Annotated in this window: 49 protein-coding genes and 1 riboswitch (2 of these 50 cut by a window edge); of the genes, 23 read left to right on the top strand and 26 right to left on the bottom strand. The window is 34.9% G+C overall.

Features of this window, described 5'->3' with window-relative positions:
* The 4 genes from ACZZ9T_RS13745 to ACZZ9T_RS13730 all read left to right on the top strand — a co-directional run.
* A protein-coding gene (locus ACZZ9T_RS13745) for a bifunctional aldolase/short-chain dehydrogenase (protein ID WP_463442554.1) crosses the window boundary here: on the top strand, nt 1-259 show its 3' portion. It extends 1,844 nt beyond the left edge of the window; the window shows 259 of its 2,103 coding nt (coding positions 1,845-2,103); its start codon lies beyond the left edge, outside the window; the stop codon is at nt 257-259.
* Between the two features lie 86 nt (nt 260-345).
* On the top strand, nt 346-1,623 hold the full coding sequence (locus ACZZ9T_RS13740; protein ID WP_463442553.1) for a sugar isomerase: 1,278 nt from the start codon (nt 346-348) through the stop codon (nt 1,621-1,623).
* Nucleotides 1,624-1,930: 307 nt separating this feature from the next.
* A complete protein-coding gene (locus ACZZ9T_RS13735) occupies nt 1,931-3,316 on the top strand; it encodes an FGGY-family carbohydrate kinase (RefSeq protein ID WP_463442552.1) in 1,386 nt (461 codons plus the stop codon).
* Between the two features lie 97 nt (nt 3,317-3,413).
* Nucleotides 3,414-4,562, top strand: a complete 1,149-nt coding sequence (locus ACZZ9T_RS13730) for an alpha-hydroxy acid oxidase (RefSeq protein WP_463433047.1) — start codon at nt 3,414-3,416, stop codon at nt 4,560-4,562.
* Nucleotides 4,563-4,764: 202 nt separating this feature from the next.
* Here ACZZ9T_RS13730 and ACZZ9T_RS13725 read toward each other — a convergent pair whose 3' ends face one another.
* Nucleotides 4,765-5,496 (bottom strand): hypothetical protein, encoded by a 732-nt coding sequence (locus ACZZ9T_RS13725; RefSeq protein ID WP_463442551.1) that lies wholly within the window; start codon nt 5,494-5,496, stop codon nt 4,765-4,767.
* 135 nt (nt 5,497-5,631) lie between these two features.
* On the bottom strand, nt 5,632-6,075 hold the full coding sequence (locus tag ACZZ9T_RS13720) for a nuclear transport factor 2 family protein (RefSeq protein ID WP_463442550.1): 444 nt from the start codon (nt 6,073-6,075) through the stop codon (nt 5,632-5,634).
* A gap of 32 nt (nt 6,076-6,107) precedes the next feature.
* On the opposite strand from ACZZ9T_RS13720, the gene ACZZ9T_RS13715 reads away from it, so the two are divergent.
* A complete protein-coding gene (locus tag ACZZ9T_RS13715; RefSeq protein WP_463442549.1) occupies nt 6,108-6,251 on the top strand; it encodes a hypothetical protein in 144 nt (47 codons plus the stop codon).
* Here the strand turns inward: ACZZ9T_RS13715 and ACZZ9T_RS13710 are convergent.
* The 5 genes from ACZZ9T_RS13710 to ACZZ9T_RS13690 form a co-directional block, all read right to left on the bottom strand.
* Complete coding sequence (locus ACZZ9T_RS13710) at nt 6,229-7,275, bottom strand: GntR family transcriptional regulator (RefSeq protein ID WP_463442548.1); 1,047 nt, start codon at nt 7,273-7,275, stop codon at nt 6,229-6,231. The genes ACZZ9T_RS13715 and ACZZ9T_RS13710 overlap by 23 nt on opposite strands.
* A gap of 220 nt (nt 7,276-7,495) precedes the next feature.
* Nucleotides 7,496-8,893, bottom strand: a complete 1,398-nt coding sequence (locus tag ACZZ9T_RS13705; RefSeq protein WP_463442547.1) for a pectate lyase family protein — start codon at nt 8,891-8,893, stop codon at nt 7,496-7,498.
* A gap of 463 nt (nt 8,894-9,356) precedes the next feature.
* On the bottom strand, nt 9,357-11,492 hold the full coding sequence (locus tag ACZZ9T_RS13700; protein ID WP_463442546.1) for a hypothetical protein: 2,136 nt from the start codon (nt 11,490-11,492) through the stop codon (nt 9,357-9,359).
* 488 nt (nt 11,493-11,980) lie between these two features.
* On the bottom strand, nt 11,981-15,589 hold the full coding sequence (locus ACZZ9T_RS13695) for a DUF4450 domain-containing protein (protein WP_463442545.1): 3,609 nt from the start codon (nt 15,587-15,589) through the stop codon (nt 11,981-11,983).
* Nucleotide 15,590: 1 nt separating this feature from the next.
* Entirely contained in the window at nt 15,591-16,994 is a 1,404-nt protein-coding gene (locus ACZZ9T_RS13690; protein ID WP_463442544.1) for a glycoside hydrolase family 28 protein, read from the bottom strand.
* Nucleotides 16,995-17,332: 338 nt separating this feature from the next.
* Between ACZZ9T_RS13690 and ACZZ9T_RS13685 the strand changes: the two genes are divergently transcribed.
* The gene (locus tag ACZZ9T_RS13685) at nt 17,333-17,833 is read left to right on the top strand and encodes a hypothetical protein (RefSeq protein ID WP_463442543.1); all 501 of its coding nucleotides are present in this window, start codon (nt 17,333-17,335) and stop codon (nt 17,831-17,833) included.
* A gap of 51 nt (nt 17,834-17,884) precedes the next feature.
* Here the strand turns inward: ACZZ9T_RS13685 and ACZZ9T_RS13680 are convergent, their stop codons facing one another.
* The 8 genes from ACZZ9T_RS13680 to ACZZ9T_RS13645 are packed head-to-tail and all read right to left on the bottom strand — an operon-like array spanning nt 17,885 to nt 24,481.
* Nucleotides 17,885-18,535: a MarR family winged helix-turn-helix transcriptional regulator gene (locus ACZZ9T_RS13680; RefSeq protein WP_463442542.1), complete on the bottom strand. Its 651-nt coding sequence runs from the start codon at nt 18,533-18,535 to the stop codon at nt 17,885-17,887.
* A 47-nt stretch (nt 18,536-18,582) separates the two neighbouring features.
* Complete coding sequence (locus ACZZ9T_RS13675; protein ID WP_463442541.1) at nt 18,583-19,281, bottom strand: SDR family NAD(P)-dependent oxidoreductase; 699 nt, start codon at nt 19,279-19,281, stop codon at nt 18,583-18,585.
* Nucleotides 19,282-19,340: 59 nt separating this feature from the next.
* The gene (locus ACZZ9T_RS13670) at nt 19,341-19,622 is read right to left on the bottom strand and encodes a TIGR03643 family protein (protein WP_463442540.1); all 282 of its coding nucleotides are present in this window, start codon (nt 19,620-19,622) and stop codon (nt 19,341-19,343) included.
* Nucleotides 19,622-21,100, bottom strand: a complete 1,479-nt coding sequence (locus ACZZ9T_RS13665; RefSeq protein WP_463442539.1) for a cryptochrome/photolyase family protein — start codon at nt 21,098-21,100, stop codon at nt 19,622-19,624. Before ACZZ9T_RS13665 ends, ACZZ9T_RS13670 begins: the two co-directional genes overlap by 1 nt.
* Nucleotides 21,088-22,389, bottom strand: coding sequence for a DASH family cryptochrome (locus tag ACZZ9T_RS13660; RefSeq protein WP_463442538.1), 1,302 nt, complete (start codon nt 22,387-22,389; stop codon nt 21,088-21,090). Before ACZZ9T_RS13660 ends, ACZZ9T_RS13665 begins: the two co-directional genes overlap by 13 nt.
* On the bottom strand, nt 22,341-22,496 hold the full coding sequence (locus ACZZ9T_RS13655; RefSeq protein ID WP_463442537.1) for a DUF2256 domain-containing protein: 156 nt from the start codon (nt 22,494-22,496) through the stop codon (nt 22,341-22,343). The genes ACZZ9T_RS13660 and ACZZ9T_RS13655 overlap by 49 nt, the downstream gene beginning before the upstream one ends.
* Before the next feature lies 1 nt (nt 22,497).
* Nucleotides 22,498-23,820, bottom strand: a complete 1,323-nt coding sequence (locus tag ACZZ9T_RS13650; protein ID WP_463442536.1) for an ABC1 kinase family protein — start codon at nt 23,818-23,820, stop codon at nt 22,498-22,500.
* Between the two features lies 1 nt (nt 23,821).
* On the bottom strand, nt 23,822-24,481 hold the full coding sequence (locus tag ACZZ9T_RS13645; RefSeq protein ID WP_463433017.1) for a TetR family transcriptional regulator C-terminal domain-containing protein: 660 nt from the start codon (nt 24,479-24,481) through the stop codon (nt 23,822-23,824).
* Nucleotides 24,482-24,578: 97 nt separating this feature from the next.
* On the opposite strand from ACZZ9T_RS13645, the gene ribA reads away from it, so the two are divergent.
* Nucleotides 24,579-25,169, top strand: a complete 591-nt coding sequence (ribA, locus tag ACZZ9T_RS13640; RefSeq protein WP_463433015.1) for a GTP cyclohydrolase II — start codon at nt 24,579-24,581, stop codon at nt 25,167-25,169.
* A gap of 52 nt (nt 25,170-25,221) precedes the next feature.
* Nucleotides 25,222-26,652 carry an SDR family oxidoreductase gene (locus ACZZ9T_RS13635; RefSeq protein WP_463442535.1) on the top strand — a complete coding sequence of 477 codons (1,431 nt, stop codon included), beginning with the start codon at nt 25,222-25,224 and terminating at the stop codon, nt 26,650-26,652.
* Between the two features lie 82 nt (nt 26,653-26,734).
* Here ACZZ9T_RS13635 and ACZZ9T_RS13630 read toward each other — a convergent pair whose 3' ends face one another.
* On the bottom strand, nt 26,735-27,556 hold the full coding sequence (locus tag ACZZ9T_RS13630) for an alpha/beta fold hydrolase (RefSeq protein WP_463442534.1): 822 nt from the start codon (nt 27,554-27,556) through the stop codon (nt 26,735-26,737).
* A gap of 287 nt (nt 27,557-27,843) precedes the next feature.
* Nucleotides 27,844-27,910, top strand: a riboswitch (Fluoride riboswitch).
* A gap of 29 nt (nt 27,911-27,939) precedes the next feature.
* Here ACZZ9T_RS13630 and ACZZ9T_RS13625 point away from each other — a divergent pair.
* Nucleotides 27,940-29,247: a voltage-gated chloride channel family protein gene (locus ACZZ9T_RS13625; RefSeq protein ID WP_463442533.1), complete on the top strand. Its 1,308-nt coding sequence runs from the start codon at nt 27,940-27,942 to the stop codon at nt 29,245-29,247.
* Nucleotides 29,248-29,404: 157 nt separating this feature from the next.
* Nucleotides 29,405-29,581: a histone H1 gene (locus ACZZ9T_RS13620; protein ID WP_047446385.1), complete on the top strand. Its 177-nt coding sequence runs from the start codon at nt 29,405-29,407 to the stop codon at nt 29,579-29,581.
* A 32-nt stretch (nt 29,582-29,613) separates the two neighbouring features.
* Here the strand turns inward: ACZZ9T_RS13620 and ACZZ9T_RS13615 are convergent, their stop codons facing one another.
* The 8 genes from ACZZ9T_RS13615 to ACZZ9T_RS13580 all read right to left on the bottom strand — a co-directional run bounded on the left by ACZZ9T_RS13615 (nt 29,614) and on the right by ACZZ9T_RS13580 (nt 42,219).
* Entirely contained in the window at nt 29,614-30,177 is a 564-nt protein-coding gene (locus tag ACZZ9T_RS13615) for an RDD family protein (RefSeq protein ID WP_463442532.1), read from the bottom strand.
* Nucleotides 30,178-30,187: 10 nt separating this feature from the next.
* Nucleotides 30,188-32,311 (bottom strand): Tex family protein, encoded by a 2,124-nt coding sequence (locus tag ACZZ9T_RS13610; protein WP_463442531.1) that lies wholly within the window; start codon nt 32,309-32,311, stop codon nt 30,188-30,190.
* A gap of 118 nt (nt 32,312-32,429) precedes the next feature.
* Nucleotides 32,430-34,841 carry a TonB-dependent receptor plug domain-containing protein gene (locus ACZZ9T_RS13605; RefSeq protein WP_463442530.1) on the bottom strand — a complete coding sequence of 804 codons (2,412 nt, stop codon included), beginning with the start codon at nt 34,839-34,841 and terminating at the stop codon, nt 32,430-32,432.
* Nucleotides 34,842-34,939: 98 nt separating this feature from the next.
* Nucleotides 34,940-35,833, bottom strand: coding sequence for a restriction endonuclease (locus tag ACZZ9T_RS13600; protein WP_463442529.1), 894 nt, complete (start codon nt 35,831-35,833; stop codon nt 34,940-34,942).
* A gap of 16 nt (nt 35,834-35,849) precedes the next feature.
* Complete coding sequence (locus ACZZ9T_RS13595) at nt 35,850-36,683, bottom strand: hypothetical protein (RefSeq protein WP_463442528.1); 834 nt, start codon at nt 36,681-36,683, stop codon at nt 35,850-35,852.
* 2 nt (nt 36,684-36,685) lie between these two features.
* The gene (locus ACZZ9T_RS13590; protein ID WP_463442527.1) at nt 36,686-40,222 is read right to left on the bottom strand and encodes an N-6 DNA methylase; all 3,537 of its coding nucleotides are present in this window, start codon (nt 40,220-40,222) and stop codon (nt 36,686-36,688) included.
* Nucleotides 40,223-40,228: 6 nt separating this feature from the next.
* Entirely contained in the window at nt 40,229-40,435 is a 207-nt protein-coding gene (locus ACZZ9T_RS13585) for a helix-turn-helix transcriptional regulator (protein WP_463442526.1), read from the bottom strand.
* 356 nt (nt 40,436-40,791) lie between these two features.
* Nucleotides 40,792-42,219: a hypothetical protein gene (locus tag ACZZ9T_RS13580; protein ID WP_463442525.1), complete on the bottom strand. Its 1,428-nt coding sequence runs from the start codon at nt 42,217-42,219 to the stop codon at nt 40,792-40,794.
* 388 nt (nt 42,220-42,607) lie between these two features.
* Between ACZZ9T_RS13580 and ACZZ9T_RS13575 the strand changes: the two genes are divergently transcribed.
* Nucleotides 42,608-42,880 carry a DUF1294 domain-containing protein gene (locus ACZZ9T_RS13575; RefSeq protein ID WP_463442524.1) on the top strand — a complete coding sequence of 91 codons (273 nt, stop codon included), beginning with the start codon at nt 42,608-42,610 and terminating at the stop codon, nt 42,878-42,880.
* Between the two features lie 236 nt (nt 42,881-43,116).
* Here the strand turns inward: ACZZ9T_RS13575 and ACZZ9T_RS13570 are convergent, their stop codons facing one another.
* Nucleotides 43,117-43,473: a hypothetical protein gene (locus ACZZ9T_RS13570; RefSeq protein ID WP_463442523.1), complete on the bottom strand. Its 357-nt coding sequence runs from the start codon at nt 43,471-43,473 to the stop codon at nt 43,117-43,119.
* Between the two features lie 100 nt (nt 43,474-43,573).
* Between ACZZ9T_RS13570 and ACZZ9T_RS13565 the strand changes: the two genes are divergently transcribed.
* From ACZZ9T_RS13565 to ACZZ9T_RS13525, 9 genes are all read left to right on the top strand, one after another.
* Nucleotides 43,574-43,834 carry a DUF1294 domain-containing protein gene (locus ACZZ9T_RS13565; protein WP_463442522.1) on the top strand — a complete coding sequence of 87 codons (261 nt, stop codon included), beginning with the start codon at nt 43,574-43,576 and terminating at the stop codon, nt 43,832-43,834.
* A 150-nt stretch (nt 43,835-43,984) separates the two neighbouring features.
* Nucleotides 43,985-44,533 (top strand): type 1 glutamine amidotransferase domain-containing protein, encoded by a 549-nt coding sequence (locus ACZZ9T_RS13560; RefSeq protein WP_463432982.1) that lies wholly within the window; start codon nt 43,985-43,987, stop codon nt 44,531-44,533.
* 296 nt (nt 44,534-44,829) lie between these two features.
* On the top strand, nt 44,830-46,635 hold the full coding sequence (gene typA / locus ACZZ9T_RS13555) for a translational GTPase TypA (protein WP_463442521.1): 1,806 nt from the start codon (nt 44,830-44,832) through the stop codon (nt 46,633-46,635).
* 89 nt (nt 46,636-46,724) lie between these two features.
* Nucleotides 46,725-47,834 carry a peptidoglycan DD-metalloendopeptidase family protein gene (locus ACZZ9T_RS13550; protein ID WP_463442520.1) on the top strand — a complete coding sequence of 370 codons (1,110 nt, stop codon included), beginning with the start codon at nt 46,725-46,727 and terminating at the stop codon, nt 47,832-47,834.
* 83 nt (nt 47,835-47,917) lie between these two features.
* Nucleotides 47,918-49,519, top strand: a complete 1,602-nt coding sequence (locus tag ACZZ9T_RS13545; RefSeq protein ID WP_463442519.1) for a glycoside hydrolase family 10 protein — start codon at nt 47,918-47,920, stop codon at nt 49,517-49,519.
* Between the two features lie 248 nt (nt 49,520-49,767).
* Entirely contained in the window at nt 49,768-50,319 is a 552-nt protein-coding gene (locus ACZZ9T_RS13540; RefSeq protein WP_463432976.1) for a ferritin, read from the top strand.
* A 283-nt stretch (nt 50,320-50,602) separates the two neighbouring features.
* On the top strand, nt 50,603-51,694 hold the full coding sequence (gene ychF, locus ACZZ9T_RS13535) for a redox-regulated ATPase YchF (protein WP_463442518.1): 1,092 nt from the start codon (nt 50,603-50,605) through the stop codon (nt 51,692-51,694).
* A 152-nt stretch (nt 51,695-51,846) separates the two neighbouring features.
* Nucleotides 51,847-52,785, top strand: a complete 939-nt coding sequence (locus ACZZ9T_RS13530) for a helix-turn-helix domain-containing protein (RefSeq protein WP_463432970.1) — start codon at nt 51,847-51,849, stop codon at nt 52,783-52,785.
* Between the two features lie 87 nt (nt 52,786-52,872).
* Nucleotides 52,873-53,634 carry an SDR family NAD(P)-dependent oxidoreductase gene (locus ACZZ9T_RS13525; RefSeq protein WP_463443005.1) on the top strand — a complete coding sequence of 254 codons (762 nt, stop codon included), beginning with the start codon at nt 52,873-52,875 and terminating at the stop codon, nt 53,632-53,634.
* A gap of 87 nt (nt 53,635-53,721) precedes the next feature.
* Here ACZZ9T_RS13525 and ACZZ9T_RS13520 read toward each other — a convergent pair whose 3' ends face one another.
* Entirely contained in the window at nt 53,722-54,870 is a 1,149-nt protein-coding gene (locus ACZZ9T_RS13520; protein WP_463442517.1) for a methionine aminotransferase, read from the bottom strand.
* A gap of 184 nt (nt 54,871-55,054) precedes the next feature.
* Here ACZZ9T_RS13520 and ACZZ9T_RS13515 point away from each other — a divergent pair, with 184 nt between their 5' ends.
* The 3 genes from ACZZ9T_RS13515 to ACZZ9T_RS13505 all read left to right on the top strand — a co-directional run.
* Nucleotides 55,055-56,941 carry a DNA topoisomerase IV subunit B gene (locus ACZZ9T_RS13515; protein ID WP_463442516.1) on the top strand — a complete coding sequence of 629 codons (1,887 nt, stop codon included), beginning with the start codon at nt 55,055-55,057 and terminating at the stop codon, nt 56,939-56,941.
* Nucleotides 56,942-57,045: 104 nt separating this feature from the next.
* A complete protein-coding gene (locus tag ACZZ9T_RS13510) occupies nt 57,046-57,462 on the top strand; it encodes a hypothetical protein (RefSeq protein ID WP_463442515.1) in 417 nt (138 codons plus the stop codon).
* On the top strand, nt 57,462-57,671 hold the start of the coding sequence (locus ACZZ9T_RS13505; protein ID WP_463442514.1) for a DNA gyrase/topoisomerase IV subunit A. The gene runs 2,373 nt beyond the window's last position; the window shows 210 of its 2,583 coding nt (coding positions 1-210); the start codon lies at nt 57,462-57,464; its stop codon lies beyond the right edge, outside the window. The genes ACZZ9T_RS13510 and ACZZ9T_RS13505 overlap by 1 nt, the downstream gene beginning before the upstream one ends.

Genomic DNA, 57,671 nt, shown 5'->3' with positions numbered 1-57,671 from the left:
AGTTAATGTTGTAAATCCTGACGGCGTGATCGTTGGAAGTAAAATCTGGGAAGGTTCTTGGGCAGAAGGCCGTGCTAAAGCCAACGGAATTTCTGTAGAAGAGTTACCGGCATTTTACGCAAAAAGAAATTTATTAAACGAGATTATTCTTCCTGAAGATATTGCAAACGGCGTTTTTGCCTGTGTTGCAATTTTGGATAAAACGACAGGAAACATCATCAACGTAGATGGCGGAATGGCAAATGCGTTCCCAAGATAAATTTAATTGTTTAGAAGATTTTTATTTTAATAAATTGAAGGCTTGCTTCGTGTAAGCTTTTAATTTTAAAATATTAAAAATAAATTATGATTATAAGTAAAGATATTATTGATCAATACAATAAAGCAGGAGTAGAAAACTTTAATACAGATTTCGATTTTCTGCAAAATAAACTGACGAGATCAGGAGCAAATGTTTCTGAGATCGTCAACAAAATTGCCGATTTCCAGGTAGCCATTCCAAGTTGGGCTTTAGGTGCAGGCGGAACTCGTTTCGGAAGATTTTCTTACGGGGGCGAACCGTCAGTTTTAGAACAGAAATTAGATGATGTTGGTCTGCTTCACGCTTTAACTCATTCTGCAGGAGCGGTTTCTCTTCATATTCCTTGGGATATTCCAAGTGATGTGAGTGCTTTAAAAGAAAGTGCAGCTTCTCACGGACTTGTTTTCGATGCAATGAATTCCAATACGTTTCAGGATCAGCCAGATGCAAAACAATCTTATAAATTCGGTTCTTTAAATTCTGTAAATGAAGATTCCAGAGCTTACGCTGTTGAGCACAATAAAGAAGTGATCAGAATCGGAAAAGAATTAGACTCCAAAAGTTTAACCGTTTGGTTGGCAGACGGAGCAAGTTTCCCGGGACAGCTAAATTTCCAGACCGCTTTATCAAACACTGAAAAAAGCTTAAAAGAAATCTACGGAGATATGCCGGAAGACTGGAAATTGTTCATAGAATACAAACCGTACGAGCCGAATTTCTACTCAACAACCATTCAGGATTGGGGAACTTCTTTTATGCTGGCAAATGCCTGTGGAGAAAGAGCTTTCACATTAGTAGATCTTGGTCATCATTTACCGAATACCAATATTGAGCAGATTGTTGCAACCTTAATGTACAAAGGTAAATTAGGTGGTTTCCACTTTAATGATAGTAAATATGGTGACGATGATTTAACGGTGGGTTCTATTAAACCTTACGCTTTATTCTTGATTTTCAACGAGTTGGTGTACGGGATGGAAAACAATCCGAACAATCCTTATCCGGCTTGGATGATTGATGCAAGTCATAACATCAAAGATCCTTTAGAAGACCTACTGCAGTCTCTGGAAGCGATCTTAATTGCTTATGCTCAGGCACTTTTGGTTGATCAGAAAGCTTTAAAAACAGCACAATTAAACAATGATGTTGTTGATGCGCAGGATATTTTACAGAATGCGTACAGAACAGATGTTCGTCCTTTGTTACAGGCTGCAAGATTGCAGACAGGTGCAGCATTAGACCCAATTGCCGCTTACAGAAATCTGAAGGTAAGAGAAACTTTGATTTCAGAAAGAGGCTGGGCGAAAGCAACAGGATTGTAAAATCCGTTTTCAATTGATAATTTCTACTTTCAGGTGCAATTGAGAGTTTAATTATATATCCTTATATAGTACCGTTGAGATCAGAGTGTTCAGTACATTAAGTTTAGGCTTTATTCATTAAGAAATCAGTGGATTTTTCTTAACATTCTTAAAGAGCTGAGCACTTCTTGATGGTTTTAAAATTATTAAATTTAAAGTGATTTTAAACAATTTTTGAAAAAAACTACATGAATATTCTTTTCTAAAAAGTTTAAAATAATAAAGACTAATAACCATTTTATAATCAATCATTAAATTCATTTCAGGAATGTCCAAAAAGAAGGTAACCATCGTATTTGATATCGGGAAAACCAACAAAAAGTTTTTTTTATTTGATAAAAATTACAAAGAAGTTGTGCGTGAATATACCGAATTGCCCCTCACAACGGATGAAGATGGTTATCCTACAGAAGATCTGGTTGCTCTGCAAAACTGGATCAAAGATAACTTTAATGCCATTCTTGAAGACGAAAATTTTGAAGTTAAAGCCATCAATTTTTCCACTTACGGAGCGAGTTTTGTGCATTTGGATCATAAAGGAAATATTCTTACCCCTTTGTACAACTACACAAAGCCGATGGATCAGGAGATTCTTGATTTATTTTACGAAAAACACGGAGATAAATTAAAGATTGCAAGGGAAACAGCGTCTCCGCAAACAGGAATGCTGAACTCTGGTCTGCAATTATTTTGGTTAAAATACAAACAGCCGGAAGTATTCAGAAAAATCCGGTACAGCCTTCACTTACCTCAATACTTATCCTATCTTTTTACAGGAATCTGCGTTTCAGAATTTACTTCAATCGGTTGCCATACCAATTTGTGGGATTACGACAAGGCAGATTATCACGATTGGGTGTATGAGGAGGAAATCGATGCTTTATTAGGTCCCATTGTTCCCACTTCGGCGAGTATCAATACTTCATATAAAAATAAAAAAATCAAGATCGGTGTCGGAATTCACGACAGTTCTTCTGCGCTATTACCGTATATTTTAAGCAAGAAAGAACCTTTTCTATTACTTTCAACAGGAACTTGGAGTATTTCTTTAAATCCCTTTAATGATGAAAGTCTCACAGATGAAGACATCGAAAACAACTGTCTGAATTATATGAGAATTGACGGCAAGCGTGTGAAAGCATCCCGTTTTTTCATGGGAAATGAATACAAAATTCAGGTCGAAAAATTGTGTGCTTACTACGGAAAAGAATACGGTTTCCACAGAGAAGTACAGTTTAATCAGGATTTGTATATGCGTTTAATGAAAAATAAAAATATCTACTTCCGTTTTGAAGGAATTATTTTAAAACGAAAAATGATTACTGCTACAGATTTAAATTCATTCGCAACCTTTGAAGAAGCATACCATCAATTAATGATCGAGTTAATGGATCTGCAGATTCACACGATTACCAATGCCATCGGAAATTCAGATATCAAAAATATTTACATAGACGGCGGATTCACAGATAATGATGTCTTTATGAAACTGATGTCGCACCATTTTCAGCATTACAATGTGATGTCAACACATTCTCCGCTGGGTTCGGCTTTAGGAGCTTCAATGGTTATTTCCAATAAAAAAATAGACGAAACTTTTTTACAGCAGCATTATCAGATGAAAGTGCTTCAGCCGTTAATCCTTAATCTGTAAAGAATATAGTTTTTGGTTGACGGTTGTCAGTTGATGGCACAATCTCAAAACCATTAACCAACAACTATCAACCGACAACCAACAACCAACAACTACTATGTCATTTCCATTCGATACCAATTATGCCTCGCTTGAACTTTTAATAGAAAGAGCAAAGAAAAAAATGCCACAATTCGCATTCGACTACCTGGATGGCGGATGTAACGAAAACATCAACCGAGACAGAAATACAAACGAACTGAGAGAGGTTCTGCTTCGTCCACGTTATCTGAATAATTACAGTGAAGCCAGCATGGAAACTGAATTGTTTGGTGTAAAATATTCTGCACCTTTCGGGATTTCTCCTGTTGGTTTACAAGGATTGATGTGGCCAAATTCACCTGAAATTTTAGCAAAAGCGGCTTTCAAACATAATATTCCATTCATTTTAAGCACAGTTACAACAAGCAGTATCGAAAGAATTGCTGAATTAACCGAAGGAAAAGCTTGGTATCAATTATACCATCCGAGAGAAGAATGGTTGCGTGATGATATTCTTGACCGTTGTGAAGCTTCAGGTTATGATGTTCTGGTGGTTTTGGCAGATGTTCCAACTTTTGGTTACAGAGCAAAAGAAATCAGAAATGGTTTGGCAATGCCACCTCAATTGAATCTGAGAACGGTTTCTCAGGCCTTGGTAAAACCTCAGTGGTGTCTAGAAATGCTCAAACATGGTGTTCCTAGTTTTGCCACGATGGACAAATATATGGACAAAAATATGGGCGTAAAACAGCTCGGACAGTTCATGAATTCTACTTTTTCAGGAAGATTAAATTCTGACAGAATCAAAGCCATCCGTGATAAATGGAAGGGTAAATTGGTCATCAAAGGTGTGGCTTCAGATGAAGACGCTGCAGAATCTGTACGTTTAGGATTCGACGGAATGATCATCTCCAATCACGGCGGAAGACAGCTTGATGCAGGTGAATCTACGATTGCAGTAGTAAAAGAAATCAGCGAAAAATACAAAGGTCAGATCAAAATCATGATGGACAGCGGTGTCAGAACCGGTCCGGATGTTGCCCGTGCTTTAAGCTGTGGCGCAGAATTTACATTCATGGGAAGAACGTTTATGTATGCGGTTGGAGCTCTTGGCGACAAAGGTGGCGATCACATTATCGAAATGCTTAAAATGCAGTTCAGACAGGTGATGGAGCAGGTTTGTTGTGATAAAGTGGAGGAGTTGCAGAATTTTAGAGTGAAGTGATTTATAAGCAGGAAGTTTCACAGCAGGGTGCAAACAATTATTAGATAATATTTATCAATAGGAGCGGGCTTTAGCCCGTTTTTCATTTGGAAGAAATTTGGTTGGCTTTAGCCGAAATTATTATGTGATATAAATTTCATTAAGAATATAATCAGAGTGTGAAGTTCAATCTGATATATTATGCAAACTTTTGTATAATATATCAGTTTCCTCCTAGTATTTCTAAAAATTCATTAGCCTTGTATTTTATTTCATTGATTTTATTTGTGTTCTTATCACTTTCTTTCAACATCCAGTATTTATTTTCGTTCCATTTGAAGGATCTTACACTTCCTGTACCTTCTTGTGTTATAAATCCCCAAAACCATAAATCATCCCATATTTCAATTTCTAGTTCTGTATATTTGTCTTTTAATAATTTATTTATCTTCTTAAAATCCCAGTTATGTCGCTGAATACTATTGAAAATAGCAATTATAACAGCATCAACGGGTAAATTTAATTTATCATTATCATTTAATACCTTTGGAGCATCATCCCAAATTTTTAGAAAATTTGGATACTCTTCGTTGTGCAAATGGAAAATTGATTTAGTAAACAATGCAGATGTTTTGTTTCCCCATCCTTTTTGACTGTTCATACCATTGTATAAACTTTCAAAATTTAATTGTTGATTTGGATTTATTCTATTAATAAAGCTTTCGTAAGAATTTAATGAGTTTAAGTCATCAAAAATGAATTTATAAAATTCAGATAAATTATTGATTTTAGGCTGACTTTGTGTGGAAGCAATATTATATAAAATTGAAATTACTTTTTCCTCTTTTGTTTTATAAGGAAGTATAAAACTCGAATAATATCTTATCTGTAATTCTTTATTATATATTCTGTTATCTTTTAAAAAATTAAAAATATCATTTAGCTTTTCTATCATCTGGAAATCTTGTTTTGGTATGTTGCATAACTCTAAAATATAAGATTTCTGCAGAAAAGTATTAGTACTTAATTGCACATGTAAAACTTACCCAAAACATCGAATAACTTTACAACTAAAAAAATAATTGTTAATCTACTTTTTCTTCTCCGACTTCACCGCCTGTCTCGCCAACAATTTCCAGTCATTTTTCACTTTCGTCCAAACCAGCAAAATATCCAGAGTCACGTCGCCCGGAGCTTTTCCAAGATCAGCAGTTGTCGCAAAAAAATGGTGACGCACGATCGCAGTATTTCCAACGATCTGTACGTTTTGATTGGTAATATCAATCGTCAGAAAATCAGATTTTTTACTGACCAGTTTTTCAACAAATTCTTTGGCATCATCAATATGACCTCCCGAATGTCCGTAAGTCAGTTCCGGTACAATTAATGATTCTAAAGCTAATTTTTCGCCACTGATCATCGCCAGTCTCAGTTTTTCTGCTGCATCTTTTACAGACTGGGTGTCATTTTTTTTTTGTCCGAAAACAGCAATTGCCGCAAAAAAGCTCATGGCAAAAATTAATTTCTTAATCATAATTCTGAAAAAATTTAAGAAAAAATATATAGGTGAATTTTAATTTATCTCTAAAAGAAAGAATCAGTTATCAGTATAATGTAATTTCCAACAACCAACAACCAACAACCAACAACCAACAACCAACAACCAACAACCAAAAACCAACAACCATTACAAAGAATCCCTCTGAATAAATTTAAAAACATTATTCACCGACTCTTTTTTGTTTTTTAAAATCATATAGGCTGCAGATTCTCCCATAGCTTTGAAATCTGTAGTGATTACCGTAATTCCCAGCAATTCTTTCAGAGGAGTTTCGTTGTAGGAAATTATTCCGATGTCTTTGCCCAGCTGAAGGTTTTTTTGTCTGATCTGTTTTACCAAGTTCACCAGATCACGCTCACGGATCGTAATGAAAATATCTTTATCCTGCAGTTCCATGTCGGGATAAATTTCGTCAAGAATTTCATAATCCAGTTTAAAATCTCTGCAAAATTGCTCAAATCCTCGTACAATTCGGAAAGGATAGGGATGTATTGATTTGTCAGGATACACCAGAATGATCTTTTCGTATTTCTTTATTTTGTCTAAACCTTCTTTTAAGGCATTGTAAATATCATGTTCGAAATCCTGGTAAATTGAACCGTATTCTCCAGAAATATTAGGTTTAGTATTGTCCAGTAACAAGAGTTTATTCTTCGGAATTTTTTCAATCATATCTAAAACTTCCTGTGTTGAACTGGTATGTTTAGATTGTTCGTCACGAAAGTGGGGCATGACCACGTAATAATCAAATCCTCCAAGATTTCTCTTCAGAGCATTAATAAAAAGGGTTTCATCACAATGATAAATGTACATTTCTACATTTCCTTTGGTACCGATTGCATTGACGAAATAGTTGTAAATCATCATTTTATACGTACTCGGTTTATTGATCAGAAAGAAAATATTAATGATGTCGTTCTTGTTAACACGGGAAATGTAGTAACCTTTTCCTTTTACCGATTCTATAATTTGTCTTTTTCTGAGCTCTTTATAGGCTTTTTCAACCGTATCTCTGGAGAGAAAACAAGATTCGCTGAGTTCATTAATAGAAGGAATTTTTTCTCCAATTTTGATTTGTCCGCCGTCAATTCCGTTGAGAATAGAATCTACAATCTGTTTGTATTTCGGAACTCTGGAATTTTCGTTGATATTGATTTCTAACGTGTCTGACATGATAGTTGATTAATGGATCTGCTTCCAATTAAAAAAAATCGATTTCCAAAAAATGCTTAATGGTTGATACAAGTTACAAAATTTATGTTAATCTATGCAAACTCGTAAGATTAATATCTGTTTATATTCATTTTTTAATACTTATAAAGATATATGATTACGTTATTATTTGAAAATAAATTAAAAAACATCTGTATTAATTATACTTAAGTTTTTTAAATTATTTCATGATGCTATTGATATAAACTTCAATATTCAGATAATTTTTGCACATTTTATTGGGTTTCAGAGCATCTGAAGCATCTTTTGGATTAAGACCCATTTTCAGTTCAGTTGAATTCGGAATTCCGTCTTTATCGCTGTCTTCAGGGCTTTTAGAAGTTGGGAAATCGCCCAATCCGTTATTAGCAAGCGGAAGATCATTTTCCGTGAAAACGTATAAGCCTTTGGTACCTTTTGAGTTAACTTCTGAAATAATTAAGTTATCGACATCATCCCGATTCGGGAAATTGGCTCCGGCATTTTTAAGAACAAAATCGAAAGCCTCAACCGCAGATAAATCGGGTTTCGAGTAAGGATAATCAAATGGCGCATTCATAAACTGTAACGGCGTTTCTCCGGGATATCCAATTGGGTTATGGGGAACTAAAGTACCATCTAAAACACCGTTTTTATTAGAATCATCATAGTTTCCCGATGCAAATAAAGATAAAGTTTTTGTTCCTCTGCTGAACGGCGTTGTTTGATCTTCATTTAGCGGGCCGGCTACAAAATAGTTGTTGATGATATTCACCTCAGATTTTTGTGCTGAACCGCCCATTATATAACCATCTCCGGAAACTAAATGTCCATTTTTATTTCCTGAGTTTCCAAAATTATAGATAACATTGTTGACGAATTCATTTTTGCCTTTTACTTTCGGATTTCTCGTTTTATTGCTTGCATAAAGAGATTTTATAATACTTACACTGCCATTCGTTTGAATCAAGCCGCCTGCAGAATGGTTATAAAGATGTAAACCTTGAGCAATGATTGAGTTTTGAAGTGTGATACTGTCGGGTTCAATGCCTCGGTGATCCCAATTGATTGAGAAAACTTCATCCATTCCCCACGAGATCGATAGATGATCGAGAATGATATTTTTCCCGTTTGATAATCCTGAAGCATCAGTATTTTTAGAAACTTTATTTTTATTTCCCAATCTGATTCTGAAATATCTTGCAATCGTATTATTGGAACCAGAGAACGAAACTTTTTGCCCATACAGAACAATTCCCTTTCCCGGTGCGGTTTGGCCTGCAATCGTCGTATTTTCCGAAATGGTGATTGCAGATTCCAGATTAATAATGCCGCTTACCGAAAAAACAACAAATCTTCCCGGTTTGCTGACGGCGTCTCTAAAAGAACCTGCACCGCTGTCCTTCAGATTATTTACAGTATAAACTTCAGGTTTTGCTGCACCTCTTGCTCCTTTAGCAAATTTCCCAAAACCTTCTGCTTCCGGAAAAGCCAGAGTCTTTCCCGAATTACAGGCATCGGTATTATTATCTTGTGATTTCTGAGCTTGACAAAATAGTACAAACACTGAACAAAAACACGCGGCGACAATTTTTTTCATATTCAATTATAAAGTAACAATTTATCATCTTATTAAGCTGAAATCATCCTGCACTATGCTGTTATTTTATTAAATGTCAGTATTTTAAAGGTTTAATTTAAAATTTCCTTTTTATTGATATTATTAAAATTTAAATTAAACTTTGAATCGTTTTTTGCAAACTCAGAATGTTCTAAGAATTTCAAAATAATTTATATCAATTGTTTTTGCATAACTTTTTGTAAAGAAAAAATGTAAAACATTATCTAAAAATATTAATTGTTATAAGGTCAAGTTTTCCATATTAAATGCTTCGTAGGAGCAATATGTTTGTAGAATAAATTAAACCAAACAGTTTGAGCTCCGTAGGAGCGGCACATTTATCTCTCCAACACTCCAACACTCCAACCCTCAAACCCTCAAACCCTCCAACAAAAAAGCCTGCCATTTCTGACAGACTCTAACTAATATGAATGTAAAATTTTTAAGGCATTTTCTTAAAACCTTCCGCTTTGATTTTCCATGTTCCATCTTTTGGGAAACCGGGAAATTCACCAGTCGAACTGTCCCAGCCTTCAAGCATCATTGCTACGGCAGCCAATGTTCCGCCATTTCCGGGAAGATAAATTCTCAAACGGCCATCCTGAAAGTTATGTCCGTTTTTCAGATATGTATTGGTTTGAATGTTCATAAACAAAGCATCCAAAGCTTTATTCGGAAGACCTAATCTTGCAGCGTTCATTGCCGTCATCGGGAAATCCCATCCCCAGGTATGTTCCCAGTTCCATCTTTCCCAAACGATATCAAGGGTGTTCTTCATAATTTTTTTATCCAGTTTCGGAGATTCAGGAACCATTCCCAAAGCACCCAAAACAGCAGGGTGATCGGTCATCCATTTCGGAAATGTGAAAGAATCTTTCGCAGATTCGGTTGATAAATAAACTCCATCCTGAACAGGAAGCGGAGCCAATTTATTGATGATATCATCCCATTTTTTATCTCTTGGCTGTCCCAGTCTTTCTTTCCATTCTTGAGCAGTTTTCAGCGCCCAATCCCAATATGCCACCTCATAGGTAGGGTTGTAAGTATCTTTCGCAGGGAAAACTTCCTGAGCCGGAATTACTCCTTTACCCAGATTATATCGGTTTTTTCCTTTGTCGTAAGTGGCAAAATCTGCCATAAAATCTGCTGTCGCAAAAATCAGATCTTTATACTTTTCCAAAACTTTTTTATCCTGATTGCTACGATACAAAAGTTCGGTCATATAAATAAGGTGCGGCTGCTCCCAGATCAAAAATGCGGCAACAGAAGACGGACTTTCATTTCCTTCGTTATCCGACATTTTAATCCAACGAACGCCTTTATAACCTTGTCTTTCGGCTAGTTTTTTTGCTTTGTCAAAGGTTCTGAAATAATAATCCAATTGTTTCTCCAAAATTTCCGGTCTTCCCCACAAAGCGTAATGAACGCCGTGCCACCAATGCATTTCGGTGTGCGGTTTTCCGTACCAGCTGTTGAAAGTCAAACCGGTTTCCTGTGGAGGATTACTTCCACCACACTGAACTTTGGTTAAATATTCTGACAATACAACTCTTCGCTCCAATTCATTGGCTCTCGGATCTGTACTTCCTTCAAAATCAACGGCTGCACCGCTTTCCCAAAAGTTTTTCCAGCCGGAAGTACTTTCCTTTTCAGCATCAGCGAATAATGTTCTGTTTGATTTTGGATTTTTAGCAGAAAACTCAACACTTAATTCTATTGTTTTGTTTTTAGAAGATGGTTCATAAACGAAATAATGTTTTCCCGCTTCACGAAGTTTTCCTTCTGTAAAATTAAATTGAGTATAATAATCGGTGCTTTGCAATGTATGCTGAATCAAGCCTTGCGTGGATTGTGAAGAAACCATTTTCGTTGTATGGTCATTTTCATTTCCATAAAAAGCGGCGTCATCCAAAAACTGTCCGGTCGGAGAAGGGTAGCGTGCAAAAACTTTCAGTTTATTTTGAGAAATCAAACCAGATTCAATCTTTACCCCGATTTTATCTGAATTTTGAAAACTTGCCGTCCAGACTTTTACAGGAATTCCTTCAAAAGTAAATTCACTGGTAATAATTCCTGTCCACAAATCAATTTTTTGACTGATGTTGTTCAGATCCGAAATTTTTGCTTTCTGACCATCTTTCTTAAGCAGTTCAATCCCGATATTTCCCAACTGCAGACGGTGTTGGTTCACACGGTAATATTCAACTGCACCTTTGTTTCTTTCGGGTTCTTTCAGCTGAACACTGTACAGGGCTTTTCTACCGTCATTGTTAAAATCATAAGCTTTTAAAGTTTCCTCGAACTTATAATCTTTAGTGTTTGGAAAGCTGTTCCAGCCCCATTCAGACTGGGTTCCGAGAGAAACGCCTTTCTTATAATATTCAGGGAAAGACTGCATTCCGGTGATGTCTACCGTATATGCAAATTTTCCGTTTCCTACAGTTAAAGTAGAAAGTGTGTCTGCTTTTGTGTTGACGATATTATGACGCTGAACGACTTTTTTTCGATCGATTTTCTGGGCATACATTGAAGAAAATCCCATCAGGAAAATCCCAAGATATATTGTAATTTTTTTCATTTTATCTTAATTTATACTTTATAAACTTGCAACTTAGGCTTCGACAAGTTCAGCCTGAAAATCCTAAATATTATATATTTTACAGTGCTGTCAGACTGAGCTTGTCGAAGTCTTGCGCTGATATTTCTATATTGTTGACTATGAATGCATCAATGATTTTATGATTCATTTAAGCCTCTCCAAATATCATCAAAATTATTTCTCCAACCCTAAAGGGAGTAATTTTGATGAAATTTTCAAAGCATTTTTCCACCTTTAGAGTTTGGGAAAAGAAAAATGTTTTGAAAATTTTATTTAAACAATTCCATACATATTCTTATTTCGATTGTTATTTTCGAATAGTTATCAATAGGAATGGGCTTTAGCCCATTTACTTAACGGTAAATATTCATTGGCTTTAGCCAAAATCTAAACTAAGTTTTGGCTAAAGCCAATAAATAATTATTTTTTCAAGACGGGCTAAAGCCCGTCCCTATTGATTTTAAATTCTATTTCAAAACCGTTGCACTCATCATTCCAATCACAACATCATTGCTCACGGCGGTTAATTGTATCGTTTTTAATTCTTTGTTCGGGTCAATCGGTAAGTCCAAAATAGTTGCAGCACCGCCATCAACTTGTCGGTCTGTAAATCCTTTAATGCTTGAATATTTGCTCAAAGTTCCGCCCTTGTATAATTCTCCCGTCTTCAATTTCACACGATAAGGAATTTTGTCATCCTGAATTTCAAATGCAAAATTATCATCAAACAAATCCTGCTCAATCGGCCACCAGTTGGTTGGGTTTTTCAGTTCTAATTTTGTTGTGGAACCGTCCGCATATTGAACAGTAATTCTCCCATTAATAATTTGAGATTGCATCGGATTCGTAGAACCTGCCATCAGAAAATAAATTTTCTTTCCTTTCCCTGAAATTGGAATTTCAACAGAATCTGAATAATTGTCCCACTGACTCACAAAGGCAATATTTTTATCCATTTTATCAATTAAAAAAGGAATTCCTAAAAAATCAACTTTGCCGTTTTTTCTTTTATTCATCAATCCGCTGTCATCGATTTGTGAATCGATTAACGGATAACACCAATTTCCGATTCCTTGCCAAGGAAGCTGTAGAGTAGGAACTTCCAGTCTTGGCGAAAGGTACTTTTGATTAAAAATATCAGTTACTTTTTCATTGTATTTTGAAGCTAAAGAAATGTTGTTAAATTCACCCTGATTTTCAATTTCCCAATCCGTGACTTCAATATTTTGTTTGATTCCGTTGTAGCTGAGTTCAATAGAATTGGTTCCTTTGCTCAAAATATTAGCCGGAATTTCAATAATTATATTTTGATTTTTTTGAACTGAAAAAGTTTTGTTTAAACCATTAACAGTCAATTTTCCATTAATTGAATTGGATGATTTTGACTTAATCTGCAGCTTTTTATTGATCCATTTTGCCTCCAAAGGAAAACGAATATCAACATTTACAGGTTGCCACCAACTTGTTCCGTTTTGCTCAACCTGAACGAAGAAAGTTCCTTTTCTTTCCTCTTTAACTAAATCAATTTTTTGGTTAACCACCCCGTCTTCGCCCTTTGGTCGAATCCACCACTTCAGAGGAGGGGAATTTTTAATCAATTCCTGCGGATCAAGAACATCTTTAATTTTCTTTTTTGAATCAAAATTCAATTGAAAATTTTCAGAAATATAATTGATATAATCGGTTTGTTCGTTTTTTAATTCTTCTCCGGAATAATTGATTTCAATTTTAAAATCATTTCCTTTCGGAGTTTCAAACTGAACAAAAGGTTGCAGAATAGAATTGGGTTTAATTTTCCAATCCACTTTTTTACCATTTACCTTCACCGATTTAATATTGGAATAATTCACAGGAATCTGCATTTCCAGTGCCACCGGATTTTGATATTTTGATTGAAATAGATACTCCGTTTTTTTCGAAGTTCTGGTAAACTGATATTCCCAGTCCGGAAGTTTCAATTCGGCAAAATTCCAGTCTTTAGGGAAACCGGGTTTGATGCTGATTTTATTTTCCAATAAATTTGGATAAACCCCGAAAAGTCCTTCTGTCAAAGTTCTTGAAGCCACACCAATCGGGTCGGCAAAATCACGATACAATTCACCACGAAAAGCATCGTAATGAGAAAGCTGCTCAAAATTCCCCGGACTGATTCCGTAATACATCGACTCAACGAGATTTCCCTTCCAAAGTTGATAGGCATCTTCAGTTCTTCCGGCTTGCCAATATGCCAAAGCGGTCTGTAAGTTTTCAGCCAAAGCAACATTATTGATCGACCAATCATAAGGTTGCCAGTTGGTTGTAGAAAGTGTGTAATAGTTTTTATCTTTCTCACCATTTACCGTTACCGGAATTTTAGGTGTATAATTATTAATGTATTGTAAGTTCTGATAATCCTCAAATTCATTCAGAATAAATGCATCGGCAACGTGATAAATCGACCAGATTCCCGGTTTGTCGTGAACAATTTGATTACCTAAAGCATCTTTATATTCTGCAAAATAGCCTTTGTCTTTTAGCCAAAGCTGGTTTTTCATTGCCTTTAAAATTGCATCCGCTTCCTGTTCGTAAGGCTGAGGATTTTCGCCAATTATTTTTGCCAGTTTCGCCATTTGACGGTTGGCTCTGTAATTATAAGCCGATGTGTGCGTCACTTTTCCACCCGAATATTGCAGTGCATCACTTGCCCAAATTGCGGCATACGCATCGTACAAATCACCACGTTTGAAATTTCGTTTTTCCCAATCGATATGGCGAACTATTGTCGGCCACATTTTCTTCAGAAATTCTTTGTCTCCGGTGTAATTAAAATGCGAAAACATCTGGTCAAAAAACACCAGATTCATGTCATAATGATGCGGTTTTGTATTGTCATTTGGATTTCTGGAAATATATCCGCTTGAAAAAACCGAAGTTCCCATTTTTTCTTCATGTCGCGCAAGATGTCGCATCGTGTCCATTTCTACTGGTGCAAAATCGGGTTTTAAAACCTGTGAATTGGCATAACTTTCAAAATGTTCTTTCGCCCGGTCGTGCCAACTCAAAGCATCGGCTGTGTAAGCACCACGCCACGCATTCAGTCGCATTCTCCACGCCACTGCGCCGTGAAGAAAGGTCGGGCTTTCCCAAATTCCGTCTGCAGCAACGGCTAAATTGGCTCCGAAATTATTTAAATCTGCATCCGGAGTTTTTAATTGAATTCTTTTCGTTAATGTTAAGCGGGATTTTTCCGCTTCATCAAAAATGTTTTTCAAATCTTCATCTGAAAAGTTTTTATCCGATTTTCCTTTGGCAACCTGAATATAAACCGGGTTTTTTTGTGAAGAATACGAAGCGTAAACAATTGGAGATTGGTCTGTTTTATTTTGAGTAAGCTCAGAAAGTTTTTCTAAAGTTTTAGCATCCGTCAATTGCAAAGAATTGGCATTCGAAAAACTTCCGCTGACGATTTGAGTTTCTTTTTTCTTAGTTAAATAATTGAGCTGAAACTGATTTTTATTTAATTGAAACTGATTGTTCAGACAATATTCAGGTAATAAATAAAATCCCGACTCAGGATCTGCGCCGATGTCGCCGTTTCTGCTGAAAGTCGTTCCGCTTGCACCGCCGTAAATCGCATAGATTTTTGTGGAAGAATCTACATTGGCAGTTTCCATTTTTAAAACCAAACCTTCTTCTTTAGTTTGTGCTAAAACGGTCAGTTTTAAAATTCCAGTTCCAAGAATAGGGTCTTTAATTTCATACAACATAGAACCAGGACGGTAACGGGTTTCAATTTTTTCAGCCTGAATTAATTTTTTAATCGAATTTCCTTTTTGGATCACAAACTGAAGATTGCCGCCCATTCCCGGAAGATAGAGTGCAAATTCCGGTAAATCGCCCGCTTCAACTCTGGAAGCACGATTGTTTCCATACAAAGCACGGTTGAATCTGTACCTTCCGTTGACCAATAAAAAATCACCTTTGTCTTCTTTGTAATGCAGTTCACGCTCATTATTCTGCCAGTGTTTCGACTGGGAGTATGAAAGTGAAAAAGCTGACAAAACCAGAAATCCGGCTAAAATGGATGTTTTTCGCATCTTATTTTTTTAACTCCGTTAAAGGTTGTCCGTTAACGATTACATTTTTTAAAGTCACATTTTTCAAATAATCTACTTTGTAAGGAATCTGTACGCCGGTCATTTTAGCATTGATCATCGTGAAATCGGTTACCGGCGAAGATTCATAAGCATCAGATAGTACGGCATATTTTCCACCTTTTTCTACAGTTAGATTTTCAACCCAGATATTTCTGATGGTCGGAATATGATTTCCCGGCTTTTCATAATGCATATTGAAACGCACTGCAGCTTCTTTATACGCACCTACTTTTGTGTTGTAAAAAAACACATTTTCAATCGTTCCGCCACGGCTTGAACTGGTTTTGATTCTTAAAGCTCTGTCAAGATTTTTGCTGTCCATTACGTTTCCGATGGCATAAATATTTTTTGCACCGCCTGCAATTTCACTACCAATTACAACACCGCCATGACCGTCTTTCATTTCGCAGTTTTCGATGATGTGGTTTTCGGCTGGTTTTCCGATGTCTCTTCCGTCCTCGTCTCTTCCTGATTTGATGGCGATACAGTCATCTCCTGTATCAAAATACGAATCTTTAATCCAAACATTTTTACAGGCTTCAGGGTCGAAACCATCGTTATTTGGTCCGTGGCTGATCACTTTTACTCTTTCAATCAAAACATTTTCACACAAAACAGGATTCAAATTCCACATCGGAGAATTTTTCACCAAAACATCCGCCATATAGAAGTTTTTTGATTTGTAAGGCTGAACGAAATTCGGTCTTAAATACCATCCGTCCCCAAAAATTCTTTCTCTTGCAGGAGTTCTGTTTGCCATATATTCGTGAAGTTTTGCACGGGCAGGATTTTGTCTTCCGGGGCGAGATGCGTTGTAACCATATTTTGTAGCGCCACACCAAAACCACCAATTGTCTAAATCTGAATTTCCATCTAAAGTTCCTTTTCCTGTAACTGCGATATTTTCTTCTTCATAAGCATATATTAGAGATGAATAATTCATACATTCCATTCCTTCCCAACGGGTGAAAACGATAGGGTAGTCTTTGCTGTCCTGACTGAACAGAACAGTAGAACCATCATTTAAATGAAGATTGACATTAGATTCAAGATAGATGGCTCCGGTTAAGAAAACACCATTTGGAACGACCACTCTTCCGCCACCTTCAGCACTGCATTTTTCGATCGCTTTTTTGAAAGCTTCTGTATTTTTTGTTTTTCCGTCACCAACTGCCCCAAAATCTGTAACCAGATAATCAACCTTTCTGAATTTAGGCTTTTTAATTTGTTTTTTTAAAGCTTTAATCTCTTTCAAAGGTTGTTTTGCTGAAGTCCAAGGTTGATATTGAGCCGACAACTTCATTGAAAGGATGAATATGAGAATGAGTACGATATATTTTTTCATATAATGGTAGATTATAATTGTCTGATAAATTCGTTTAGTTATCGCAATCTAAAATAATTGGGATAAAAAATTATCCTGCACTGTCGGTACTTTTATATTTTATTTATTTTAAAAATTTCAAAAATATTTTTTGTAATCGATTGCACAATTTTCAAAGATAGAAAATATAAGGGAATCAACAGAAATGACACTTATTCATTACCAGTATTTTATGTGAAAAATCATCAGGAGTAATCAAGAAAACAGCTCACTAAAAACATTTTTATTCTCTTCATGATAGTCTGTAATACGGTAAAAATGTATATTTGAACGTTATTCGAAACCCCTAAATTTTAAGTATGCCAAGTAATGCTTCCTATAAGCTGATATCAATGACCACTTTCGTTATCGATTATTATTCGAATGAAGGATATGCGGATCTTCAGACACTGAATCTGTTGATCAATTATGCGCAATTCCTGAAAAAAGAGGTTACACTGGGGATGTTTATTGCTATGGATTCTGACGGAAATATTTTAAAAGAACCTAAGAATTACACCACCTGGAAGTCTCTTGCACACAACAGTGAAGATACAGACGAAGACCCGGAAAATTTGAGTTTCGAAGAATATAAACGCTATAAAAAAGCTGAGAAAAACTGTTTTTTTGAAGGGTTTGAAATTGCTTACAACGGCTATTCTGTCGTAAGAATCGTAGCATCCAATAATCCCAATATTGAATTGTCTTTTAATAAAAATGATTTAAAATGTCAGACAATAAAATATGTTGAAGAGCTTACAGTTTTCGAAGACATCTATCTGAGTAAATCCGCTCTAAAGTCCATAGGAATTAAAAAATAAATTTCGCTTCTTCTTAAAATTAATTATTGATTTAAAAATGTTAGCCTCGAATTAAATCTTTAAAGATTTGCTGATCTCCAGAATATCTGCATTTTTGTAATCTGCATAAATATGAGCATGAAAATCATTCAATTTTTTTAATGTTATCAAGAGTTGGTTTTTCTCATTTTCTTTAAGTTTTCCTGATAAGATTTTGGAAGTCCTGTTAACATTTGCTACAGATTCGTGAAATATTTTTTCTCCTTTTTCGGTAAGATTCAGTCGCTTGCTGCGCTTGTCATCTTCATCATTTTTTTCTTCTAAAAATCCTGCCTCCAAAAGTCTTTTGATGATTTGAGTTCCGGTTTGTTTTTCGTGACCGTTTTTTTCAATCAGTTGAATTTTAGTTAAAAAAGGTTCATCTTTTAAACGGTACAAATAAGTAAATTCTTCATTTGCCAGTTCAGGAAAATCTTCCAGACCTTTTCTGATCAATAGTTTTGAATATCTTCCCAACAGAAGAACCTGCTTACAGATTTCGTTTTCTTTAAAAGAAACCTGATGATTTTCATTCTTAAAAAGCTTGGTCGGGCATTCTTCTGAATATTTTTTATCATTCATCCACACACGGAAATCATCCACGTCAGAATTGGGTTTGTAAGCATCAGAATTTTCGAATTCTTTGACTTGTTGCAGGAGATTGATAAAAAAATCGGTTTGCATAGTTTTAATTTAAGGTAAAGATATTGGTTTTGTTTTTTGAAGGCAAATTATAGTTTTACGTTTCCCATTCCGCCATCGATTCCGATGACTTGTCCGGTGATCCACGATGAATTTTCTGATAATAAAAATTCAGCCATTTTTGCAATTTCATCAGCATTTCCTATTCGTTGTAAAGGATGTCTTTTTCCGGATGCTTCACGTTTTTCCGGGCTTGAAAGCAGATTCGAAGCGAGATTGGTGTCGGTAAGAGATGGCGCAATAGCATTGACTCTGATTTTTTGAGCAGATAATTCTGCTGCCAGACTTTTCGTTAAACCTTCAACAGCACTTTTACTTGATGAAACAGAGGTGTGAAAAGGCATTCCCATTTTTGCAGCTACAGAACTAAAAAGAACGACCGATGCACTTTCTGATTTTTTTAAATGAGGTAATAATTTCTGGATTGCTTTTACAGCACCCAAAACATTGATTTCAAAATCATTCTTAAAATCGTCAGCAGAAAGTCTGTTAAAGGGTTTCAGATTAATGCTTCCGGGAGCATACACCAATCCGTCAATTACCTCCGGAAATTTAATTTCATCCAGATTTGCGGAGAGAATATCCATTTGATGAAAGTCAATATTCAATTGTTCAACTTCAGGATTTTGAGTTTTCGAAATACCAATTACATGATGCTTTTCAGATAAAATTTTTGCGGTGGCAAATCCTATTCCTTGTCCGCAACCGATGATGACTATGTTTTTCATTTTAATTGTATTTATTTTTAAAAATCTAAAATTCTATTGATGTATTCGTGGTATTTAATTTACCGTTTTGAAATTTTATTATGAGTTATTGTCCGTTGTCTTGTACATTTAAACCTTTCAATTTCCGGATTTCTTTTCTTCAAATGCTTCTGGCTGACTCCCGAATTCACTCTTTTTCTCCAAAGTCTGAAGCTTGAAGGTTTCAGTTCGGTTCTCATGACTTCAATCACTTCAGATTCACTGATTCCGAATTGAAATTCTATGGCTTCAAAAGGCGTTCGGTCTTCCCAAGCCATTTCGATGATTCGGTCTTTTTGTATTAAATTAAATTCTTTCGTCATTATTTTAAATTTTTAATCGTTTGTCTGGCGATTTTAAAGTGATCGGATCTTTTTTCTTCCGGCATTTTATCCAGAGTTCTGAGCATCATTCCAAGCCTTGGATTTGTTTTAAAAAAATCTCTGTTGTCATTCACAAAATTCCAGAAGAGTGCATCCCATTTTTCGGTCCAGTCGCCATCAGCATAATCGCTCATTTTTTTGATATAATTACTTCCGCTGATGTACGGTTTTGTACTCATTTTTCCGCCATCCGAGAAACTGCTCATCCCATAAACATTCGGTACCATTACCCAGTCGTAAGAATCAATAAATAGTTCCATAAACCATTGATAAACTTCATCAGGATTGAGTGTAAGCAGATTCATAAAGTTGGCCAATAGCATCAGTCGTTCAATATGATGAGCATATCCGGTTTCCAAAACTTTCAGAATTGTGCTGTCTATCGGTTTCATTGTAGTCTTTCCGGTGTAAAAAGATTCGGGAAGCGGGTTATGATGTTTCCAGTAATTTTTATTTCGCTGATAAGTTCCCTGGTACAAATATATTCCTCTCACAAATTCTCTCCAGCCTAAGATTTGACGTACAAATCCTTCCAAAGAATTGATTGGAATTTTATATTCTTCCGCATAATCAATGGCTTCTTTCAAAACATTTTCTGCCGTCAGAAGTCCAATATTTAGTAAAGGCGAAAGTACACTGTGATGCAGAAAATGTTCACGCTCTACAATGCTGTCTTCATAAATGCCAAAGTCAGCAAATCGCAGTTCCAGAAACTGATTGAACCAATTTTCAGCTTCTTCAAAAGTGGCCGGATAAAGCTGATAAGAAGTTATATTTCCATAGTTTTCGCTGAAGTTTTTCTCCGTATATTTTTTAGCTTCTTCGTAATATTTATTGTTTTCCGGAAAATGAATGGGCGGTGCCTGTTTGTTTTTCGGATATTTTTTTCGGTTTTCTGTATCGAAAGTCCATTTTCCACCCATCGGTTTTCCGGCTTTCATCAGAATATTTCGTGAGATTCTTTGCTGCTTGTAAAAATCGGTTTGATGATACGATTTTTTATCTTCAAAATAGTCTTTTAAATCTTCTCTGGTGTTGATGAACAATGGGCTGTCGAGGATTTCCAACTTCAATTTGGTTTTCTTAATTCTCTTTTCAAGCCAATTGTCACAAACTTCCATCATGAGAATTTTATCAAATTTTTCTTTTTCTAAATGTTTAATCAATTTTCGGACATCAGAAAGTGGGGAAGTACTTTCAATATACTCCACCTTGAATTTTGCTTTGGTTAAATATTCCTCATAGAATTTCATGCTCGCACGGTGAAGCGCAATTTTCTGCTTGTGAAATTTGTACTGTCTGAAAAACAAAAATTCTTCCACCAAAAAAACCGGCTGATTTTTATCCAGATCATCCGTGTCTTTGAAAAGCTGGTGCGGAAATATCAATTGTGCCGTCGATGATTTTACTGTAGCCATAAATTCCTGAATTTGTGGTCCGCATCGTATTGTTCTGCCTGTTTTTTTGCATTAAAAGTCCTGCTTCTCGGGTCATTTCCTATGCCTGCGAGATACATCCAGTTTCCGTAATTGCTGTGAACATCATAGTCGATGAGCATTTCCTCAAAATAAGCTGCACCTGTTCTCCAATCCTGCTTTAAGATTTTGCAAAAGTATGAAGCAACATTCTGTCGCCCGCGATTGCTCATCCAGCCTGTATTTTTAATTTCCAGCATATTTGCATTGATGAAGTCAGAATCTGTTTCACCATTTATCCAAAGGTCAATTAAATTTTGGTCAGCTTTAAACTCGTGTTCCAGGTTTAAAATTCCGTATTGATGAAATATCTTATTCCGGAATTGCATTGCAGTATATTTAAAAAAGTCACGCCAAAGCAGTTCAAAAACCAGCCAATAGGTTGATTCATTGCTTCCGTGTTGCGCTTCATATTTTTTAATTTCGTGGTAAACAGATACAGCAGACAAACTTCCGTTTGCTAACCACGCAGAAAATTTGCTGCTGTAATCTTTATCAATTAAACCATTTCTTGTCTCTTTATAACGACTGAGATTTTTAGTTTCAAAAAAATAAGAATTCAATCGTCTTAATCCTTCTGTTTCTCCACCCGAAAATGGAAAAGCTGTGGATTTATGCATTTCAAAATCTTCGAATCCAAATGTTTTTAATGTAACGTTGTCACTTTCTATTTTTAAATCTAAAACTGTTTGTTTATGTATCAACTGTTCAGAATCAAACTCATTTCTTATGCTGAAATCTTTCTCTATTTTTTGCCGGAAAGCCGTAAACAACAGAGGGATTTTCTCTAATTTTTCAGCTACAAAATGAGGTTCAAGCAAAAATTGAGAATACGATTTTATCCACTTTACTTCAGGCAGAATTTGTTTGATTTGATTTTCTAATTCAATTTCTTCCTTCATCCATTCTTTCTGACAGAATATTTTTTGAATCTCAAATTGCTCAGAAATCTGCTCAAAAATATCCTGCGTTTTACCAAGTTTTTTAATAAATGTAATTTTCTTTTGCTTTAAATTATTTTCCAGATCTACAACCGATTCCAGCAAAAATTTCGTTCTGAACTTCCCTATTTTTCTGAAACCAAATTGAGTTGAACCGAAAAAAGTTTCGTCAAAAATATACACTGCAAGAAAAGGTAAATCTTCCTGCATCACTTTGTAAAGCGATTCGTTATCTCTGGTTCTTAAATTATTAACGAACCAGAGGATGTTGATTTTTTGTTTTTCCGGCATCTTTCGCTGCAATATTTAACGTCGTCCCAATTCTTTTTCCATTTTTTCCGCCAATTGAAAGGCAATCCGCAGACTTCACAAATTTTTGAGGGTAAGTCAGCGGGCATTTTATTGAATGAAATTTTTATACTGATTAATCACGATATTTTTGGCTTTCAGATCGTGCATCATATTGTACAATCCGAAGAAAGTTCGGTTCAGATAAATAAAATGTTTCGAACCTCTATTCGTATTCATCCCTTTCATATCGCTGAGTTTCGCATACCGTTGTCCGAGATCTGCAATTTCCTGGAAGAAGGTTTCGTCGGAGAAATCAAAGTTTTCAGCATTAAATGGTCTTGTGAATAATTCTAAAAGTTCATAAAACAATTTGGTGAAAAATTCTTTTTCCTTCTCAGAATCATCGTGACGCAAAATCTCAAGCTGATACAGTTTTTCATTGAAGATTTCAGGATTGTTTAGATTTTCTCTCTTAGCCAGTTCAAAATAAGGCTTGTAAAAATCGCCCGGAATTTCTTTGATACAGCCAAAATCAATCACCAATAATTTTTTATCGTCCGAAATCAGGAAATTTCCCGGATGCGGATCTGCGTGAACCTGCTTCAGTATATGCATTTGATACATATAAAAATTCCACAGCGTTTGTCCGATTTTGTTGAGATCTTCCTGAGAGTTTTCCAGTTTTGTGAATTCTGAAAAATGTTTTCCGTTCATCCAGTCCATCGTGATGATTCTCTCGCACGAAAACTCAGGATAATAATTCGGAAAATCAAGATTGGGAAGATGGCTGCATTTTTCAGAAATTTCCTGACTTCTTTTGAGTTCAAGATCATAATCTGTTTCCTCAAACAGTTTATTTTCCACTTCCTGAAAATACGATTCTGAACCTTCTTTTTTGATGTTGAACATTTTCATCGCAATCGGTTTTACCATTTTCAGATCGCTTGAAATGCTTTCTCTTACACCAGGATATTGAATTTTAACCGCAAAATTTTGATCCCCTTTTTTAGCTTTATGAACCTGGCCAATACTTGCTGCATTTACAGATTCTGTTGTAAATTCATCAAATATTTCTTCAGGATTTTTCCCGAAATATTTTCTGAAAATCTTCTTTACCAAAGCTCCCGAAAGTGGAGGGACGGAAAATTGCGACAGGGAAAATTTCTCAACATAAGCCTGCGGAAGGATATTTTTCTCCATGCTCAACATCTGGGCGACTTTCAGGGCAGAACCTTTCAGTTCTTTTAAAGAGTCGTAAATGTCAGAGGCATTATCTTCATTTAAAGTCTTTAATGCTTCTTCTTCATTTTTGTCTTTCGTGATTTTATTTCCGTAATATTTAATGTAATTAACGCCAACTTTTGCCCCTGCTTTCAGTAAACTGCCCGTTCTTTCTAATTTTCCGGTTGGTATTTTATCGAGTGTTTTCATTTTAACTTTTTCTGAATTTTTCTTTAAATAAAAATTTGCCGAGATCCACAACTTTTCTCAAAGGTTCATTATCCATCAGTTCAAACCCCGTATCGATTGTTTTTTCGATAAAAATGTCTGTCTTTTCAAATGATGGCGAAGTATCTTTTTTCCAAAATTCGACGGCAGAAACCAAATGCAGCCAAAGTGCTTCTTCTCTTGCTTTTTCGTGAAAATTTTTGACGTCATCTTTAGCTTTTTTAATCATTTCCCAATCATTAAAATCTAAGGTTTTGATAAATTCACGATGCGCTTCTTTTAAATGATTTGAAATTTTTGCAGAATGCAATTTGTCATTTCCGAGGATCATCAGAACCAGAGATCTGTTCATCGTCATATTTTCGAAAAAGATAAAATAAACGTTCAGTAGTTTTTCTTTTGAAGTCATCTCATCTGAACTGTTGACTTCCGAAGCTAATTCTACAGATTTATCAAATAAATTGACCAGCATCATTTTTTCAATCTGTTCAAAACTCGAAAAATAATCGTAAAAATCTTTCTCTTCAAATTCATTGTCTTTGGCAAAACGGTAAATGTTTTTCGGTCTTTCACCGTGATTCAAAATGTAATCGCCGTACAATTCAAATATCTTATCTTGTGTAATCAGAATATCTCTTTCCATTATTAAATTTTATTTACAACAAATTTAGTAATTAATTTTACTAATTAAATAAATAAAGTATAAATTTGTACTATATAAATGATTTAAATTATAACTAATGCTCAAAATACAAGCTCAATCTAATATACCGACAGATTTTGGAATGTTTACAGTATATGCATTTTCTGAAAATGAAAATGACTGGAGTCCTCATTTGGTCTGGGTTGCGGAGAAAACTGATTTTAATAAAACGGTAAATGTGCGTTTTCATTCAGAATGCATTACCGGAGAAGTCTTTCATTCCAGAAAATGTGAATGCGGACAACAATTGGATGCAGCAATGAAGTTTATGTCTGAAAATGGCGGGATGATCATCTATCTGCGACAGGAAGGGAGAAATATCGGAATTATCAATAAACTGAAAGCTTACGCACTGCAGGAGCAAGGTTTTGATACCGTAGAAGCCAATCTGAAATTAGGTTTGCCGGCAGACGGAAGAGATTTTGGTGTCGCCATAGAAATTTTGAAAATACTCAATGTTTCTACCGTAAATCTGTTGACCAATAATCCTGAGAAATTGAAATCTCTGGAAAACAGCGGGATTTTATTAAATAAAAGAATTCCTTTGGAAATTGATTCTAACGCGACAAACGAGTCTTATCTCATCAAGAAGAAAGATTATTTCGGACATCTTTTAGAAAAGGTATAGTTTTCTCATTGGGTTCTGAAAAATTTCTGACCAAACATCAAATTCATACATTATGAAAAAAATACTTCTTACAGGAGCTACAGGATACATCGGGAAAAGAATGATCAGTGTGATTACCGAACAAGGCTATAAAGCTGTTTGCTGCAGTCGTGATGTCAGCCGTTTCTCAAAGCCTGCAGGAATTAAAGATGATCTGATAGAAGTCATTGAAGTAGATTTTCTGAAAGAAGAAACTCTGAAGAATATTCCTGATGATATTTCGGGAGCCTATTACCTGATGCACTCAATGAGTTCAAGTGATGATTACGAAGAATCTGAAAAAATATGTGCGCAGAATTTTGTTTCTGCAATCGAGAAAACGCAGTGCGAACATATCATTTATTTGTCCGGTTTGGTTAATCAGAAAGAATTATCAAAACACCTGAATTCAAGATTCAATGTAGAAAAAATTCTGATTGAGTGTAAAGTTCCGGTTACCGTTCTGCGTGCAGGAATTATCATTGGATCGGGGAGTGCTTCATTTGAAATTGTTCGTGACCTCGTGGAAAAGCTTCCGGTGATGGTCACCCCAAAATGGCTTGAAACAAAATGTCAACCCATCGGAATTGCCAATGTTCTGGATTTTTTAATTTTTACCTTATTCAAAAAAGGAACCTATCGCAAAAGTTTTGATATCGGCTGCGATGATGTTTTAACTTATAAAGAAATTCTTTTAGGTTACGCCAAAGTGCGGGGTTTAAAAAGGAGTATTTTCATTTTACCGGTAATGACGCCAAAACTGTCATCTTATTGGCTGTATTTTATTACTTCGACTACGTATAGTTTGGCAAGTTCACTTGTCGGAAGTATGAAAATTGAAGTGGTCTGCAAAAAAGAAAGTTTAGATGAAATTAAAAAAATAACCGGAGTAGAACCATTTTCTTATGAAAAAGCTTTGCAGAGAACGATGGCAAAAATTCAGGCCAATGAAATACGATCCAGCTGGAAAGACAGTTTTATCAGCAGCAGAAACGATTCTTCTCTTAAAGAATATATTGAAGTTCCGCATTTTGGATGCTTCAAAGATATAAGAAGCTATGAATACGATGACCGTGAAAAATGCCTGGACAGGGTTTTTGGTTTGGGTGGTAACAACGGATGGTACGGGCAAAGTCTCTGGAAAATAAGAGGTTATATGGATGTTATGGTTGGTGGTCCGGGACTTAGAAGAGGCAGAACGCATCCTGCACTCCTTCACGAAGGCGATGCACTGGATTTTTGGCGCGTGATTTATGCCAATAGGGAAGAAGGGAAATTAATTTTGTTTGCCGAAATGAAACTTCCCGGAGAAGCGTGGCTGATGTTTAAATTATACAAAGGAAAACTATGGCAGAAAGCGGTTTTCCGACCGAAAGGATTGTTGGGAAGATTATACTGGTATTCGGTTTTGCCATTTCACGGGGTGATCTTTAAAGGGATGGTCAAGAAACTGGCGGTTGGATAGTATTTCGAAAAGAACAATTATTGATATAAAATAAAAGAGCGAATCATACAATTCGCTCTTTCCATGAAATATTTTAAATTCTTTAAGATTCAATAAACTCCAAAAGATCTTTATTAATGGTGGAAGCTTCCGTAGTGGGCATTCCGTGAGGGAAACCCGGATACGTGATCAACTTTCCGTTTTTTAATAATTTAATAGATTTCAAAGCAGCATTTTGATAAGGAACGATCTGATCATCTTCGCCGTGAAGAACCAAAACCGGAATTTCAACCGCCTTTAAATCTTCATGAAAATCAGTTTCGGAAAACGCTTTAATTCCGTCATAATGAGCGACGATACCACCCATCATTCCTTGTCTCCACCAGTTTCTTTGCACGCCTTCTTTTACCTCCGCACCTTCTCTGTTGTATCCGTAAAAAGGAATTGTAAGGTCTATATAAAACTGTTGTCTGTTATTCAAAGTCTGATCCCTGATATTATCAAAAACAGACATCGGAACACCATCCGGATTGCTGCCACTTGCCACCATAATTGGCGGAACAGCACTAATTAAAACTGCTTTTTTTGCTCTTCCGTTCGCATATTTGTTAACATAACGGATTACTTCGCCACCACCCGTTGAGTGACCGATGTGTACAACATCTTTCAGATCCAGAAATTCTACCAATTCTGCAGCATCCGCCGCATATTGTTCAATGGTGTGACCGTAGATATTTTGGCTAGAACGGCCGTGACCTCTTCTGTCATGCGTTACAACTCTGTAACCTTTCTGTAAGAAGAAAATTACCTGTGCGTCCCAATCATCTGATGACAAAGGCCATCCGTGGTGAAACATCAACGTTGGTCCTTCTCCCTGATCTTTGTAAAAAATCTCTGTTCCGTCTTTTAATTGAAGTGTACTCATTGTTTTTTGTTTTTAAATGTTGTGATTAAATATTTGTTTAGAATTTATGTTGGTTTAATTCTTTAGCAAATGTAGTCCAGTGAAATTTATTTCATCTTAACATAAGTTAAAATCTTTTACTTTTTTTTAAATTAAAAATTAATTATTGAATGTTTTTTAGCTTCCATTTGAGCAACGAGTAAATCAGCTGACAGATGAATGACTCATATGCCCATCTTATCAATAATAGCAAAATCAAAAATACAATCGATTGTCTGAAAAATAAAATAAAATTATATATTTGTGACAGATAAAAAGGAAATGGTGTTCTTCCTTACCCAACCGCTTTTAAGAGCTGATGACGCCTGATTAATGGAAAGTTCTATAACTTAATCAGGTAAAATATGTCTAAAAATAAACAAAAATCCGTTAGTAAAAGGTTAGTTTTTCAAATAAAACTTTTTATTAGAAAGTATCCTTCGTTTCCTTATATTATAAAATGGACCTTAATTTGTTCATTTATCGGCGTTTTAATCGGTTCTGCTTCGGCAGGATTTTTACAGTCACTGAATTGGGCGACTGATTTCAGGGAAAATAGTCTGTGGATAATTGCTTTGCTGCCAATAGGCGGTTTTCTTATCGGCTTGCTTTATTATTATTTCGGCAGAGACGTTGAAGCAGGAAACAATGTATTGATTGATACGATTCACGAACCTAAACAGATTATTCCATTCAGAATGGCAGTATTTGTTTATCTCGGCACTATTGCTACGCATTTTTTTGGAGGTTCTGCAGGGCGTGAAGGTACTGCTTTGCAGATGGCAGCATCTATAGCCGACCAGTTCAGTAAACCATTCAGGCTTTCTCCTTCGGAAAGAAAAGTTTTAATGATCGCAGCAGTGGCAGGAGGTTTTGGTTCTGTCTTCGGCACACCTGTAGCCGGAGCTATTTTTGCACTGGAATTTTTTTTAATAGGCCGTATTCGATATAACGCACTTTTTCCTGCAGTCATTACTGCGATCATTGCTGACGTAGTTACCAAACTCTGGCAAACACCACATACGCATTATCACATAAATACAATTCCGGATATTTCTTTTTTGAATATTATGTATGCCCTATTTGCCGGGATATTTTTTGGTCTTTGTGCGAAAACTTTTAACAAAGTAATGCATCAGACAAGTACTCTTTTCAGATCTAAAATTTCGTATCCGCCATTGCGTCCATTTGTGGGTGGAGTCATAATGATGGTCGCAGTATTTACATTGGGAACAACAAAATATATTGGACTGGGTATTCCTACTATCGTTCAGTCTTTTGACCACCAATTACCGGCTTATGATTTTGCAATAAAAATGATTTTAACCATTATAACGCTTTCTGCAGGTTTTAAAGGGGGTGAGGTAACTCCACTTTTCTTTATCGGAGCTACCTTAGGAAATGCTTTAAGTTTATTTATTCCTTTACCGACAGGTCTTTTAGCAGGGATGGGTTTTGTTGCTGTTTTTGCAGGTGCCACCAATACTCCTGTTGCATGTATCATAATGGCTGTTGAACTGTTTGGAGCGGAATGTGGTGTGTATGTTTCCATTGCTTGTGTGATTTCTTATTTGATCTCAGGTCACAATAGCATCTACGGACGGCAAGTAATAGGAGAACCCAAACATGAACGTTTTTCAGACCAGAAAGGAAAACGACTGAATGAACTTTAAAAGACCAATTATTCTTTAATTCAGCACGTTTTGTAGTTTTAAATTTAAAAATTAGGATGTCAATATTAAATAATTCATGTTATGAGTCAAATTTTTTCACCAATGTTAGGCTAGAACCGTCTGAAAACATATATTTGCAGCCTAAATTTATATACACATGAAAGAACTTATTGAAAAAATCAACGCAGAATTTGAAGCATTTGCAACTGAAGCAAACCAACAATCTGAAAAAGGAAACAAAGCAGCGGGTACAAGAGCTCGTAAATCTGCTCTGGAATTGAGCAAATTGTTCAAAGAATTCAGAAAAGTTTCTGTAGAAGAATCTAAAAAATAAGACAGACACAGCCGGCTTGTAAGCCGGCTTTTTTATTGAAGCTGATTAATTCTTGATTGATCCAGCAGTTTTCTAAATTTCCAAACCTGACTTTCTTTTACGGTATAAGTATTACAGATTTTATTATTGATATGCATACTTAAATTCGTTCTAAAACGTGTCTGAGTTCCAAAAGCAATATCTTTCATGGTTTCTTCTGAGAACTCAGGATAAAAATTTGCTATACAAAGAAAATTCCTCTTTAAAGATTTTGAGAATTCCGGATAATCTGCATAATCATCGATTACTTTTATTTTAAATATTTTCTTTCCTAAAGTTGTTCCCCAAAGAGATTCGGTGATACTTCCAAATACCATAACCAAAGGAATCGCACCAATGAAAGAATAAATTACCGGCAGTTGGAAAAGATATAAAAGTAAAAAGAATGCAGTCATATCAATCAACTTTGCAACTTTTCTTTTTGGGTCACTTCCATGAAAATCTGCTTTGTATGGTAAATCATACTCTATTTCATTATAAATGCGCTTTCCTTCGGTATCAAAATTTCGGGTTGCTCTGCGAATTATTTTTCTTTCTTTTAATTCTGAAATTCTCATGGTTTTTTAATTACAGAATCATGCTCAGCTGAATTCTTTTCCTTGCTTCATCTACTTCGGTCACTTTTACCTGAACGTGTTGGTGCAGTTTTACAATTTCGTTTACGTCAGATACGAAACCTTCTTTCAGTTGAGAAATATGAACCAGTCCGCTTTCTTTAATTCCCAAATCTACAAAACATCCGAAAGCCGTAATATTGTTGACGATTCCGGGAAGGATCATTCCGATATTTAAATTTTTAATGCTTTTCACATTCGGATCAAATTCAAAAACTTTTGCTGCTTTTCTAGGATCTAATCCCGGTTTTTCAAGTTCTTTCAGGATATCTTTTATGCCTAAAATACCAATCGTTTCTGTACTATATTTTTCAGGTTGAATTAAATTAATTTTCTCTTTATTGGCAATCAGTTCATCCGTTTTTATGCCTAAATCTTTCGCCATTTTTTCAACAATTCCGTATGCTTCAGGATGCACTGCTGAGTTGTCTAAAGGATTTTTTGCATTGGTTATTCTGATGAAAGCTGCCGCTTGTTGATACGCTTTCTCACCCAGTCTAGGAACTTTTTTCAGCTGTTTCCGATCTTCAAAAGCACCGTTTTCTGCACGGTAATTCACGATGTTTTCTGCCATCTTCTCACCGATTCCGGAAACATAACTCAGAAGCGATTTGCTTGCGGTGTTGAGATTAATTCCGACAGAATTTACGCATTTCATCACGGTAGAATCCAGTTCATTTTTTAATTGAGTTTGGTCTACATCATGTTGATATTGTCCTACGCCGATAGATTTAGCATCTATTTTTACCAATTCAGCCAGCGGATCAGCCAGTCTTCTCCCGATAGACACTGCACCACGAACCGTTACATCAAAACTCGGAAATTCATCCCGCGCAATTTTGCTCGCAGAATATACCGAAGCACCGGCTTCTGAAACTACAAAAACCTGTAAAGGCTTGTCAAATGCAATTTTTTTAATGAAAAATTCAGTCTCACGGCTTGCTGTTCCGTTTCCGATAGAAATCGCCTGAATATGGTAAGCATTCACCATGGAACGGATTTTTTTCATTGCCATTCCGCTTTCGTTTTGCGGAGCATGAGGGTAAATGGTTTCGTTGTGAAGTAAATCTCCTTTTTCGTCTAAGCAAACGATTTTGCAACCACTTTTATAACCCGGGTCAATCGCCAAAATCCTTTTCCCACCCAAAGGCGGAGCCATGAGGAGCTGGCTTAAGTTTTCAGAGAAAATTTCAATGGCTTTTTTATCTGCTTTTTCTTTGGCTTCCTGCAGGGTTTCGTTAGAAATTGCAGGTTCAAGAAGCCTTTTGTAAGAATCTTTTATCGCCAGAGCAATCTGTTCAGAACATTCATTTTTAGATTTAATGATGGCGTTTTCTATAAAATCAATAGCTTCATCTTTATCAATTCCGATATTGGTTTTCACAAAACCTTCACTTTCTGCTCTCATCATTGCCAGAAGTCGGTGAGAAGGAGTTCTGTTTAAACTTTCTTCCCATTCAAAATACTGCGAAAATTTCTGGGCGCCTTCATCATCTTTTTTTGCTTTTATCACTTTGGAAGTGATGATTGCTTTACGCTGAAAGAGGCGGCGGAGATTTTTTCGGACGTACATATTTTCATTAATCCATTCTGCCATGATGTCTCTTGCGCCCTGCAAAGCTTCGTCTTCTGATACTACCTGATCATTGAGATACTTTGAAACCAAATGCTGTAAATCATTTGCGTTCTGACTCATAATGATCTTCGCCAAAGGTTCAAGACCTTTTTCTTTGGCAGCATCAGCTTTTGTTTTTCTGCGTTTTTTAAATGGCAGATACAAATCTTCTAACTCCAGAATATCGAAACTTCCTTCAATTTTATTTTTCAATTCTGCGCTTAAAGCGTTTTGTTCATCGATTGATTTTAAGATACTTTCTTTCCGTTTTACAATTTCTTCAAACTGCTTATTTAATTTAAAAATATTCTCAATCGCAACTTCATCCAAATTTCCCGTAGCATCTTTTCGATAGCGGGAAATAAATGGAATTGTACAATCTTCTGAAAGTAATTTTAAAGTTGAGGTGATGTTTTTTTCGGATATATTGAGAGAAGTTCTGATATATTCAGTAGTGTTCATTCTGCATTTTTAGAAGTGCTAAAATACTGTTTTTTTAAATTATTTAATGATGGATTTTGATTTAAAACAAAAAAACCAACTACAAAATGCAATTGGTTTTTTAAGAATTTTTATCTTGTTATTTTAAAATTTCATAATAGTAGAGTGGAGTATCTTCTTCATCGAATCCTATGATGAGAACTTTGAAAGCTTCTGCATTATCATTGTTATAAAAGTTTACCGTTGTTGGTTCTTTAGGATCGTTTAGCAAATTAGGATTCCAGTATAATGTGCTTCGGGTATCTTTTCCTAAACCGTCTTTTTCAACATTTTCATATATTTCGTTTTTGAAGGGTTCTTCTTTATCATACCCTTTCAGTTTCATTTCTTTTAAAGATTTTGTTTGTCCGTTATCAGGGATTGTTCCGCTGATTCCGCCACGTCTTGTATAAATGGCAACAGCACCATTTCCTCCCCCTGAACTTCCTGCAAAAGAACCTCTGAATACTTTAATCATAGCTACTTCAGCGGCAGAAATCATAGAAAGCTGTGAGGCTTCTGTTCTCATTTCGTCCAAAAAAATTTGTACAGATCCTCCTCGCATTGTGACAGTTGCATTTGCTCCCTGCGAGCTTACCTGAATACCGGGAACTCTTCCCTGCAGCCATTGAAGGATATTGGTTCCGCCAATCATATTATTTTCATTAACAAAGTCGAAAACCATTTCATTGGCACTTTTAAACATTGGGCTGCTTAACTCATCATTCAGCTTTTTGGTTTTATTTCTTTTGTCGACTTTTATTTTAACCTCTTCAATTTCAGTGATTTTTTCGTTAATAAATTTTTCAGATGTCAGATTTGATATTGAATTGGCTATTTTCTCAGGAATTACTTCTCCAGGAATTCGGTCTGTTAATTTCATTCCTGTTTTTGGAAGCTCTTTTCTGTAAGGTACAAAACTGAAATCCGGCTGAAAATATACCTGCGTACTGTTTGCAATTGCCTTGTCGCTGGTATTGAGTTGGTAAGAAAACGTCATGGTATCTTCAAAAACCAAATTATTTAAGCTGAAAAGTCCGGAGGCATCTGTTTTTATCTGATGAAACCTGGTTCCTGAATCTGCCGTTTTAAAAATTAAATTCAAATCTGAGTTCGGAGCTGGTTTTCCCTGTGATAAAACTTTTCCTTTGTAGGAAATATAAGATTCAGGTTTGTTTTTTATGAACGGATAATTTCCTGAAATAATACTGAACCAGTCCAGACGTTTCCATTTTTCAGAAATCAGAAGAGCATCTAAGGCTTCAGGTTTGCTGTTCTTTGTAAAGTATTGTGCGGGTTGGTCGATAGGTGAAGTTAAATCTCCGGTCAGCCAAAGACTGCTGAGAAGACTGTTTTCTTCTTCTGAAGTACTGCTTTCGCTGTCTGTTACTGTTACAGTATACATACTGAGAGTGGCATCTTTCCCTATAGTCAAAGAATTTTTCATCTTTGAATCTGTACTAAAGTTAGTCGTTAGATTTGGTTTTTTAAGATTTAATTTTTGAGGCTGCACAAAGCAAAGACGTTCAGCCACTACATTTTCTTTACTGTCAAAAACAGTAAGTCTTAAAACTCCGTTGATGAGTTTATTGTTAGGGATTGAGGCAGATTGTGTATCAGCAAGTTTAGGTATTAAAGCTTTGTATACCAAAACATTATTAATCGTTCCCAATATTTTATAAGGATGATTTTCTGAAGAAATATTTTTTGTTTTAATGGTGTATTTTACAGCGGCTTCGGTACTTTCAACCTGAAGATGAAGTCCGGATGATGTCGCAGGCGGAAGATCAGTATTGAATTTTTTTCCTTTATCGTCCTGAATTGTCAGCTGATATTTCTTTCCACTTTGAGGATTCAGCGTAAATGAAGCTACATTCTGATCATAACCTGTAAATTTCACCAAAGGAGTTTCAGGATTGGCAGAATCTGTAATATGGCCGTTCCAGTTTTTTGATGCTGAACCATCTGGATGTAATCTAACCGAAAATTTTGTATCAATACCCTCAATAAAAGTTCCGCTTTCAGGATGCACTGTTGCAGACCATGAAGCTTCTGTGTCGGCTACTAATTTTTGGGCAGATGCAGGATTATAAACCTTAACAGACTGAAGATAATTAAAATTTTCACTAAAATTGGTCATCCAGGTTGTATACGCTCTGATGAAATAAACATCTTCCTGTAATGTGGGTGCTAAAGAAAAACTTCCGCTTCCTTCCCCTTTGAGGAGAGGAATCATTTTTTTGTCCATTAACTTCTTATTGCGATCATAAAGTTCTACAAAAAGAGAAGTTGAAATATCTGAACGATTATACCCTTCAAAAACAAAAGACTTAAACCAAAGATTTTCTCCGGCAACATAGTGATCTTTATTAAAAATCAAATGGATTTTTTCCTGTGGATAGTTTTCTTGAAATTGGGTTAAAGCTTCTTCGGCTTTGTTTTGGGTGTAGGCATACGTTGCAACAGATAATGTAAGCACTAAAGCCATTCTTTTAAATAAATAAATACTCATTCTTTATTTGCGTTTTTGAAATGATTTTCAAAAATACATTTTTTTCTTACGGTGTAGAAATAAATACTATTATACATTTTAATTGGCTTTTTAAAAAATTACTCTCCAACAAAATAGATAGGATGTAAGGGTAAATGTTGTTTTTGAGAATCATCCAGTTTGTGATAATAAGATTGCCACAACGAAATAAATCGTTCAAAATCGATAAGCTCTATATGTTCTCTTGAATCTTTCGCTTCCTTAATTGCTGGCTTTGAAAAAGTTCCGGATGTCACAAAAATTCCAACGTCAGTATTTCTTTTTAAAGTTCCTGCTAATTTTTGAATTTCATCACTAGAAACAGCATCATTGGGGCGATGCTTTACTTGAACAATTATTCGGGGTTGGCTCGTTCCTAGCGGATCTGTGTAAGCAATGATATCAATACCTCCATCTGGTCCTCTTTTCGCTACGTCCGAGATATAATATCCCATAACTTTTAGTAACTCTGCAACTAAATCCTGAAAATCATAAGGGTTTTTAGATGTAATGTATCTTCTAATCCCAGTATAGGCTTCATCTTCATATTGACTGATTACAGATTTTTGCACTTGTAAAGCATCTTCATCACTGTCAGTTGATAAATCTTCTTCTAAGCTTTCTGATTTCCTCTTGCCGTCCCATTCTCTATACAATTTTGTTGCAGTGCTCAGTAATCTTTCAGCGCCTAAATCAAGAGCTTTCTCTCCCTCATCAGTAAGTATCCAAGTTCCTTTTTGTTTTCTTAGATAGCCCGCTTTCATACAATCTATTGTGTAGAAATGCAGTATTGATTCCCAGCGGATATATCCTGTTTTTACATATCTGTGGTTCTCGTATTCATCAAAAGAGACTTTTTCCCTAATCTTATCTACTACATCTTTACCACGCATTTCTCCTCCATTTTCTTTTAAAATGGTTAATGCTGCAAAAATGGTTTTCTCGGCTATTTTTTTTGATTTAGATTTGGACATGATTATTTAAAATGATTTATTTAATTTTTTCTAGGATGATTTTTAAAACATGGAAGGCAGCTGCATATACTTTTTGTGCATCACGGTTAGGAACTAATTCTCCATGAAATACTACATTACGCAGTTGATATAAAATTTCTACTAAAGCCCTAACAATTAAATGAGCATAACAAGTTGTATTTGATATATCACGTCTTAAATTAAAATTATCACATTTATAATAGTTTATTGGTGCGCCTTTTAAATCATTTTCAATAATTGATTCGGGGGAAAAGGGAATTAATTCTTGATAATAGATACGAATTTGTGTTTTAACTTGGTCTGATAAAGATTGGTATGCAGGAAAATTTTGCAAATGCTCTAAATTATATTCAGTATGTGAATAATTGAAAATACTTGAACTATTTGACTTTTTTTTAACATTAACCTGTATCTGTGTTACTTGTCCTATTGAAATACCGTCAGTTCTTTTTATAAAATACTTATATAATCCAAATTCTTCATTTTTCTGATTGACAGCATTCTTTACTTTAATTATATTTTCAAAATTTATAACCCCATCTCTTCCCTGAATATTTAATTCACCTGTATGGAAAATTAAAGATGCTAAATAACTCTTAAATTCCATAGATAATGCTGAATCCCCTTCCATTAAAATATTAATAATATTTCTAACAGTGTTTGGATTCTTCTTTATTTCATTGATTTTTTCTCTATCAGTTTTTAATGTTTGAAAATTATTATTGTACCACGCATTAAATGGAATCCAAGCTTTGATATAATGGCCAATATAATCAATATCAGATTGCTCAATCCAGCGATTTATATTTTCTTGGGATACTGTTGCCATATCTAACTATTTTTATTTATATAATCAAATGCAGCGTTTTCGCTTTCTTCTATGGCTATTTCTACAGCACGTTTGGCTGTTTCCAGCAAATGTTCGCTTTTCGCTTTTAGTGCATAACTCTCTTTCGATAATTGTTCAATTTTTGTTTGAACAATTGTGTCAATTTTTGGGATCACAATATTTTGTAAAGAATGATTTGAAATCTTTGGCTGGGCTGTCTGTGTATATTCTTTCTCAATTTGAAGTTGCACTAATTTACTTCTTAATAAAATCTCAAAGTAAGAAAAATTGCAATTTTTATTTTTCAGTCTAAATACTGATGTATTATTAGACGGAAATGAATTTTCTAATTCTTTGGGGATAAGATTAACTTTACCTATAGTATTGCCAATTGTAGCAATTACAAAATCATTTTCCTTAACCTGAGTTTCATTGGTTCGATAGAAATCATCTGAAATAAAAATCATTTGATTCTTTTCTATGGGTTTGTTCAATGATAATTCTTTGATTCTAATATATGCTCTGCTACTATTTTCAACATAAAAACTTTCAGGAATAAAACTTCCATTTTTAAATTCTCCTTCGTTAGCTAAGAATGTAAAACCTTCTTTATATTCTTTGATCAAATTAATTAATTTTTCATACTTTGGCTGATAGTATTCTGCATCGAGGCGACCTGTGGCAAGAAAACTCTCTTTAAATGATTTTATATTTACCGCTTCTGTTGATGGTTGAAAACTTTGCAAACCTATTGTTGCTAATAATAAATTTTCAGCTTGAGCATATTTTTGTTGCGATAAAATCGTGTTATCATAAGCCTCTTTAAAATTACTGGCTATTTTATTTTGTATTCCGAAAGCTATTAATGGAATTTTCACCTCTTTTACCTCTTCAGGATTTACATTTGTTTGATTGATAGATTGTCGTGCTCTTCTTTTAACATCTTTAATTCCATATTTTGTATTTAAAAAAGCAGCTAAATATTCTGGTAATATTTTTTTTTGATCAGGAACGAATCTCACTAAATAAGAAGCGAAAACAAAATCTCTATTGTCACGGTCATTTTTATAATAAATACCCGTTCTTCCAACCCATTCAAACGAATTAGTCCTATTAAATAAAACGTCTCTGCTTTTCAATTTAAAGGTTCTAAGTTCATTTTTTTCAAGATTAGCACCCTTACTTACATCTATATCACACAACATCTTATGAATCTCATTCATTCTATAGATAGGGTATCCACTTCCATCTTCATTCATAGAGATAGAAACACCATATTGAGCATTTTCTAAACAATCCCCAATACGTGCATATTTAAGCTGAGGATTATAATATATTTTTTCGGTCCAAAATTGAGTATCAATTCTTTTATCTTTATTAAATATTACATCTTCTAACTGTATTTCAGTAATTTCCAGCCCCTCCAACAATTCGTTATATCGTTTTTCGTTGAAAGGGCTATTTAAAAAAAAACTTAGTTGTGCCTTTTTACCAAATTCTGTGAAAGCTTCTGCAATACCATCTTGTGTCAGTTGATCGTGATTAAATAAATCATGCTTTACAATCAAATGTCCGTGCGTATCCAAAAGATATTGTTCCATATCTTCGGCTACTTCATCGTAAACGTCTACCGCTACATCTTCAAGTTCTTCATTCTTGGTTTTATGGGCAGATTTGGGGAAATCCTTTTTCTTTACATATAATTTCTCTCCACTATTATCCTTACTCGGTTCTTTCATAGTTGCAAAGAAAATAGGGTAATCTTCTAATTTAGGACAAAGAGCACCAGCATTAGGATCATCATTCCATTTTTGTACTAATAAAACAGAAGTTTTAGTCCCAGTATGCGGTTTAAAAACATTCCCATGCAAACCTACTACTCCTAAAATACGACAGCGGTCCGCTATATACTTTCTAACATCTTTATCTGTACTATTATTAAAACGACCTTGAGGCAGTACAACAGCCATACGTCCTCCTGGTTTTAGGAAATCCAAATTACGTTCGATAAACAAAATATCGCGTCCTACTTTAGTTTGATATTTACCGTCAGGTTTTTTACCCAATTCATATTTTGCTAATATTCTGCTTTCTTTAATATCACCCGCAAATGGGGGATTTGCCATCAGTATATCAAACTGGAAGTCTTGGTTTGAGTTTTTGTTAGCACGAAGGTTTTTTAATTTTTTCCAACCATCATTATAGGTATCAATCCAATCCTCATCCTTCGTATTTTCATCCCAGCGCTCATAATCTAATGTATTTAAATGCAATACATTCGTTTGTCCATCACCTGCAATCAAATTTAACGTTCTGGCAACACGTACTGCTTTTTCATCAAAATCAATAGCAAATACATTATTCACAACATAATCAGTACATTCAGCTGGCTTTTCTTCAGAAGTAAACAAATGGCTTTTCTCTAAACCTTTTTCTTTTAGAATTTGTTCCCAAACATAGAAAATACTGTGTACAGGGAAACCACAACTTCCAGCTGCTGTATCTATTACGGTTTCAGTTTTTTGTGGATTTAGCATACGTACACACATGTCAATCACATATCGAGGTGTAAAATACTGTCCTTTTTCTCCTTTACTACTCTTATTTATTAAGTATTCAAAAGCTTCATCTACAACTTCTAAATTAGAATTGAAAAGCTTCACATCTTGTAAAGACGATACACATACAGACAAATGAGAAGGCGTTAGCATCAGACGAGCATCTTCAGAGAAGACACCAGCCCATTTGTTTTTAGCCTTATCAAAGAGGTTTTGTAATTTTTCTTTTAATTCGCTTTCAGTATCACCATAATTACGGAATTCTAAGTGGCGAGCTTTGTTACGTCCACTTTCCATTTCATCAAACAACTTAGTAAAAATCAATTTGAATAATTCTTCAAAAACATCGACGCCAGCATTTGCTAAAACTTCGTCTTCCATTTCTAAAATCAGATCTTTCAAAGATTTTCTTTCAGTTACTAACTTGTCTTTAGCAACTAAATCATCAATCGTCCAACGATCTTTTAAAATATCCGAGAGTTTTTGGTGAGCAGCTGGCAATTCTGAAATATCTTCAAAATAATTCGGATCTTTACGATGGTAATAAGAAATAGATTCACCGTTACTCCATACACCAATAGGTGCACCTGTAGCATTACAATAAGATTTTAATTGTTCTTTACCATCCTTGAGCTTAGGTTTTTTCAACTCCACCATAATGTAAGGTGAAGTAGTTTTATCCTTATCAAAAATTACAATATCTGCTCTCTTCTTTTCACGTCCAAAAGAAACGGCGTATTCCAACTCCATACGATCTGTTGGGTATCCCAAATCTTCTGTTAATTTTTTTAAATATAATTGTCTTACAGCTTCTTCAGGAGTAAGCTTTATTTCCTTTTTTCGAACAATACAAATGATATAAGGAACTTGTTTTTCTCTCACCTCTTTCATGATAATAGTATTTTCAAAATCTGCTACTTGTTTATCTGAAAATTGAGATAGTTTATAGTTTGAGTCCTTAAGGAATTCGGATAATTTCATGTTAATTTATTTTGTTGAATTCAACAATTCTTTAATATCTATGTTTAATAAGTCGGCAATTTGAGCCATTGTTTCTACTGATGGTTGGATTTCATTGCGACACCATCTTGAAACTGTAGTCTCAGATTTATTCAATTGGCTAGCAAGCCATTTGCTTGTTTTTTGCTTTTCTGCAAGCACTGCTTTAAGTCTATTAATGGGTGTTTCTTGCATAGAAATATACATTTGCTGTAAAGATATAAAAAGACAAATGTTGATTCATCTTTTTAATAAGATATTTCGTAGCTATTAGAATTCGAAAATCAATAATTTTCCATACCATTTGTTGATATACATCGCATATGATTTATTTTTTATAAATATTCCGATACAAAATTTTAGTTATTTTCATAAGCTCCAATTAATAAATAAATTTTTGTTTACTTATTTCCTTTTTGAAAAATTGTTTACATCGATAATCTTATCTTACGGAGAAGCTTATTGATGTTGAAGAAACTACTCATAAAAGATCTTCAATTTCGTACTATAAATTGCATTTTGTCAATGGTACTCTTTTGTACCACATCCTTTTAGTTTACAGCAATTGATCTAATTCTATCAGAGACAAAACCATCTATAAATGAATTATCCATATCGTTATAATTATCTAAAATCATGTGTATATCATTATCTGTGATCGGTATAATCAAACCTCTATGGTCTCTGTAAGTATCCCTACATCTATTAATGAATAAATCTAAATTTGAAATTTCTCGACATAAAAGAAAACCAACTTTCCCTCTATTAGGTGAGAATCTACCGCTTAATTGATCAAGTTCAGGATTCACAGGGTCACTAGAATAATTTTTACACTCAATCATAATGTATTGACAAGGTATTCCCATTGTATTTGATAATCTATAAAATATTCCTTCTCTTGCAGCATTATCAAAAGTAATATCTATCCTTTTTCTTCCTTCATGAATTTCGTTTTCTAAAGTTGGATAAATAAGATGAGGATAAAAGATTACTTCTAATATTCCTTTTATTAATTTATGATAATTACTTGCATTATCTCTACCTGAGGAAATTTGTGATAATTCATTTTTTAGATGCCTTATTAAACTATTAATATTTATATCAGTAATCTCATTATTGGAAAGCGAAGTAGTGATAGTTTCGTTTTTAAAGTTTCTTAGTACATCTGGATTTCGTGAAGAAAAATCAGCTAAAAATTGTTTTGTAAGTGGAAATTCTTCTTTTAAATCTTTTTTGGTGACAAATGGGGTCCCATTTTTTCTTCTATTAACTAACGCCGTGTTTAGCATAATTTGCTCGCTTTGCATGAAATTTAAAACAAAGCTATTATAATATTTTTCGGAGGTGTATGATTTTGAGAAAGAGACAATTCCTTTTGGAACTAATAACATTTTTCTGCCGTCAATTACAAGAATTTTTTCATTTGTTTGATTCCATGACATTGTTTGTCTATCCCAATAAAAACCTGATGGAACATTATTCTGTATAGGAATACCATGATAAATACATTGTTGTTCTGTATATTCTATTAAGTGTTTTGTAATTAAGTTAGTCGTTATATCTGAAAGCCTATCTTTGCCAAAACCTTCAATGAACAATATATTGTCTTGTAAATCTTTAATTAATCCTGTTTGAGCAGCTTCGCTTGCTAGGATTCTTCCATAGATTTCGTCTGAAAAACTGTTGCCAACACCGCGTCCTCTTGGTTCACCGATTGATACCCCTAGGCAAGTAGAATTTGGTTCACTTAAATGTTGAAAAAGTAATCTGGCTTCAGGAAGAGAGTTTTCCTGTATTAAATCAAGAAGTCGTTGGAAATAACTTTTTATTGTTCTATTAGCTTCGATTGACCACTTGTCGTTTCGTTGACTCAAAAAAAAAGGATCTAAAAATAATGGTGTATCTCTAATAATATCAATATCGATAAAGTCAAGTTCTGCTTGAGTCTTTCCTAAATTATAAATTTCACTAATCTTCATGTTTTTTTATATTATGTGTGATTGATAAATATATCACATAAAGGAAAAAGCATTAGCAAAATATACTTTTGCAAAACTTTAGCTCAAAATTCAATCAAAAGTAACTAACAGTTTTCCCAATACTAGATTACAAAATTTCTATTATATCTTGTTTATTATTCCCATAAATGACAAATATAAAAACAACTTCAAAATAAAACCTCAGTATTTTCACTGAATTTTTGAGGAGTTTACATTGACTTCTCCATTAAAAACAAAAATACCAACTCTCGTCAGTATTTCTTAATATTTTTTCTTTTAAAGTCCAGCCTTTTCAAAAAATTTAGATATTTAATGTTCTTAGCCTTACAAATTCTCATTAACTTTATTAAGAATAAAAAAAACTTCTATGGCCATAAAATACTACCTCATCATCATCACCCTTATCACATTCTTTGCCTTCGGATGGGATAAGCGGTTGGCTAAAAACGGGAAGCGAAGACTCGCTGAAAGTGTTTTGCTGATCCTCACATTTGTGGGTGGTACTTTTGGAGCCCTGTTTGGGATCACATTTTTTAAACATAAATCCGCAAAAAAAACATTCATCCTCAAATTGATACTGGTGGTCGCTGTACAGTTGGCTCTTATTTTTCTTTTAAAAGAACATTTGACAGATCAGTGATGAGTAAATTCTTTTACTTATTCGGTAGTAAACCTTGTAAAGGTAATTCGCAATGTGCCGATAAGTCTTGACTAGGTTTGTTAGTAATTTGAGTTTGTAAAACACAAATTCTCAATACAATTTTTCTTCAAAATCACTCGAAGAACCGACAGGAAAACAGAAACGGCTTTCTTAAAGATTGGGAAAAACGCTTTAATGAGATTGCTTCGCTGCGCTCGCAATGACCGATAAAAATATCAATTCAAAAACCCACTAGTACCAATTCTCACACAATCCTCACTTCCCAAATACCTCGGATCACCATGCTTCTCAGACCAGAAACCCTCCAAAATATCTTTACTTAGACAACGGTAAACAGCAGTGCCTTTGTAGATTTTTTGCTCATCGCCTTCGTATTGAAAGTTGATTACTAAAATATCATCTTTAAAAAATCCTGTACCGTTTTGTTCGTGGTCACCAATCATCCATTGAGCGAGGATGCGGTTGTTTTCGTCAAGAGAAAGAGTCAGGATTCCGTGATAGGAAATATGATCCGTTTCTTCCTGGTTACTGCCCTGAATAGAGTAGCTGCCTGTCAAATCCTGTACTGTCATTGATTTATTTTTATGGTGAACAAATGTAGAAACTTTTATCCTGCTGAAATCAGGATGAGGTGTTTTTTATGACATTTATTTTTGTTTTAGATTTGCCGTCATGTTGTACCTGCTTTTACTCATCAATCTGATCACTTTCACAACTTTTGCATTGGATAAATGGAAAGCTGTACAACACAAAACAAGAATTTCAGAACGTTCACTTTTTATCATGGCGTTTTTAGGGGGTACTGTTGCAGCCATTTTCGGAATGCTCATTTTCAGACATAAAACCTCAAAAAAAAGTTTTCTCCTCAAAATCGGACTCATCATTTTAATACAGATATTAATCATCATCATTTTCCATAAAACCAAAAACTAAAAACTAAAAACTAAAAACCAAAAACTAACAACTAACAACCAAGAACCAACACCAACAATCATTTAACAAATTTTTATAAGTTCCATTAAGCAGCACGGCATCATATTTTCTTTTAAGTAAGCAATTAACTTAACACCAAAAATATATATTATGTCTAAGAAAATCGCAATTCTCTCCACACATGGTTTTGAAGAAAGTGAATTAAAATCTCCAAAAGAGCATTTAGAACAGCAGGGCTGGACAGCGCATATCATCAGTCCGGAATCCGGGACGATCAAAGCATGGGCAGAAAAAGATTGGGGAAAAGAATATGATGTAGATAAAACTTTGGATGAGGTTTCAGCATCAGATTATGACGCTTTGGTTCTACCGGGCGGAGTGATCAATCCGGATCAGTTGAGAACCAACGAAAAAGCTTTGAGCTTTGTGCAGGATTTCTTTAAACAGCACAAACCCGTTGCTGCTATTTGCCACGGACCGCAGATTTTAATCAATGCAGGTGCTGTTGAAGGCAGAAATTTAACATCCGTAAATTCGATCAGCCAGGATTTAAAAAATGCAGGAGCAGTATGGGAAGACAGTGAAGTAGTGGTAGATAATGGCTTGGTAACAAGCAGAACACCGAAAGATCTTCCTGCCTTTAATGCCAAATTGGTTGAGGAAATTAATGAAGGTCCACATGAGGATCAAAATTTATAGAATTAAATAAATTGTTTTCGAAAAACGTAAAAGACTTGGATATTGTATCTGAGTCTTTTTTCATGAAAATCAATACTTAATTTTTAGTAAAATAGGTTTTACAAGAAATTGATCTGACTTTTTATCAAAGAAATCATTTTCTTAATTGTATTGCAAAAACCCTCTCAACGACTCAAAATTCATGACTCAAAACTTAAAATCCGATAAAACCATCTCATTATGAATTTGTTAATTTTTAAATCTTTTTATGGTTAATTCATTAAAAATCACTAATTTCGCACCCGTAAAAATCATTCATGCAAAACATTAGAAATATTGCGATTATCGCACACGTTGACCACGGTAAGACTACTTTGGTTGATAAGATTATTCATGCTACAAACATTTTCAGAGAAAATCAGGAAAGTGGAGAATTAATAATGGATAATAACGATCTTGAAAGAGAAAGAGGGATTACCATTTTATCAAAAAATATTTCTGTTACTTATAAAGACGTTAAAATCAACGTTATAGATACTCCTGGTCACGCCGATTTTGGTGGTGAAGTAGAGAGAGTTCTTAAAATGGCAGACGGTGTAATCTTGTTGGTAGATGCTTTTGAAGGACCAATGCCACAGACTAGATTCGTATTGCAGAAAGCTTTGGAATTAGGTTTGAGACCTTTAGTTGTTATCAATAAAGTAGATAAGCCAAACTGTCGTCCTGAAGAGGTTCACGATCAGGTATTTGATTTGTTCTTCAACCTTGAAGCTACTGAAGCTCAGTTGGATTTCCCTACATTCTACGGTTCTTCAAAACAAGGCTGGTTCAATACTTCATTGGAGCAGACTGAAGATATTTTCCCATTATTAGACGGTATTTTACAATATGTTCCTGAGCCTAAAGTTGAGGAAGGTAACCTGCAGATGCAGATTGTTTCTCTGGATTTCTCTTCTTTCTTAGGAAGAATCGCAATCGGAAAAGTAATCAGAGGTGAGATCAAAGAATCTCAGTGGATTGGTCTTGCTCAGGCAGACGGAAAAATATTAAAAGGAAAAGTAAAAGAATTATACGTTTTCGAAGGTCTTGGAAAGAAAAAAGTAACTGAAGTAAAAGCTGGAGATATCTGTGCTGTAGTAGGTTTTGATGCGTTCCAGATTGGAGATTCTTTCGTAGATCTTGAAAACCCTGAACCATTGCCAAGAACTTCAATTGATGAGCCTACACTGAACATGACGTTCTCAATTAACAATTCACCGTTCTTCGGTAAAGATGGTAAGTATGTAACTTCAAACCACCTGAAAGAAAGACTGACTAAAGAATTAGAGAAAAACTTAGCATTAAGAGTTGAGCAGACGGGTGATGCAAATACGTTCCTGGTATTCGGTAGAGGTATTCTTCACTTATCGGTTTTAATTGAAACAATGAGAAGAGAAGGATACGAAATGACTATTGGTCAGCCACAGGTTATCTTAAGAGAAATCGACGGAGAAAAATGTGAGCCTTACGAATCTTTGGTTGTTGACGTTCCTGAAGAATATGCTTCTAAAGTGATCGATTTAGCTACTCAGAGAAAAGGTGATCTTCACATTATGGAAACTAAAGGTGAAATGCAGCACATGGAATTCGAAATTCCTTCAAGAGGTTTGATCGGATTGCGTTCTCAGATGTTAACTGCTACTGCTGGTGAAGCTATTATGGCACACCGTTTCACAGAATACAAGCCTTTCAAAGGTGCTATTCCTGGAAGAAGTAACGGGGTACTAATCAGTAAAACTCAAGGTCCTGCTACAGAATATTCTATTGCAAAATTACAGGATAGAGGTAAGTTCTATGTAGATCCGGGCGAGGAAATCTACGCTGGTATGGTGATCGGTGAGCAAAACAAGCCGGGAGATCTGGTAGTAAACATCGTTGAAGCAAAACAGTTGAATAACATGAGAGCTTCAGGTAAAGATAAAGATACCGGTGTTGCACCAAAAATCTTATTCTCACTTGAAGAGTGTATGGAATATATTCAGTCTGATGAAGCAATCGAGGTAACTCCTAACTTCATCCGTATGAGAAAGAAAGTACTTTCTGAAGAAGAAAGAAAAAGAATTGAAAGAGGAGCGAAAGCTTAATTTCATTCTGACAATTATACAAAGCCTCGAATTTTCGGGGCTTTTTCGTTTTAAAATTGTTACGGCTAAATTTTTGCAGGAAATCTGACATGATCAGAATAAAATCATTTTTAATAATCTTATTATCATTCTTCATCATCATTTCTTGTGACGGCTTGAAAATACCTAAAAATATTTTTGAAACTTCTGACCGTACAAAATATGAAAAAAGCTTTTCAGGCGCAGATAGTCTGATAAACAATTGGAAGATCAATTACTCCAATGCCAAAACCACACAACTTAAAATTACAGATGGTTATTCTGTAGATGTTTTGTCGGATAGTATGAATCTGAATGCATTGGGGTATTCTGTTGAACTCAAAAAAGGAGATTTGTTAATTATTGAAACATTTAAAGAAAATACTGAGTCTAAAATTTTTGTTGATATGATCAATGGAAATATAAATACTGATGATTCTCAAAGTGAATTAATTCAGAATAATAAATTCACACGATTGATTAGAAATAATGGTACTCATACCGTTATCATTCAGCCGGAAATCGAATTTAAAGGAAATCTTCAGCTAAAAATTTATACGCAGCCATCTCTTGAATTTCCGGTTGCCGGAAAAGGCAATCGCGATGTACAGAGTTTCTGGGGAGCAAGTCGTGATGGAGGTGGCAGAAGTCATGAAGGTGTAGATATTTTTGCTGCGAAAGGAACCCCGGTTGTTGCTGTTTCAGACGGATTGGTGATACGGACAGATAATAAAGGTTTGGGCGGAAAACAAGTTTGGCTGCGGGATGCAGCTACAGAAAATTCGTATTACTATGCTCATCTTGACAGTATTTTAACTCAAAGTGGAAATAGAGTAAAGACGGGTGATACATTAGGTTTAGTAGGAAATACAGGGAACGCCGCTGGTGGAGCAACTCATTTGCACTTCGGAATTTATACAGGAGGAGCGGTGGACCCATATCCATATATTCGTAAAAGAGAGGTCCCGAAAACACAGAAACAGAAGAAATTTAAATCAATGATGTTGATTAAATCTGGATCAAATCTGCGTGCAGGAGCGGGAACAGAATATGCTATCTTAAAAAATATAGAGAAGAATACAAAGGTTAAGATCATAGCGGTCACAGATAAATGGCTTCATGTAAAAACATCTGACGGCACAGAAGGTTTTGTATTAGAAAACAGGTTAGAACCAAATTAGTTATGATCAATTTTTTTTGATGCTGAGCTTAATTTTTATTATCTTGAATTTTTTTAAATCAAAATTAAATAATCTGTCAAATAATGAAGATTGATAAAATAAAAATAATGCTGTTGTTAGGATTTTTTGCCTCATTCAGCAGTTCGTGTTCTGTACAAAAAAATTCATCCACAGCAAAAAATGCAGGTAAAGAAAACCACTACAAACCAAAAGTAAAAGATTCAATTCTTACGGTAAAACCATCACCAAATATTGTAATCGAAGAAGATTTTAAAGTCAACCTTCCTGCAATCAAAAGAGAATTTCGTGGTGCATGGGTTGCAAGTGTGGCAAATATCAATTGGCCCTCAAGAAATAATTTGTCGGTTGAGCAGCAAAAAGCTGAAGCCATTAGCATGTTGAATATGCTTCAGGATAACAATTTTAATGCGGTGATTTTCCAGGCACGTCCGTCCGCAGATGCTTTATACACAAGTGAATTAGAACCCTGGTCTTATTTTTTAACAGGAAAAACAGGTGAACCACCTTATCCAAACTATGATCCTTTACAGTTTTGGATTGAAGAATCTCACAAACGAGGAATGGAGCTTCATGTTTGGTTAAATCCTTACAGAGCGCACCATTCAAATGGAGGTTCGGTTTCCGGCCAATCGATGGTGAATAAACTTTCGGATCTTACCATTAGATTAAAAAACGGAATGTACTGGTTTGATCCTGCCAATCCGAAAACTCAGGGTCATGTTTCTAATGTTGTGAAAGATTTAGTGAAAAGATATGATCTTGACGCTATTCATTTTGATGATTATTTTTATCCTTATGCCACCTACAACAGAGGTGCAGATTTCCCGGATAACGCAAGCTGGAACACTTATCTTACTTCAGGAGGAACACTTTCCAGAGCAGATTGGAGGAGAGATCAGGTCAATCAATTTGTTGAAAGAATTTATAAAGAAATTCACGCAGAAAAAAACTACGTTCGATTTGGGATCAGTCCGTTTGGCATCTGGAAACCGGGCTTTCCTGAAGGAATTGTAGGTTCATCTCAATATGACGAATTGTATGCTGATGCAAAGTTATGGTTAAATAAAGGTTGGGTAGATTATTTTTCACCACAATTATACTGGCCGATTGAATCTAAGGGACAACCTTTTGCTTCATTATTAAACTGGTGGAAATCTGAAAATACCATGAACCGCCATCTTTGGCCGGGATTAAATACCGTAGAGATTAAAGTTTCTGACCGACCGACAGAAATTAAAAATCAGATTGAATTAACAAGACAAATACTTCCTCAATCCACAGGCGAAATTCACTGGAGCATTGCGGGTTTAACTAAAAACCAAAATATGCTTCCCACTTTAAAAAACGGACCTTACAAAGAAAAAGCACTGACTCCGAAAAGTCCGTGGATAAAAGCAATTCCTTTAGAAAAGCCTACTTTATTTACCAATGATATCGGAAGTTTTATTCAGACAAGCTGGAGCTCAAAAAAAATAGGAAGTATATTTCAGTGGGTTCTTTTCACCCAATACAACGGAGTCTGGGAAACCGAAATTTTAACTTTAGAAATGCTTTCAAAAGAAATTCCCAAAAGCAAAGACGGGAAAATTCTCAATGCCATTGCAATAAAAGCCATCGATCGTTTGGGAAATGAAAGTGATTACATGGCGAAGAAAATAAAGTAGAAGTGGAAAATTGGAGAGTTTGAGGATTTTATCGTTTTGCTTTAAAAAAATTCTTTATGCTAAAAAATAGTATCAGAAGTCAGTTCACTCATTGAGCTGACTTTTACATTTAGACTCACTATAAATTATCTGTTTAAAATAATGATTGATAACTGTTTATGAATCAATCATTTTTAATAATAACTTAAAACTGTCGTCTCGGAATCATTTTTGTATCTGTTATCCTGCAAACACTAATATATACAATTATGAATACAAACAGACTTTCACCAAGACTGGAACAAGCTCTAAGCGACCAGATGAATACCGAAGATTTACAATCAAGAGTTTATTTTTCTTATGGAATTTGGGCTGCTGATAAAGGGTATGGTGGAATTTCAAACTTTCTTTTCCGTCATGCTCAGGAAGAAAGAGATCATGCCGTGAAATTTATGCAGTACGTTCTCAACAGAGGCGGTAAACCGAAAATTACTGAACTTCCCTCGCCAGGTCAAGAACCAACAAGCCTTACCCATTGTTTCGACCTTGTTTTTCAACACGAAGTAGACAATACAACGGCAATATATAACTTAGTCAATATTGCTTTTGAAGAAAAAGACTGGGCTTCTTGGAATTTTCTACAGTGGTTCGTAAAAGAACAAATTGAAGAAGAAACATTTGCCATGAATTTAATTGATAAACTGAAAATTGCAGGTGGAGACAGAGCAAGTGACGAATCTTTATTCACACTGGATAAAACTTTAGAAACGCTTCCGGATGATGCTGAACTGGCACAAGATGCTACCGGTGCAAATCCATAAAAGCACAACGATAAATTATTATTTGTGAAAATCTGTCAATTTACTTGGCAGATTTTTTTATTATGAAATCGCAATGATTGGTAAATATAAACACGGATGAAGATAGAAGATTATATATGATTTTTAAAAACAATAAATATCTACAGATGAAAATCGCCTTAAAATTACTATCTTTGCACACCTTTAATTGTCAGAAGCAAAAAGCCATAAGCCGATTGTCAAAAGCAATTTAAAATATGAAACCGAAAGGTTGCATAACCATAAATTAAAATAAAATTTCGTTATGAAATGTGGAATCGTAGGCTTACCCAATGTAGGTAAATCAACTCTTTTTAACTGCTTAAGCAATGCTAAAGCGCAATCAGCCAATTATCCATTCTGTACAATTGAGCCAAACTTAGGAACGGTTTCCGTACCGGATCAGAGATTATTTGAGCTTGAAAAACTGGTAAATCCTGAAAAAGTTTTGCCGGCTGTTGTAGAGATCGTTGATATTGCAGGTTTGGTAAAAGGAGCGAGCAAAGGTGAAGGTCTGGGAAATCAATTCCTTGCCAACATCAGAGAATGCGAGGCGATTATTCATGTTTTAAGATGTTTTGAAAACGGAAATATTATCCACGTTGAAGGTTCTGTAGATCCGTTGAGAGATAAAGAAATTATCGACATCGAGCTTCAGCTGAAAGATTTGGAAACTGTTGGAAAAGCAGTCGAAAAAGCTAAAAAATTCATCAAATCCGGAAAGAAAGAAGATATTCTTACTTATGAAACTCTTCATAATCTTGAAAAATTTATCGAAGACGGTAAAAATGCAAGAGAATTCCCGATGGATGATTTCGCAGCATCCGTTATAGCAGATGTTCAGTTGTTGACCAACAAACCTGTACTTTACGTTTGTAATGTAGACGAAAATTCTATCAAAAACGGAAACGAATGGATTGCCAAGATCGAAGAGATGGCGCAGAAAGAAAAAGCTGAAGTAGTCGTTTTAGCTGCTCAGATTGAAGCAGATATTAATGAATTGGATACTTTCGAAGAAAGAGAAATTTTCTTGGAAGAATTGGGCTTAACAGAGCCGGGTGTCAATCGTCTGATCAGAAAAGCGTATGATTTATTAAAGCTTCAAACGTATTTTACGGCTGGAGTAAAAGAGGTAAGAGCCTGGACTATCGGACAAGGATGGACGGCGCCTCAAGCTGCAGGTGTCATTCACACCGATTTTGAAAAAGGATTCATCCGTGCAGAAGTAATCAAGTACAACGATTACGTGAATTACGGTACTGAAGCCAAGGTAAAGGAAGCCGGAAAGCTTTCTGTTGAAGGAAAAGAATACATCGTACAGGACGGTGATATTATGCACTTCAGATTTAATGTTTAAAAGTATTAAAAGTTAGTTATAGTATTTTAAAAAGCGCTTCCATGAATTTGGGAGCGTTTTTGCTATATCTAATGAAAAACTGTGATGACTTTAGCACACTTACTATAATTTCAAAACTTCTTCTTACATTTGAATTATACAAATTCCGCATCATGGAAAAAATAGCTCACGCTTCATTAGAAGATTTTTACGGTGAAATGGCAAAAATGCTGGGCAAAGATATGGAAACTATCTTTCCAAAAGGTCTTCACAAAGATATCGGTCATTTTAATGTCTTTGATATTGCTCAAACGATTGCCAATGTTAAGAAAACTTCTGAAATGCCTTACAACAGAAGAAAATATTATAAAATCAGTCTGATCAGAGGAAAAAACAGAGCTGAATATGCTGATAAAGTGATTTCTATCAAAAAGAATGCTTTACTTTTTGCAACACCGAAAGTTCCGTATCATTATGTTCCTGAAGATGAAAATCAGAAGGGAAGTTTTTGTGTATTCACCGATGATTTTTTTAATAAAAACCAATCTCAGAATGTTTTAGAGGAACTTCCCCTCTTTCAACCGGGAGCTTTTCCTGTTTTTGAAATTGATGATGAAATGGCAGATGAAATCGAGATGCTGTTTTCAAAAATCAAAAAAGAAATCGATTCTGATTATGCTTTCAAATATGATTTGATCAGAAATTATGTTTTTGAATTGATTCATTACGGACAAAAATTACAACCCGCCACAAAAACTTCAACCTCTCACAATGCTTCGCTTCGTGTTGTTTCTTTGTTTATCGAATTGCTGGAAAGGCAGTTCCCCATAGAATCTCCCGACCAGAGAATTCAGCTGAAAGTTGCCAAAGATTATGCGGAAAGACTGGCAATTCATGTGAATTATTTAAACAAAAATTTAAAAGAAAGTACAGGAAAAACAACCACCGAATTTATTGCAGACCGCATCGTTCAGGAAGCAAAAATCCTTTTAAAGCAAACCAAATGGAACGTGTCTGAAATTTCATACGCTTTGGGATTTGAAGAGATTGCTCATTTTTCCAATTTTTTTAAACGGAAAACTTCATTTGCACCCTTGGAATTTCGTTCATGATTTGAATTATGCAAATTTCAGATTGATTTAAGCAAATAAATGGATGATCAAATTGCAGAACTTTGTCTCAATAAATATATTAATACAATGAATACAGCAAAAGTAGCATTAATAACAGGCGGAAGCCGTGGATTAGGAAAAAATTCAGCATTGAAAATAGCTGAGAAAGGTCTGGATGTGATCATCACTTACCATAGTAACAAAGACGAAGCTGAAAATGTAGTAAACGAAATAAAAGCTCTGGGAAGAAATGCAGCAGCTTTCCAGTTAGACACAAGAGATATTAAAAGTTTTGAGCCGTTCATTCAAAATGTAACCAGTCATTTAAAAGAAACCAACGGTAATGCAAATATTGATTATCTGATCAACAATGCAGGAACGGCTTTGTATTCACCCATCATGGAAACAACTGAAGAGCAGCTTGATGATATGTTTAATATTCACTTCAAAGGGGTGTTCTTTTTAACCCAAAAATTTTTGCCGTTCATCAATGATGGTGGCGGAATCATTAATATTTCTTCAGGATTAGCCAGATTTGCTTTACCGGGATCATCGGTTTACGGTTCGATGAAAGCCGGGGTTGAAATGCTGACAAAATATATGGCGAAAGAATTAGGTTCCAGAAAAATAAAAGTCAATGTTGTTGCTCCCGGAGCAATTGAAACCGATTTTGGCGGTGGCAGAACGAGAGATGATGAAAACATAAACTCCATGATCGCAGGAAATACAGCTTTAGGCAGAGCGGGTTTACCGGATGACATTGGTGGAGTAGTAGCATTTCTTTGTACAGAAGACGCTCGCTGGATCACCGCACAGAGAATTGAAGCTTCGGGCGGAATGTTTTTTTAAATAAATTATTTTCTCTCACAGATTGAGCAATGAAGTAGATTTTGAAATTAATCTGCATAATCCACTCAATCTGTGAGAGATTTTTTATTACAATTTAGTTAAATTCTCAATTGCTCTTTCCAAAGTTTCCTGCTTTTTGGCAAAGCATAATCTGATCACATTTTCATTCAGTTTATTTTTGTAAAAAGAAGAAAACGGAACTGTTGCAACTTTATGGTTTACTGTTAATACTTTAGCAAAATCAAGATCTGATTGATCTGAAATTTTATTATATCTCAAAGCCTGGAAATAGGTTCCTTCACAATCTAACAGCTCAAATGAAGTTTGAGCTAATCCTTCTCTCAGAAAATCTCTTTTTGTCTGAAAGAATTTATGTAAACCTAAATAATGTTCATCATTTTTCATGTATTCTGCCAATGCCAATTGAATCGGTGTGTTGACAGAAAATACATTGAACTGATGAATTTTTCTAAACTCGTCTGTCAGCGCTTTCGGAGCTGCACAATATCCGATTTTCCAGCCTGTAACATGAAAAAGCTTTCCAAAAGATGCTATTAAAAGACTTCTTTCTTTAAGTTCCGGATATTTACAGATGCTTAAATGTTCTTTTCCGTCAAAAACAATATTTTCGTACACTTCATCGCTTAAGATCAGGATTGAAGTGTTTTTTACGATTTTAATCAATTCCAGAATATCATTTTCTTTTAAAATCTTTCCTGATGGATTGTTTGGATTATTTAAAATGATCATTTTTGTTTTTTCTGAAACCAGATTTTTCACAGCATTCCAATCGATTTCATAATCCGGAGCTTTCATTTCAAAACGTTTCACAACACCTCCAAAAAGTTCAACCGTGGGTTCATAACAATCATACGCAGGTTCGAAAATGATGACTTCATCATCTTTTTTTATAAATGTTGCAATGGTCGTAAAAATAGCCTGAGTTCCACCGGCAGTAATCGTGATTTCTGAATCCGGATGGTAAATCGCCTGATGAGAATTTTCAATTTTTCTTGCAATTTCTTCCTTTAAACCCATCATTCCTCCCATTGGAGCATATTGATTAAACCCTTTTTGAATATAATGATTCACGAAATCCAATAATTCAGAATCAGGCATGAAATCAGGAAAGCCTTGAGATAAATTAATGGCTTCATTTTCGTTTGCCAATTGCGTCATTTGACTGAAAATCGTGGTTCCGACATTTGAAAGTTTAGAAAAAGGAAGGTGTATCATGAACTTGAAATTTTTACTTCATTCGAATGTACATTATTTTTTGAAATTTAATAAGGTGTACTATTAAAATTTGTTTTATAATAGAATTAAAAGTTTGTTTTATATCAAAATAGTAAAAAACGAAGCTAATTATTGGGATATTTTTGTTCTATTTTGTACTTTTGTATGTTTGCTGAAATTACTTATGTCACAAGAAATAAACCCTGTATATTCTGAAGATAACATCAGAACCCTCGATTGGCAGGAGCATATTCGTTTACGTCCCGGTATGTACATCGGGAAGTTGGGCGATGGCTCGTCTGCGGATGACGGTATCTATATTTTGCTGAAGGAAATTCTCGATAACTCGATTGATGAGTTCAGAATGAAATCTGGTAAGAGAATTGAAATAAAAGTTGACGACGGGAAAGTTACGATTCGTGATTTTGGCCGTGGAATTCCTTTGGGAAAAGTAGTTGATGCCGTTTCTAAAATGAATACGGGAGGAAAATACGACAGCAAAGCCTTCAAAAAATCAGTAGGTTTGAATGGTGTAGGAACTAAAGCAGTGAACGCACTTTCAGATTATTTCCGTGTACGCTCTTTCCGTGAAGGGAAGATGAAAATAGCAGAATTCTCAAGAGGAATCATTACCGAAGATCATACCGAAAAAGAAACTTCAGACCGAAACGGAACGGAGATTTCATTTATTCCTGATGCCGATATTTTTCTTCATTTTAAATACAGAAAAGAATATATCGAAAGAATGCTCCGGAATTATTCTTATCTGAATCCGGGATTAAAAATTCTCTTCAATGGTGAAACTTTCTTTTCTGAAAATGGTCTTAAAGACTTATTGGAAGAAGAATTAGAAAGCGATGTGCTTTATCCGATTATTCATTTAAGAGATGAAGATATTGAATTGGCAGTCACACATACCGATAAATCTCAGACGGAAACATATTTTTCTTTTGTTAACGGACAAAATACAACACAGGGCGGAACTCATTTGAATGCTTTCCGTGAAGCGTATGTAAAAACTATTCGTGAGTTTTTTAATAAGAATTTTGACGCTTCAGATATTAGAAAATCTATTGTTGCAGCAATTTCCATCAATGTCGAAGAGCCGGTTTTTGAATCTCAAACGAAAACAAAATTAGGTTCCAACGATATCGGTCCCAATGGTCCTACTGTGAGAATATTCATTATTGATTTCTTAAAAAGTAAGCTAGATAATTTCCTGCATAAAAATCCTGAGATTGCTGAGGCCATTCAAAGGAAAATATTAATCTCAGAAAGAGAAAGAAAAGAGCTTTCAGGAATTCAGAAACTGGCAAGAGAAAGAGCAAAAAAAGTTTCGCTTCATAACAAAAAACTTCGTGATTGCAGACAACATTACAACGATCAGAAAGCCGAAAGAAAAGCTGAAACCCAGATTTTTATTACCGAAGGAGATTCTGCATCTGGCTCTATCACAAAATCAAGAGATGTAGAAACTCAGGCTGTGTTTTCGTTAAAAGGAAAACCACTGAACTGCTATGGTTTAACAAAAAAAGTGGTGTATGAAAATGAAGAATTTAATCTTCTGCAAGCCGCTTTGAATATTGAAGAAAGTCTTGAGGATTTAAGATACAATCAGGTCATTATCGCTACGGATGCCGATGTTGACGGAATGCACATCAGATTATTGATGATTACTTTTTTCCTGCAGTTTTTCCCGGATGTGATTAAAAATGGTCATTTATACATCCTTCAGACTCCGCTATTTAGAGTCAGAAATAAAAAAGAAACGAGATACTGTTATACTGAAGCAGAAAGAGTAAAAGCATTAAATGAGTTGGGCAAAAATCCTGAGATTACACGCTTTAAAGGTTTGGGAGAGATTTCGCCTGATGAATTTAAAAATTTCATTGGAAAAGATATCCGTTTAGAACCTGTAGTTCTTGGGAAAGATCAGACTATCGAGCAGTTGCTTGAGTTTTATATGGGAAAAAATACACCAGACCGACAGGTTTTTATTTTGGAAAATCTGGTTGTGGAAGATACAAATATAGATGTAAAAGAAATAATAAGCGAAGAAAAAGAAATTTAGATAGAATACATAAACACAACAAACACAAACAAACACAAACAAAGATGAGATTAAGTAACCGAACCAAAGTGCCTTTTTATAATTTTTTTAACAGCTTCCTGATAATGATGTTTTTACTGGGTCTTACCCTATTTATATTAGAAAAAAGCAGGTTTGATATTTTAGGAATAGAAAGTTATTTACTGATTATAGTTCCATTTATTTTATTAATATTTTACTACCTCGCAGGTCGGCATATTTTTGAGTATGACAGTGATGGTGAAGTGCTTCATCTCAGAAACCGAAATATCATTCCGTTTTTGAACAAAGATCTCAGCGACGAGTTTCCGAAATATAAATTGATAAGCTATGAGATAATAAATATCTTATTTATCAAAAGATTGTATCTTCATATTTCCAGTAAAAACAATGGTGCTACTATCTTGAAATATGAAATCGCATATTTAACGAAAAAAGAAATCAACGATTTGAAATTTTCACTCAGTAAAGTGATCAAAGAAAATAAAGAAAGAAGACCTTAATGATAGAAGAAAACGCTCACGAAGGCGAAAGCTTAAAAAAAGTTTCAGGACTGTACAAAGACTGGTTTCTGGATTATGCATCTTATGTAATTTTAGATAGAGCCATTCCGTCTGTTTATGATGGTTTCAAACCTGTTCAGCGTAGAATTATGCATTCGATGCGTGAATTGGAAGATGGCCGATACAACAAAGTCGCCAATATCGTCGGA

The sequence above is a fragment of the Chryseobacterium sp. AC417 genome, from assembly GCF_979258215.1.
The sequence above is the reverse complement of the archived record's forward strand: the minus strand, read 5'-3'. Positions and strand labels throughout refer to the sequence as shown.

Coding starts and splice junctions, on each gene's coding strand:
- ACZZ9T_RS13690 (WP_463442544.1), bottom strand. CDS start 16,994: ATGAAAAAATATATCGTACTCATTCTCATATTCATCCTTTCAATGAAG.
- ACZZ9T_RS13655 (WP_463442537.1), bottom strand. CDS start 22,496: ATGCCCGCTGACTTACCCTCAAAAATTTGTGAAGTCTGCGGATTGCCT.
- ACZZ9T_RS13540 (WP_463432976.1), top strand. CDS start 49,768: ATGAATACAAACAGACTTTCACCAAGACTGGAACAAGCTCTAAGCGAC.
- ACZZ9T_RS13545 (WP_463442519.1), top strand. CDS start 47,918: ATGAAGATTGATAAAATAAAAATAATGCTGTTGTTAGGATTTTTTGCC.
- ACZZ9T_RS13510 (WP_463442515.1), top strand. CDS start 57,046: ATGATGTTTTTACTGGGTCTTACCCTATTTATATTAGAAAAAAGCAGG.
- ACZZ9T_RS13615 (WP_463442532.1), bottom strand. CDS start 30,177: ATGAGAATTTCAGAATTAAAAGAAAGAAAAATAATTCGCAGAGCAACC.
- ribA (WP_463433015.1), top strand. CDS start 24,579: ATGCTCAAAATACAAGCTCAATCTAATATACCGACAGATTTTGGAATG.
- ychF (WP_463442518.1), top strand. CDS start 50,603: ATGAAATGTGGAATCGTAGGCTTACCCAATGTAGGTAAATCAACTCTT.
- ACZZ9T_RS13605 (WP_463442530.1), bottom strand. CDS start 34,841: ATGAGTATTTATTTATTTAAAAGAATGGCTTTAGTGCTTACATTATCT.
- ACZZ9T_RS13675 (WP_463442541.1), bottom strand. CDS start 19,281: ATGAAAAACATAGTCATCATCGGTTGCGGACAAGGAATAGGATTTGCC.
- ACZZ9T_RS13725 (WP_463442551.1), bottom strand. CDS start 5,496: ATGATAGAAAAGCTAAATGATATTTTTAATTTTTTAAAAGATAACAGA.
- ACZZ9T_RS13720 (WP_463442550.1), bottom strand. CDS start 6,075: ATGATTAAGAAATTAATTTTTGCCATGAGCTTTTTTGCGGCAATTGCT.
- ACZZ9T_RS13740 (WP_463442553.1), top strand. CDS start 346: ATGATTATAAGTAAAGATATTATTGATCAATACAATAAAGCAGGAGTA.
- ACZZ9T_RS13680 (WP_463442542.1), bottom strand. CDS start 18,535: ATGCAAACCGATTTTTTTATCAATCTCCTGCAACAAGTCAAAGAATTC.
- typA (WP_463442521.1), top strand. CDS start 44,830: ATGCAAAACATTAGAAATATTGCGATTATCGCACACGTTGACCACGGT.
- ACZZ9T_RS13735 (WP_463442552.1), top strand. CDS start 1,931: ATGTCCAAAAAGAAGGTAACCATCGTATTTGATATCGGGAAAACCAAC.
- ACZZ9T_RS13530 (WP_463432970.1), top strand. CDS start 51,847: ATGGAAAAAATAGCTCACGCTTCATTAGAAGATTTTTACGGTGAAATG.
- ACZZ9T_RS13645 (WP_463433017.1), bottom strand. CDS start 24,481: ATGGAAAGAGATATTCTGATTACACAAGATAAGATATTTGAATTGTAC.
- ACZZ9T_RS13625 (WP_463442533.1), top strand. CDS start 27,940: ATGTCTAAAAATAAACAAAAATCCGTTAGTAAAAGGTTAGTTTTTCAA.
- ACZZ9T_RS13665 (WP_463442539.1), bottom strand. CDS start 21,100: ATGGCTACAGTAAAATCATCGACGGCACAATTGATATTTCCGCACCAG.
- ACZZ9T_RS13580 (WP_463442525.1), bottom strand. CDS start 42,219: ATGAAGATTAGTGAAATTTATAATTTAGGAAAGACTCAAGCAGAACTT.
- ACZZ9T_RS13660 (WP_463442538.1), bottom strand. CDS start 22,389: ATGCCGGAAAAACAAAAAATCAACATCCTCTGGTTCGTTAATAATTTA.
- ACZZ9T_RS13515 (WP_463442516.1), top strand. CDS start 55,055: ATGTCACAAGAAATAAACCCTGTATATTCTGAAGATAACATCAGAACC.
- ACZZ9T_RS13630 (WP_463442534.1), bottom strand. CDS start 27,556: ATGAGTACACTTCAATTAAAAGACGGAACAGAGATTTTTTACAAAGAT.
- ACZZ9T_RS13595 (WP_463442528.1), bottom strand. CDS start 36,683: ATGGCAACAGTATCCCAAGAAAATATAAATCGCTGGATTGAGCAATCT.
- ACZZ9T_RS13585 (WP_463442526.1), bottom strand. CDS start 40,435: ATGCAAGAAACACCCATTAATAGACTTAAAGCAGTGCTTGCAGAAAAG.
- ACZZ9T_RS13550 (WP_463442520.1), top strand. CDS start 46,725: ATGATCAGAATAAAATCATTTTTAATAATCTTATTATCATTCTTCATC.
- ACZZ9T_RS13600 (WP_463442529.1), bottom strand. CDS start 35,833: ATGTCCAAATCTAAATCAAAAAAAATAGCCGAGAAAACCATTTTTGCA.
- ACZZ9T_RS13635 (WP_463442535.1), top strand. CDS start 25,222: ATGAAAAAAATACTTCTTACAGGAGCTACAGGATACATCGGGAAAAGA.
- ACZZ9T_RS13650 (WP_463442536.1), bottom strand. CDS start 23,820: ATGAAAACACTCGATAAAATACCAACCGGAAAATTAGAAAGAACGGGC.
- ACZZ9T_RS13560 (WP_463432982.1), top strand. CDS start 43,985: ATGTCTAAGAAAATCGCAATTCTCTCCACACATGGTTTTGAAGAAAGT.
- ACZZ9T_RS13710 (WP_463442548.1), bottom strand. CDS start 7,275: ATGTCAGACACGTTAGAAATCAATATCAACGAAAATTCCAGAGTTCCG.
- ACZZ9T_RS13705 (WP_463442547.1), bottom strand. CDS start 8,893: ATGAAAAAAATTGTCGCCGCGTGTTTTTGTTCAGTGTTTGTACTATTT.
- ACZZ9T_RS13590 (WP_463442527.1), bottom strand. CDS start 40,222: ATGAAATTATCCGAATTCCTTAAGGACTCAAACTATAAACTATCTCAA.
- ACZZ9T_RS13685 (WP_463442543.1), top strand. CDS start 17,333: ATGCCAAGTAATGCTTCCTATAAGCTGATATCAATGACCACTTTCGTT.
- ACZZ9T_RS13575 (WP_463442524.1), top strand. CDS start 42,608: ATGGCCATAAAATACTACCTCATCATCATCACCCTTATCACATTCTTT.
- ACZZ9T_RS13700 (WP_463442546.1), bottom strand. CDS start 11,492: ATGAAAAAAATTACAATATATCTTGGGATTTTCCTGATGGGATTTTCT.
- ACZZ9T_RS13565 (WP_463442522.1), top strand. CDS start 43,574: ATGTTGTACCTGCTTTTACTCATCAATCTGATCACTTTCACAACTTTT.
- ACZZ9T_RS13670 (WP_463442540.1), bottom strand. CDS start 19,622: ATGACGAAAGAATTTAATTTAATACAAAAAGACCGAATCATCGAAATG.
- ACZZ9T_RS13520 (WP_463442517.1), bottom strand. CDS start 54,870: ATGATACACCTTCCTTTTTCTAAACTTTCAAATGTCGGAACCACGATT.
- ACZZ9T_RS13730 (WP_463433047.1), top strand. CDS start 3,414: ATGTCATTTCCATTCGATACCAATTATGCCTCGCTTGAACTTTTAATA.
- ACZZ9T_RS13525 (WP_463443005.1), top strand. CDS start 52,873: ATGAATACAGCAAAAGTAGCATTAATAACAGGCGGAAGCCGTGGATTA.
- ACZZ9T_RS13610 (WP_463442531.1), bottom strand. CDS start 32,311: ATGAACACTACTGAATATATCAGAACTTCTCTCAATATATCCGAAAAA.
- ACZZ9T_RS13695 (WP_463442545.1), bottom strand. CDS start 15,589: ATGCGAAAAACATCCATTTTAGCCGGATTTCTGGTTTTGTCAGCTTTT.
- ACZZ9T_RS13620 (WP_047446385.1), top strand. CDS start 29,405: ATGAAAGAACTTATTGAAAAAATCAACGCAGAATTTGAAGCATTTGCA.
- ACZZ9T_RS13570 (WP_463442523.1), bottom strand. CDS start 43,473: ATGACAGTACAGGATTTGACAGGCAGCTACTCTATTCAGGGCAGTAAC.